The sequence below is a fragment of the Rhodococcus sp. C1 genome (assembly GCF_020809065.1).
Classification (GTDB): domain Bacteria; phylum Actinomycetota; class Actinomycetes; order Mycobacteriales; family Mycobacteriaceae; genus Rhodococcus_F; species Rhodococcus_F qingshengii.
Map to the genome: position 1 here is coordinate 2,074,068 of NZ_CP078080.1, position 56,871 is coordinate 2,130,938.

Here is a 56,871-nt window from a genome sequence, read left to right on the forward strand (position 1 = left end):
CCCGTCAGCTTCGGGTCGCGGTGGATGTCGTTGAACGACAGTTCGCGGTACAGCGAGGCGAGCCCGGCTGCCGACTTGTCGCTGTAGTCGACGGAATTGGGACTCTCCGCCTCGAAGAGCGTCGCAAGCAACGACACCGTTCCGTCATGGTTGTCCGCGATCTCGATGATGCGTCCGAGTTGCGGGTAGTCGATGTGAGAGGCGGTGTTGATCTCCCAGAAGCCCTGCTCGGGGGTCGCGCCGGGCCACGGGGTGATCTTGTTCTCGTGGGTGTGTCCGTTGACCCAGGCAAGTACGTTCGGGAAACGATGCAGCAAGTCGAGAAGCTGTGAACCGCGCAGGCGTGGCTCGAGGACGTTCTCGGGGTCGGGAATGAGATTGTCCATCGTGTCGCTCGTGTGGTGACTGAACAGCACGAAATACGTGTCACCTCGCGACTCGGTGACGCGAGAGCCCGCGGCGTCGTAGTAGGTGCTGCTGCCGGCGCGCAGGGTGTTCTCGATCCACTGGAACTGAGCGGCGCCCAGCGAACCGTCGACGAGGCCCGCGCGGTTGGTGGAGTCCATGCTGATGCCGACGACGCCCGGTGCGATCTCGAACGAGTAGTAACCGATACCGGTGTCGCCGGCGTCGGGGGCGAAACCGTGTCCGACGGGGCCGGGACCGGTGTGCGCGGGATCAAGATGTGCGGCGATGAACTGTCGCGGTGTGAACGGCGCGCGCGACGGGTCGGGGGTGACCTGGCGCGGCGGCGTCGTGAAGGCGGACAGGATTCCGGGTATCGCACTGGGATCGAACTTGGTGGCGACGTCGATCTGCTTGGCCTGCTCCGGTGAACCGGGCACCTCGAACTTGAGAGATCCCGTGTACATCGCTTCGAGCGGCGGGATGCCGCTGGGCACCGTGCCGGACACCGAATCGTCGTGGTTGCCGAACACGCAGTACCAAGGGGTGTTCAGGCCGGGGCTCGACACGGGCGTGAAAGCGGCACCGAAGAAATCGGGGATCTCCGGGAATCCGGCCTTCTTGTACATGTCGAGCATCGGTGACTCGGGGTTCCAGTAGAGATCGGCACCCGAGTTCTGTACACCCTCGTAGCGGTCCTTGGCACCGGTATTGGCGACGACGGTTCCGCCGTTGAGTGAGGTGAGGAACCAGTCGAGTTCGGCGAATTCCTTGTTGTCCGTGTTGTCGCCGGTGGTGACGACGGCATCGAAGGGTCGCGACGTGTGCGGGCCACTGCCGATCGAATTGACCCGGCGGACAAGTGAAATCAGCCCGTGCGCCGTCAGGGTCTCCTGGGGGCGGAACGCCGAGCCGGTGATCTGGTGGACGTACTCGAATCGCATGGGGGACTGGGCGTCGACGATGTGGACGTCGGTCAACTGCACGAGTGAGGCGAGCGCGGTGCGTCGGTCCTCGCGTCCCGACTTCGGCTCGGCCAACTCGCTGCGCACGATGTTCGCCCAACCGGGTCCGGCGGTGAGCTTGGTGTAGCCGCTGCTGCTGACGGGGGTGGACACGGACTCGAGAGTGGTGCCAGGACCTGACGTCGGAATGGTCGACGCGCCTGCATATTGCAGGCCCCACGGCTTGCCAAGGCTGACCGCGCCGACGGCGCCGAGTCCGGCGAAGGTCAGAAAACTACGGCGATTGATGTTCGTCACGAAGTGAACAATAGGTGAACGTGGTGGACGGCTGTCCTGTTTCGCTCTGGACGAAGAGAAAAATGCGCCCAGTCCTTGAGGGTTGGCACTCTCACGTATAGAGTGCCAATTGGCGCTGATCGAGTTCCGGCACCCGCGACGACGGGACTGCAGTGACGCGCCGTAAACGGCATACCCAAACAGCTGTCCGAGGATCGCCTCGGACGCACATACCCCAAAGTGGAGGGCTCATCGTGGCGAGCGTCAACATCAAGCCGCTCGAGGACAAGATCCTCGTCCAGGCCAACGAGGCTGAAACGACGACGGCTTCCGGCCTGGTCATTCCTGACACAGCCAAGGAAAAGCCCCAGGAGGGCACCGTCGTTGCAGTCGGCGAAGGCCGCGTCAACGAGCAGGGCAACCGCATCCCGGTCGACGTCAAGGAGGGTGACACGGTCATCTACTCCAAGTACGGCGGAACCGAGATCAAGTACGCCGGCCAGGAATACCTGATCCTGTCGGCACGCGACGTGCTGGCTGTCGTCTCCAAGTAAGACACACGTGATCCGCCCCGGAGTCCACACAGGATCCCGGGGCGGAATGCGTTCACGCCCCGAAGATTCAGGAGCTGACAGAACAGATGTCCAAGCAAATTGCGTTCAACGAGACCGCACGCCGCGCTCTCGAAGCCGGAGTCGACAAGCTTGCCGACGCCGTCAAGGTGACCTTGGGCCCGCGTGGACGCCACGTCGTGCTCGCCAAGGCATTCGGCGGCCCCACCGTCACCAACGACGGTGTGAGCATCGCCCGTGAGATCGAGCTCGAAGATCCCTTCGAGAACCTCGGCGCGCAGCTCGTCAAGAGCGTCGCCACCAAGACCAACGATGTTGCCGGCGACGGCACCACCACCGCGACCGTTCTGGCCCAGGCCATCGTCCGCGGCGGACTCAAGAACATCGCAGCGGGCGCGAACCCGATGGCTCTCGGCGTCGGCATCAACGCCGCAGCCGACAAGGTCGTCGAGGAACTGCTCGCCGCAGCCACCCCCGTCGAGGGCGAGAAGTCGATCGCTCAGGTCGCCACCGTCTCCTCGCGTGACGAAGAGATCGGCAAGCTCGTCGGCGAGGCACTCACCCGTGTCGGAACCGACGGCGTCGTGACGGTCGAGGAATCCTCCACCGTTGCAACCGAACTCGTTGTCACCGAAGGTGTTCAGTTCGACAAGGGCTACCTCTCGCCCTACTTCGTCACCGACATCGATGCGCAGAAGGCCGTCTACGAAGACGCGCTGATCCTGCTCTTCCGCGAGAAGATCAGCTCACTTCCCGACTTCCTTCCGCTGCTCGAGAAGGTTGCCGAATCCGGCAAGCCGCTCTTGATCATCGCCGAGGACGTCGAGGGTGAAGTTCTCTCCACCCTCGTGGTCAACTCCATCCGCAAGACCATCAAGGCCGTCGCCGTCAAGGCGCCGTTCTTCGGTGATCGTCGCAAGGCATTCCTCGACGACCTCGCAGTCGTCACGGCAGGCACCGTCATCAACACCGACGTCGGCCTCTCGCTCAAGGAAGCCGGCCTCGAGCTGCTCGGCAGCGCTCGCCGCGTTGTCGTCACCAAGGACGAGACGGTCATCGTCGACGGTGCAGGCACCGCTGACGACATCGCGACCCGCGTTGCGCAGCTGCGTCGCGAGATCGAGAACACCGATTCGGATTGGGACCGCGAGAAGCTCGAAGAGCGTCTGGCGAAGCTGTCCGGCGGCGTGGCCGTCATCAAGGTCGGCGCAGCCACCGAAACCGATCTGAAGGAACGCAAGTTCCGCGTCGAGGATGCGGTCAACGCAGCCAAGGCAGCAGTTTCCGAGGGCATCGTCCCCGGTGGCGGATCGGCTCTCGTTCAGGCCGGTACGGCTCTGATCGGGAACCTCGGCTTGACGGGTGACGAGGCCACCGGCGTTGCCGTGGTCCGCGAAGCCCTCAACGCTCCGTTGTTCTGGATCTCCAGCAACGCAGGCATCGACGGTTCCGTCGTTGTCAGCAAGGTCGCCGAGATGACCAAGGGCGAAGGCTTCAACGCTGCCACCCTCACCTACGGCAACCTGCTTGCCGACGGCGTCGTCGACCCGGTCAAGGTCACTCGCTCGGCAGTGGTCAACGCCGCTTCCGTCGCGCGCATGATCCTCACGACCGAGAGCGCCGTCGTCGAGAAGCCGACCGAGGAAGTTGCCGACACCGGACACGGTCACAGCCACTGACTCGCTGCTCGTAGTTTCGACAAAGAAGAGATCCCCCACCGGATTCCGGTGGGGGATCTTTTTTCGTCTGGCGATCAGATGAGCGGGATCGTTGCGAACGGCTCGCTCGTCGGCTGCTGCGATCCGCCGGGCGGTTCGACAGTGAACGCCAACTTCGTATTCGGACCGATGCCGTCGAGCACCACCTGGGTAGTGGGTTTGACGTCGCCCGGAGCCATCGTCCCCATCGGGATCATCGTGGTGTCGTCGGTGTCGCCCGGCACCAGCCACATCTGGTAGACGGTATCCGGACTCGGGGGAGTCACATCGTTCATCACGAGGACTGCGGCGTCTTCGGAGGGCGAGAACAGCGTCGTGGCACTACCGCCGCCCGGGATTTCACGCGTCGTGGCATGAACGTCGGGTGCTGCCATGATTTCGGACGCGGGGTTTTGCGGCGGCGTGTTGTCGGACAGCGTGCGCCCGATTCCGATGCCGCCGACCAGGATTGCGACTGCGGCGGCCGCCGCAAGAGCCACGGTCCACGGGCGTCGACGGTTACGGCGCTCGGCCAGCGAAACGGGGGCATTGGGAGCAGCGGCCTGCTCTGCGATCGAGGCAAGGACGCTGCTGCGCAGCGACGGCGGGGGCTCGACGGCGTCGACGACGGTCATCGCGGCCATGGTTTCGGCGGTGAGCCGGACCTGGGCGTCGAATTCGGCGTGGGTCGCGGAGTCCGAAGCGGCAAGTCGTTTGTCGACCTCACGGCGCTCGTCGAGGTCCAACGCATCGATCGCGTAGGCGTACGCGTAGTCGATCAGCTCTTCGTCCATCTCACATCACCCCCAAACATCCACGTAGGCGCAGTAGTCCGTCGCGAATTCGCGACTTGATCGTGGGAATCGCCACGCCGAGATCTTCGGCCACCTCGCGGTACGTTCGGCCGCCGTAATAGGCGAGAGTCACCGATTGGCGCTGAGTGTCCGTCAGCGTTTCGAGACAGTCGGTGACAGCACGATGCTCGTCTCTTCGTGTCACTTCGTCGCTGACGACGTCGAACTCGGGAGTGGCATTGGTGGTGTCGTAGAGAGCCTGTCGATCCGAACTCGACTGTTCTGAGCGCACGCGATCCACTGCGCGCCGGTGGGCAAGTGTCAGGAGCCAGGAGAGCGCGGACCCCTTGGCGGGGTCGAAGCTGTCGGCTGATTTCCAGGCTTGGAGGTAGACCTCTTGGACCGCTTCCTCGGAGAAACCTGGATCACGGAGTACACGAAGAACCATGCCGTACACACGGGAGCTGGTTCGGTCGTAGAACTCGGCGAAGGCGCTCTGGTCGCCACCGGCGACGTTCGCGAGGATCACTGCCAGCTCGCGTGATTCCGCGATGCGCGCGGTGCGGGCCGCAGAATTGTCCGTCGGGCATGCGTCGGCCGCATCCGACGCATGGTCTGGCTCGCTCACGAAGAGTTGTCTCGCTTCATCGCGTACAACCGTAGCGTGCATGTCCGGTTCTTTTCTCTTGGCCCGCCGTTGGCCGCTGTGCGCCTTTATTAACCGCGGGGGGTTGATAAAGGCGCACAGCAGGTGGGGACTACTGCGGCATCAGCACCGAATCGATGAGGTAGACGGTGGCGTTTGCGGTCTTGACTCCACCGCAGACGACAGTCGCGTCGTTGACCTTGATGTTGTCACCGGATCCGGTGACGGTGACCGTTCCGCCCTCGGCGGTGGGGTGCGTTCCGTCGATCGCGTCAGGGGCGATCTGGCCGGGAACCACGTGGTAGGTGAGGATCTTGGTCAGCGTGGCGCTGTCCGTCTTGAGGCTGTCGATCGTGGCGGGGTCGATCTTGGCGAATGCCGAGTCGATCGGTGCGAAGACGGTGAACTCGCCACCGTTGAGAGTGTCGACCAGGTTGACGTCCGGGTTGAGCTGGCCGGAGACCGCCGCGGTCAAGGTGGTGAGCAACGGATTGTTGGACGCCGCTGTGGCAACCGGATCCTGGGCCATTCCGCTGACCGATCCGGCGCCGCTCGGCACTGCAGCTGCATAGTCGGCACAACCTGCACCGACCAGATCAGAAGCAGGCTCCGCCATCGCGCTGCTGGGAGACATGCTCGATCCCATGGCAGAAGACGTCATGGCGGCGCTGGACGTGTCGGTCGACGAATCGTTGTCGTCCGAGGAGCAACCGACCACGCCGAAGACGGCGAAAGAGGCTGCTGCGGTGACTGCCAGAACTCGAGTAGAGGTGTTCATGGGTCTGCCTTCCTGAAGGGATGTGCTGAGGTGCACTGTCAGAAGGCATTCGGAGGCGGGCGTCGGTCGGATGGGTCGTGTCGGAAATTCTTTTCGACGGTGTCCCGTCCACACGCAAAAGCCCCCGAAAACTCTCGGGGGCCTAGTGCGCTCTACCTACGTGTATCAGGAAGCTATGCGGGTGGTGCGACGGTGGCGCGCGTGTAGTTCACGTTCGGTTTCCGACATTCCTCCCCAGATGCCGTACGGCTCGGCGACGGTCAGCGCGTGGCTGCGGCACTGCATCAGGACCGGGCACTGACGGCACATCGCTTTTGCGCGGGTTTCGCGCTGGGCACGTGCTCTACCGCGTTCGCCATCGGGATGGAAGAACATGGAGGAGTCGACTCCGCGGCACAGACCGTGCATCTGCCAGTCCCAGATGTCTGCGTTGGGGCCTGGAAGGTGATTCGGTGCAGGCATGTTGACTCCTTACTGCAAGCTCGCGTTGATCAACGAGCGGACCAAGTTGCCCGGAGGTTATCCGGGCCTTCTGAATCGTTCACGCTTGCTAACCGTAAGGGTGCTGAGTAAATCGCGTCAATAGGCTCGTTCAGTGGCGATCGGCATATATCGAAATGCGAGAGTTAACGAAGTATATATTTACATTTCGGGCTCCTCGTGCGTTGTTCTGCGCCGATGTCGAAATTGGGTCGATCGAGGTGGCGGCCGGCAAGCCTGGCTGCTCGAGATGCGAAACCCACAGATCAGGGATATGTTCGAGGCTGATCGCCCGGCGAAATCACTCAGTCATTCGGCTCGGTTTGCGTCATTTGTCCGATATTGCGTGGGCGTGGTTGCACTCCATTTCGGGACTTAGTGCCCAAGTTTCAACTAGGACATCCGTCCAATAAGTAATGCGCAGTTAACGTCACGGATATATGCCCGTTAAATATCATTACGAGTACATTTGGCAAATCTCAGTTGAATATCTGATTAACTCCGACAAACTTGCCTTTTCGTGTTTCGTGCGACTTTTGGCATCGTTGGTGTGACGCCGGTCGTGCGAATGTCTGCTCGTGCTGCTGCGATGATCAACCTGTGTCGACACCTGCGCGCCCTCAATCACCTGTGCCCAACGAAACAACTGCACTTCCAGGGTCCCTCGAGTCTGCCGCGTTCGGTGCGGATCCGGATCTCGTCCGCCTCCCGGCGCCTTGCTCTACCCGAGATTGGTGGACAACGGCAGTAGTGCTGGGTGGTCAGGGCCGCTACGCAAGAGCGCGGGCTGCATTGGATGTCCTCGATCGGCTCACGGCCGGTTTCTCGACGCACTCGGATCGAGTTCTTGCCTCTCTGTCTACCAGCACGAGGGCGTCGTTTCTTCGCCAGAGCGGACGCCATGCACTCGCGTCCACGTGGGACGGGCGCGCACTGGCGATCGTCGGCGGCCTGCCAGGTGATCCAGAGGCTGCCTGTGACGCTCTGACCGGTCTGGCCGCAGACGCCCTCGGCTGTGGCAGGCTCCCGCTCGGCTGGCGCCTGCTGGCGCAATGTCGGGCGCGTCTGGATGCCGAGGGCGGGCTGTGGCGGCAGGAAATTCGGATCGAATGGGTCTCCGCAGAATTGGCGTTGGCGGGAGGCGACTTCGCTCGTGCCCGCAGACACGCAGAACGCGCCGTCGAATTGTCAGCGGAATCGGAGTCTGTGCGGCACCGCGTGAAGTCGGATCTGCTGCGTAGCGCCGCGCTGACCGGAACCGACGCGAGCGCAGCCGTGAAGATGGCAGCAGATGTGTTCGCGCGGTGCCGGCAATACGGCCTGCTGCCCCTGGCCTGGGCGTCGTCTCTGTTGATCGAAGGTGTCAGCGGTGAGAGAACCTCACCGAGTGCCCGGGAGATCGGCGATCTGATTGCGATGCGTGGTGGATCACTCCTACCTTTGTCGTAACCACTCCACCGAAGTCTCCGGAGAACATTCCAGAAGGAGCTGTATCGATATCGCGACTGCTGGGCAGGTATGCGGAGACCAGTCGGTCCGGATGGTTACTCTTAGAGGGTTCCGCTGAGAGCGGGAGCACACCCGCTCGGGAGGTGCCACTGTAACGCCAGGATTTTCGCTGACGATGACAAATACGAGCGATGAGTTGGACACCGCGGTCGCTGCTGCTGCGCAGGGCGACCGTACAGCTCTAGCTTTGGTTCTGGAGAACATCCGACCGATGGTGGTGCGCTACTGCCGCGGTCGAGTGGGTGCGGCCGAGAGAGGACACCTGTCCGCTGACGACGTCGCACAGGAAGTCTGTCTGGCCGTGATGACCGCGCTGCCGCGTTATCAGGACCAGGGACGCCCGTTCATGGCCTTTGTGTACGGAATTGCCGCGCACAAGGTTGCGGACGCACATCGAAGCTCCGCCCGTAACAAGTCGGAGCCCGTTTCCGAAGTACCGGATGTAATAGCACTGGATGATGGTCCCGAACAGCGAGCTCTCGATTCGGAGTCCAGCAGACAGATGCACGAACTTCTCGGCACACTTCCGGAGAAGCATCGAGAAATCTTGATACTTCGCCTGGTGGTCGGGATGTCGGCCGAGGAAACGGCCGTCGCCGTCGGTAGTACCGCCGGAGCTGTACGAGTCGCTCAGCACAGAGCGATCGCGAAACTGAAAAAAGAAGTGACGAAAGCAGGTGAGAGCTTTGGCTAGAGACGAGGGGCATGACGCTTCGAATCTCGGTGATCTCGCCGACGACGGTACGCCAGTGGATTTGGCTGCGGTTCGGCGTGACGATGCGCTGATCGAATCCATTTCGAATGGTGGGCCGGTAGCAACCGATAGCACCGAACAGTACGAACTTGCGTTGATCCTCTCGCAATGGCGTGACGATGTCGTTGCGACTCCGATGCCCGAGGGTCCGTTGTTGGACGATGTCATCGCTGCAATCACAGCGACGCCGTCCGGCTTCTCCGATCGTCAGCGTTCACGTTCCCGTTCTCGATTGCGTGTGGTTCGTCCGATCGCCGCCGCTGCAGCTGTTGCAGCAGTGGTCTTCGGTGGCGCGACGGCGATGGCGTACGACGCCCAGCCCGGCGATGCCCTGTGGGGTGTCAAGCAGGTCGTCTTCGCCGACGAGGCCAACTCGACAGTTGCGAAGATCGACACGACTTCCGAGCTGGAAAAGGCCGAGCGGCTGTTGGCTGCCGGAGACATTCCTGCGGCAAAGATGGTGCTGGACAACGCAGCTCACCGTGCCGATGCGGTCAAGGACTCGCAGGACAAGACCGACCTCGTCGAGCGTTGGGGCAAGTTGATGACGCAGGTCCAGGAGACCACGTCACCCGCAGTGCCGCCGTCGACGACCGACCAGCAGTCCTCGATTGCCACCTCTCCCACGGCGATTCCGGGGATCTCCGTCAATCCGGCGAACCCTCAGCTGCCTGGGGGTGTGACCACGACGACAACGCCCAATCCTGGAATCATGCAGGCGCCTGGTCCAAGCGCGGCGTCGTCGACACCGTCATCGTCGCCCACGGCAACGACCACGACAACAACGACGACAACCACGACAACGACGCCTCTGGCGCCGGCCTCGTCTCCGTCGGGTGATTCTTCGTCACCCCCGCCCTGATCGCATCGTTCCGATCTGAATTCATACGAAAGTGGCCGACAAGCAATTGCTTGTCGGCCACTTTCGTATGAGCTTGGGTGAGGTTTCGCTCAGCTGTCGAAACCGTCGCCGTGCATCGCCTCGTTCATCGACGCGTCGGCGTATCCACGGCAGTAGTCCCACGTGACATATGCCTCAGGCATCGGGTCGTAGGCAGGCTCGTGAGGGCGGACGGTTCCGTCCACGAGCAGCTGCAGCAGGTTTGCGCGCAGCATGTCCCAGTCGTGGTAGTGATCCTGTTGGCAGTCCTCGCAGCAGACTACGAGACCGCGGATACCGCGGTGAGCGAGGAGTGCCTCGTAAACAGCGAGGTCAGCGAGATCCTCCTCGACCGCTTGGCGTTCGTGGGGGTCGAGTGGTTGGCCCGGCTCGATGGCATCGAGAGCCGCGGAGGGGTCAGCTGGGTCGCCGGCGAAGGGATCTGGCGGCAGACCGGGGGGCAGTTGATCACGCACAGCACCACGGTACGCAGGTCAGGGGGGTCAGCGCCACTTGTTACGCGTACACGCAGCGTGGGTGGGATGGTTCGGACCTTTGAGTGAGCCGATACCATGGTGTGCAACGCCGGGAAAAGGTGCCAGGAATTTCTTTCCGTGCAGGCGCCTTCTATCCGATATCCAGCTTTCGTAATCCGTTTCGAGGCGGCTGCTACAGCGGTCGCCCTGGGCGAATCTAGGTCCATGGAGGGTCCTGACCGCATGAGTAGTTCTGCAGGACATGTACACACCGGAGGAGACGACCCCAACAAGGTCGCGATGCTGGGACTGACATACGACGACGTGCTGCTGTTGCCTGCTGCGTCCGACGTCATCCCGAGCCAGGTCGACACGTCCAGTCAACTGACCCGCGACATCCGTCTGCGGATTCCGTTGGTCAGTTCTGCGATGGACACCGTCACCGAGTCGCGCATGGCAATTGCGATGGCACGCGCCGGCGGCATGGGTGTTCTGCACCGCAACTCGTCGGTTGAGGTCCAGGCAGGACAGGTCGAGACGGTCAAGCGTTCCGAGGCCGGCATGGTGACCGATCCCGTCACGTGTAAGCCGACCGACACGATGGGTGAGGTCGATGCGAAGTGCGCTCGTTTCCGCATCTCGGGTCTGCCTGTCACCGACGACGCCGGCCAGCTGGTTGGCATCGTCACCAACCGGGACATGCGTTTCGAGGTCGACCAGAACCGCCCGGTCGCGGAGATCATGACCAAGATGCCCCTGATCACCGCTCAGGAAGGCGTCACCGCTGACGTGGCACTGGGTCTTCTTCGTCGGCACAAGATCGAGAAGCTGCCGATCGTCGACGGCAACGGCAAGCTCACCGGTCTGATCACGGTCAAGGACTTCGTCAAGACCGAGCAGCATCCCGACGCCACCAAGGACCGTGACGGTCGACTGCTCGTCGGCGCTGCAGTCGGTGCCGGCGATGACGCCTTCCAGCGCGCGATGGCGCTCACCGATGCCGGTGTGGACGTACTCGTGGTGGACAGTGCGCACGGGCATTCGTCCAACGTTCTCGACATGATCGCCAAGCTCAAGCGTGAACTGGGCGAGCGGGTTCAGATCATCGGTGGCAACGTCGCTACGCGCGCGGGTGCTCTGGCACTGGTCGAAGCCGGCGTCGATGCCGTCAAGGTCGGAGTCGGCCCTGGTTCCATCTGCACCACCCGCGTCATCGCCGGTGTCGGTGCCCCTCAGGTCACGGCCATCCTGGAAGCGGTTGCCGCGTGCAAGCCTCTCGGTGTGCCCGTCATCGCCGACGGTGGACTCCAGTTCTCCGGAGACATCGCGAAGGCTCTTGCCGCAGGTGCGTCGACGGCCATGCTGGGTTCACTCCTGGCCGGTACCGCTGAATCGCCCGGCGAACTGATTCTGGTCGGCGGCAAGCAGTTCAAGAGCTACCGCGGAATGGGTTCGCTCGGCGCGATGCAGTCGCGTGGCGAGGCCAAGTCGTACTCCAAGGATCGGTACTTCCAGGACGACGTGCTTTCCGAGGACAAGTTGGTTCCGGAAGGCATCGAAGGACGTGTCCCGTTCCGTGGCCCGCTCTCGCAGGTGACGCACCAGCTCACCGGTGGTCTGCGCGCTGCCATGGGATACACGGGGTCGGCGACGATCGAGCACCTGCAGAACGCTCAGTTCGTCCAGATCACGGCGGCCGGTTTGAAGGAAAGCCATCCGCACGACATCACGATGACTGTCGAAGCACCCAACTACACCGCTCGTTAGCAACCAGTACACGAGAAAGGGGCGCGCGTGCGCGACCTCGTTGAGATCGGCATGGGTCGAACGGCCCGACGTACCTACGAGTTGGACGATGTGAACATCGTTCCCTCCCGGCGAACTCGTTCGTCGAAGGAGGTGTCGACTGCTTGGCAGCTCGACGCTTACAGGTTCGACATTCCTGTCCTCGCACATCCCACCGACGCGTTGGTCTCGCCGACTTTCGCGATCGAGTTGGGTAAGCGCGGCGGCCTCGGTGTCATCAACGGTGAAGGCCTGTGGGGCCGTCACCCCGATGTCGAGGAGAAGCTCCGGCGTCTCGTCGAGATCGCCGAGAAGGACGGTGGCGTCGACGCGGCCATCCGCTACCTGCAGGAGCTGCATGCGGCTCCGCTGCAGGCCGGTCTTCTGGCAGCTGCGGTGGCGCAGGTCCGTGATTCGGGGGTCACCACTGCCGTTCGCGTCAGCCCGCAGAATGCGCGCGCACTGACGCCGGAGCTGATCAAGGCGGGCATCGACCTCCTGGTCGTCCACGGCACGATCATCTCGGCCGAGCACGTCGTGCACACCGAGCAGGAACCGCTCAACCTCAAGACGTTCATCTCGGAACTCGACGTTCCGGTTGTCGCGGGTGGGGTCAGTGACCACCGCACCGCGCTGCACCTGATGCGTACCGGCGCTGCCGGTGTCATCGTCGGGTACGGGTCTACCGAGGGTGCAACCACCACCGGTGAGGTCCTGGGCATCGGCGTTCCGATGGCCACGGCCATTGCCGATGCTGCAGCAGCCAGGCGCGACTACCTCGACGAGACGGGTGGACGCTACGTCCACGTCATCGCCGACGGTGACATCGCAACTTCGGGTGATCTGGCGAAGGCCATCGCCTGCGGTGCCGACGCTGCCGTTCTGGGCACGCCGCTGGCCGTGTCCGCCGAGGCGCCGGGTGGTGGCTGGTACTGGCCGTCCGCTGCGGCTCATCCTTCGGTTCCGCGTGGAGCACTTCTTCCGGTTTCCTATGGTGAGCGTCCGAGTCTGGACCAGGTTCTGAGCGGCCCTTCGGACGATCCGTACGGTTCGCTGAACTTCGTCGGTGGTCTCCGTCGGTCGATGGCGAAGGCCGGATACTCCGATCTCAAGGAGTTCCAGAAGGTCGGACTGACAGTCCGCGCGTAGTTTGTACCTTTCTGTGGCCCCGGTTCTTCGTGAACCGGGGCCACAGTTCGTTGTGCAGGACTTTCTTCCGTTCCTGATACTTGCGGTTACGCTTATGGGGCCCCTTGTGGTGGTAGTCACAAGGGATAGGTGCATACTGGCGGGTAACTACGGTTCACGGTGGAGGTGTCCTGATGGGCAAGCAACGGGCAACGGACTACGACGTACTGATCGTCGGATCCGGGTTCGGCGGAAGCGTGAGCGCGCTTCGTCTCGTGGAGAAGGGCTACAGGGTCGGCGTCATCGAAGCCGGCCGACGGTATGCCGACGAAGATTTCGCGAAGACCAGTTGGGATCTCAAGAAGTTCCTCTGGGCTCCGAAGCTGGGGTGCTTCGGCATTCAGCGCGTGCACCTGTTGCGCGACTGCCTCATTCTCGCGGGCGCAGGCGTCGGCGGCGGGTCGTTGAACTACGCCAACACGCTGTACCAGCCGCCGGAGCCGTTCTTCCAGGACAAGCAGTGGGCGCACATCACCGACTGGCGAAGCGAGCTCACCCCGTACTACGAGCAGGCTCAGAAGATGCTCGGCGTCGTGCAGAATCCGCACATGACGCCCGCTGACGAGATCATGAAGTCGGTCGCCGACGACATGGGCGTCGGCGACACGTTCATCCAGACCCCTGTCGGCGTCTACTTCGGTGAGCCGGGCAAGAAAGCGAAGGACCCGTACTTCGGCGGCGTCGGACCCGAGCGCACCGGTTGCATCGAGTGTGGCGAGTGCATGACGGGCTGCCGTCACGGAGCGAAGAACACGCTCCTCAAGAACTATCTGGGCCTTGCCGAGACAGCCGGCGCCGAGATCATTCCGATGACCACCGTGTCCGGGCTTCGTGAGGCTCGCGACGGTTCGTGGGACGTGTTCACCGAGCGAACCGGTGCATTCGGACGAAAGAACCGCCGCACCTACACGGCTGCGAACGTCATTCTCGCGGCCGGAACGTGGGGCACTCAGCATCTGCTCTTCGACATGAAGGACACCGGAGCGCTGCCCAAGCTCTCCGACAAGCTCGGCGAGCTGACTCGAACGAACTCCGAATCCATTGTCGGTGCAGGCAAGTACAAGGTCGATCCCGCACTCGACCTGACCCGCGGAGTGGCGATCACCTCGTCGTTCCACCCGAGCAGCGACACCCACATCGAGCCGGTCCGCTACGGCAAGGGATCGAACGCGATGGGCCTGTTGCAGACCTTGATGACGGACGGCGGCGGCAAGACGCCCCGATGGATCAAGTTCCTCGGTGTGGTTGCGAAGAATCCGTACCAGATGTTGCGCATGTTGACGGTCAAGGACTGGAGTGAGCGCACGATCATCGCGTTGGTCATGCAGAACCTCGACAACTCCATCACCACGTACACGAAGAAGGGCCTGTTCGGTCGACGCAAGGTCACCAGCAAGCAGGGCCACGGTCAGCCGAACCCGACGTGGATCCCGGAGGGCAACGAGGCGACGCGTCGAGTTGCCGAGAAGATCGACGGCGTCGCGGGCGGCACGTGGGGCGAGATCTTCAACGTTCCACTGACGGCGCACTTCCTCGGCGGTTGCGCTATCGCGTCGGATTCCGATCACGGCGTCATCGATCCGTACCACCGCGTGTACGGCTACCCGACGCTCAGCGTCGTCGACGGCGCAGCGGTCTCGGCCAACCTCGGTGTGAATCCGTCGCTGACCATTGCCGCTCAGGCCGAGCGCTCGGCCTCGCTGTGGCCGAACAAGGGGGAGACCGACCTGCGTCCCGCCCAGGGCAGCGGCTACGAGCGTTTGGCTCCGATTGCACCCAAGTCGCCTGTGGTGCCGGCGTCGGCTCCGGCCGCGCTGGTCCTGCCGATCGTGAAGATCACCGGCGGCAAGACAGCTACCGCTGTTCCGGCGGAGCCGGCAGCCGGATAGTTCGCCGCGAACGAAGATGGGGCGTGTCGTCGAGGATTCGACGACACGCCCCATCTCTGTTTCAGAGTGTCAGCCTCCTAGCGACCCGAACAGAGTGCCGAGGTCGAGGCTGCCGGTCCCGCCTCCGGGCCCGCCGTCCGTATCGCCGGGGACGGTCAGGGTCTGCGGCGCGGATGCGGAGGCCGTGTAGCCCGAAGCGCCCACGAATTCGGCGGTGACACTGTAGGTCCCGGAGTTGTAGAACGTCGCCGGTACCGTTGCGACACCGTTGACCACGTCGACCGGTCCACCGATGAGGGTGTCACCGACCTTGAACTGGACCTTGCCCGTGGCGCCGGACGGATCGACCGTTGCCTTGAGCGTCACCGGGGTGTTCTTCTGAACAGTTCCGACGGCGTCGAGAACCGTGGTCGTCTCGACGTCGGCCGGAGCCGGCGTCGTCACACTGACCGGGAATGCCGGGGCAGCGGACGGCGCGAATCCTGGTGAGCCCGTGAACTTCGCGACAACCTTGTGCGTTCCGGTCGAGGTGAAGGTGTACGGAGCGACGGCAACTCCGTCGGTTCCGACCGGAGCACTGACCGTTTCGGTGCCGTCGACGATGAAATCGACGGTGCCGCCGGTACCCTGCGGATCGACCTTGGCAGTCAGGTTGACGTCCTGTCCGACCTTCGCGGTCGACGGCGACACCGTGGCGGTAGTGGTCACGGCGTCCGGTGGTGCATCGGTCGTGACGGTCACGATCTTGGCCGACGCCGACGTCGACGCCAGGAACCCGGGGGCTCCGCTGTAGCTCGCGGTGATGGAGTGCGGTCCGTCCTCGGTGAAGGTCGGGGAGATGCTGGCCGACCCTCCGGTTATTGGCACGGCGTCCTCGAGTGGGTTGTCGCCGTCGAAGAACTGGACGGTTCCACCGTTTGCGCCGCCGCTCACGTTGGCTGACAGGGTGACGGGAGTTCCGTTCTTGGCGTTGGCCGGTCCGACGACTGTGGTGGTGGTTGCCTTGTCCGCCTCGATGATCCGCGTCGTGGCGAGGGGGCCTGCGCCGCTGTTGAGCGGACCGTTCTCGGCGTCACGCGGGGTGCATCGCGTGGGTGCCCAGGCGGTGATGACCAGGGTGGCCTTGGGGAGGAACGTGAGGAAGTTGCGATCGTTGTTCCACGCTCCCGCGCTGCCGCCGGTGCGTACCTTCATCGCGACGTCCCCTGAATCGCCGGCCTTGAGAACTGCCTTGACCTGGGGGAGCTGGAACTGCGTGTAGCCGTCGGCATTGTTGGAACCGTCGACGTTCTTGCCGGTCGCCTTGACGACGATGCCGCCCTCGGAGTTGATGCTCGAGCTGGGGCTGTTTCCGATGACCTGGTTGTTTCCGGAGAGGCGCAGAATCGTTCCGTTGGGATCGACGTTGCCGTTCTCGTTGACGCGCAGGATGTTCGGCGCTACACCGCTGAGCCCCGCCGAAGTGCCGGGGACGATGGTGGCTTCCACCAGGGTGGCGTTCGCAGGAACGTCGACGTCGACCTTGATGCGGGAGACGTTCTGGACGGTCGCCCCGGAAGCGGAGCCGGGAAAGGCGATGGGGCCGGGTTGGATGGTGACCTCGAAGGTTTCACCGGCGCCGATGGATTCCGGTGCGTCGACGATGACCGAGCCGGACTGTGACTGCGTGGTCGGACCGGCGACAGCGGACGGGGTTGCCAGGCAACTCGTGCCGAAGGTTGTTGTCACGGGGGCCGCTGATGCGGGGATTCCCGCGAGGATGACGCCACTGGCGAGTGCCGTGGCGGCGATCGGCGCCGCGATGCGACGTCTGGAGTACACGAACATGGATTCTCCTGAGCTGGGTACGGGAGTGGTGTCCAAAGCTGATGTGGGGGACTAGCTTCCGAAGAGCGGGATGAGGCCGCTGAGCGAACCGGTGTCCACGCTTCCGGTGCCGCCGCCGTCGGTCGGTGCGGTGCCGACCTGCACGACCGTCGGGCCGGAGACGGAGTTCTTCCAACCGGCGTCGCCGACGAAGTTGGCAGTGAGGCCGAACGTTCCCTCGTCGTCGAAGGTGTGCGTGAGTGTCGCGACGCCGTTGACGACGGCAACGGGTACGCCGATGGGCGTCGTGCCGGACTTGAACTGGATCATTCCGTTTGCTGTTCCGGGTGCGACGGTGGCCTTGAGCTGCAATGCCTTTCCGACCTGAGCCGAGCCGCTGACGGTCAGAGACGTCGTGGTGTCGGCGCGGGCGGGTTCGGGATCGGTGACGTTCACAGTGAACGACGTGGACGTGGAGCCGATGAATCCGGTTCCGCCGGAGAACTCTGCCGTCACGGCTGCAGCGCCCGCTGATGCGAAGGTGTGCGGGAGGATCGCGACGCCGTCACCCGTGCCGACCGGTGCGGTACCGACCTCGGCGCCGTCGACCTTGAACGTCACGGTTCCGCTGCTCGGGATGGGGGAGACGGTGGCCGAGAGGTTGGTCGGTTCACCGACAACAGCGGTGAGTGGCTCGACAACGGTGGTCGTGGTTCCCCAGTCGGGATCGCTGACGTCGAGTTGGGTTGCGGTGGAGACGGAATCGCCGTAACCGGCCTCGCCGGTGAACACTGCGGTGAAGCTGTGGGTACCCGAAGCGTCGTAGCTGCGGGTCAGGGAAGCCGTTCCGTTGACTACAGCCACCGGTGCGCCGAGGTTGGTCTCGCCGTCTTTGAACTGCACCGTGCCCACGGCGTTTGCCGGTGTGACGACAGCGCTCACGGTGATGCTGTCACCTACCAGCGCGGCGTTCGGGGCCGAGATCGTGGTGGTGGTGTCCGCGGAGACGTCGACGGTCTGGACTCCGGAGGTCGAGCTGTGGAATCCCGGACCGGCGTTGTACGCGGCGGTGATGTCGTGGGCGCCGACGCTGTCGAAGGTGTGGGAGAGGGTGGCGCTACCGCCCGAGACCGGGACCGGTGAGCCGATGTCGTTGCCGCCGTCCTTGAACTGGACGGTGCCGCTCGCGTCGGACGGCGCAACTGTCGCGGTCAGGTCGACCGGCGTGCCGACCTTCGCCGTTGCCGGTGCAACCAGTGTGGTTCCGGTGGCGACAGACGGGTCGACTACCTGGACGTTGACGTTGATGGGGTTGAGGCCCTGCTGTGTGCTGAAGGCGTTGACGTCGAAGAGCATGCCGCTGTCGTACGTCCCGAATGCTGTGCCGACGGGGACCGTGTAGGTCGCTTCCAGCGTGACGGGTTGGTTCTTCTTGACGACGAATCCACCGACCAGGAAGGTGCAGCCGCTCGAGCACTTCGCGGAGACTCCGCCGTCTGATTCGTTGCTGATCGTGGCCCGGTTGGTCACACCCAGGTAGGTGGCCTTGGCGCTGCCCGGCACGAGGACGAATCCTGCGGGCGGGATGTCACGGATCTTTGCGATCGACCGTTCGATGCCGCTTTCGTTGTGCTTGATCTCGGTCTTGTACGTGACGGTGTCGCCTGGGTGAACTGCCGCGTTCCCGATGACACTCTTCGTGAAGATCAGGTTGTCGGTCGTGCCGGTGAAAGTGGTCGGCGGGGCTTCGTCAGCAGTGGCCGGCGTGCCGAGGACTAGAAGTCCGGCGGCAGCCGTCACAGCTGCGACAGGTATGGCGAGTCGTCGTATGAATCGACGCACAGGTCCTCCTCGAGGTGAGCGCCGTTCGGCGGCGCCGGCCGTTTGCGATCGTGATCCTGATCACTTGACGGGCGAGATTACCTTTACTGGACGTTTGGTTCAGGCGAATCGGTCAAACGTCCAGAAAATTCACCCTTCGTCCATTTCGGGCTCTGGCCTGCGATGATGCTGCCGAATTGATTGCCGAAGCTAAGGTGCGGGTGATTGGGGCGCCGTTGACCTGGACGGTGGTCTAGATCCGCGCGAGGTCGCCGCGCAGTTCTGAGGGGCGGCCTTTGTAGTGACGTACCTCGCGCTCGCTCGGCCGAGTAGCGGGCTGAGTCCATGCATGCGCAGAAGCGCTGGCTGCGGCGATTAGACTGCACCTGTGGCAGATATCGAGCAGCAGAGACCAGTTCTTGTCGTCGACTTCGGGGCGCAGTACGCGCAGTTGATCGCACGGCGAGTTCGCGAAGCCAAGGTCTACTCGGAGGTGATTCCGCACACCACGACCGTCGAGGAGATCGTGGCCAAGAACCCCTTGGCTGTTGTGCTCTCGGGTGGGCCCTCGAGTGTCTACGCAGACGGTGCTCCCAAGCTTGATCCCGCACTGTTCGATCACGACATTCCGGTTTTCGGAATCTGCTACGGATTCCAGGCAATGGCAGGCGCCCTGGGCGGCACCGTCGCCGAGACCGGTACCCGCGAATACGGCCGTACCGACATCGCGGTATCCGGCGGATTGCTCCACGACGGTCTTCCCTCGACGCAGCCGGTATGGATGAGCCACGGTGACGCCGTCACCGAAGCGCCTTCCGGCTTCGAGGTGACCGCGACCAGCGACGGTGCTCCCGTCGCGGCGTTCGAGGACCGCGCCCGCAAGCTCGCCGGTGTGCAGTACCACCCTGAGGTTCTGCATTCCCCGCACGGTCAGCAGGTCCTGAGCCGCTTCCTGCACGAGATTGCCGGTATTCCGGCAGCGTGGACGGCGTCGAACATCGCCGATGCGCTGATCGAGCAGGTTCGCGAGCAGGTCGGAGACGGACACGCCATCTGCGGTCTGTCCGGTGGCGTCGACTCCGCTGTCGCTGCGGCTTTGGTTCAGCGCGCAATCGGCGACCGGTTGACATGCGTCTTCGTCGATCACGGTTTGATGCGAGCCGGTGAGCGCACGCAGGTCGAGCAGGATTTTGTCGCGGCAACCGGCGCTCGTCTGATCACCGTGGATGCCGCGGACACCTTCATCGGTGAGTTGGCAGGCGTCACCGACCCCGAGACCAAGCGCAAGATCATCGGCCGCGAGTTCATCCGCAGCTTCGAAGGCGCAGTCAGTGATGTTCTGGGCGAGAACGCATCTCATGGTGCGACCGTCGACTTCCTCGTCCAGGGCACGCTCTACCCGGACGTCGTGGAGTCGGGCGGCGGCACGGGAACCGCAAACATCAAGAGCCACCACAATGTCGGCGGGCTGCCGGAAGACCTGCAGTTCAAGTTGGTCGAACCGTTGCGTCTGCTGTTCAAGGACGAGGTCCGTGCAGTGGGCCGCGAACTCGGCCTGCCGGAAGAGATCGTCGGACGCCAGCCGTTCCCCGGTCCCGGACTCGGTATCCGCATCATCGGTGAGGTCACCCGCGATCGCCTCGAGATCCTGCGTCAGGCAGATTCCATTGCGCGCGAAGAGCTTACGTCTGCAGGCTTGGACGGAACCATCTGGCAGTGCCCGGTCGTTCTCCTCGCCGACGTCCGAAGCGTGGGCGTGCAGGGTGACGGCCGGACGTACGGTCATCCGATCGTGCTGCGTCCGGTCTCGAGTGAAGACGCGATGACCGCGGACTGGACGCGTCTGCCGTACGAGACCCTCGAGCGCATCTCGACTCGAATCACCAACGAGGTTGCGGACGTGAACCGCGTAGTCCTCGACGTGACGAGCAAGCCGCCGGGAACTATCGAGTGGGAGTAAAAACAACTGTGCGCCTTTATTAACCCCCCGCGGTTAATAAAGGCGCACAGCAGTTTTACTTGCGGTTGCGCCGATTCGGCAGAATCACCAGCAGTAGTCCTGCCACGACGGCGGCACCGACGAACAGCCAACGGAATTGAATGTTCGCTGCCGGCGCCAGGGAGAACGGCCCGACCAACGCCCACACACTGACCAGAAGTGCGGCCAGTCCGGCGATCAGCAGAAGTGCCGAGGGGCGCTTGGATTCTCGGGTCTCGTCGTGCTCTGTGGTCTCGTCGTATTCGCTCATGATTGCGTCACCTTCAGACTGCCGAACGTGGCTTTGGCGTTGATGGTCAGTGTGGGCGAATCCGGTGTCGCCTCGCGGCCCGGGTGTACTCCGCCGTCGAGGCAACCGGATCCGTCACCCATGACGACGGTGCAGCTGTTCTTGACGTTGACGGTTGGTGGCACCATGACGACGAACTCACCGAACGACGCCGCGACGTCGATGGTCTTGTCCTCGGTGAAGTCGACCCCGTTGAGGTCGAGAGTGAAGCTTCCGAAGGCTCCCGAGTACGACGGATCCAACTCGGAAGCGGTTGCCGGAGTCCATCTTTGCTCACCCGAGGCGTCGAAATCGATCGGGTAGACCAACGAGGCGAGAAGCACGAAACCCACGAGCGGTCCGGTGACGACCAGCAGGCCGTACCCCTTGCGGAAGAATGCCCCGAGGATCAGGCCGAGCGCGATGACGGCGAGTCCGACAGCACCGACTCGGCCGGGAGTGAACCACTCGTTGCCGGTTGCCGCGCCCGCTGCCCCGGTGACGGCGGCGACGATGATCGCGAGTCCGAGGACCGTCAGCGTCCATCGTGAGCGACGCTTACGTGGTGGCAAAGGCAGTAGCGGCGTGGCTTTGACTGCCGGGTCCGGGAGATCCCAGGCGAACGGAGCGACGCCGAGCGGATCCCAGGAGGGCGGTGTGATGGCAGCCTCGCCGATCACCTCGGTCGGATTGGCGGCGGCTGAAGCGCTCGGGTCCTTCGACAGGTTGATCGTCGGATGATCGGCCTGAGATTGCTGTGACTGTTCGGCCGGCCGTTCCTCGGGCACGTAGGTGTCGGGGAGTTTTGTGTACGGCGTGTACACGGGCGGCTGATTGGGTGCGAAGTATCCGGGAGTGAACGGCCCGGGCGTGAATCCCGTGCCTGGATACGCGGTACCCGCGCCGACGTACGGTGACGTGCTCTGTGGCAGCGCAGGCGGGACCGGCGCTCGTTGGTAGAGCAGCCACAGGCCTCCGACCATCAGAATCAGCCCGATCAGACCGGAACCACCCAGGCCGACGCCGACAGGCCCGACGGTCGTAGCCGCGATGGCGAGAGCCACCAACAAGACGATGGTCTTGGTACTGGAATCGGAGCTGTGTCCGCGGCCCATCAACGACTGTGCGGGGGACGATCCGTCACCGGCGCGGGCGAGCACCAACCAGCCGGCGAGGTAGAGAAGGATGCCTGAGCCGCCGAAAATAGTGGAGGCCACAAACGCGACACGTACCAGAATGGGGTCGATGCCGTACCGGTATCCGATTCCGGCGCATACCCCGGCCACGTGACCTTGTGCCGGCAGACGCACGGGGCGGGTCCGCCACAGATCCTGGATCTGTTCTTGGAAAGTCGGATTGTTCATGAATCAATCCTGGCTTCCGGGGCGGCCTCCGCGCATCAGGGCCAACCCTGATCTTTGTGACGATCGGGGCCAGGGGCGCCGCCCTGATTCAGGGTTGGACCCTGATGTGACTGCGAGTGGTTCGTGCCAGTATCGACTATGTGCAATATCTGTCAGATCCGCCGTTCGTGAGCGGTCCCGCTCCCGGGTTCACGGGAGGCCCGCCCGTCAACGGGGTACCGGTGCATGCCGTACCCATGAAGAAGGGTGTGCCCATTCCGGGCGGTGTTCCATTGCGAAAGCTGGAGCGGCGCTCCGGCGGTCGCATCGTCGCCGGTGTTGCAGGCGGTATCGCCGATCATCTCGGGATCGACGTCCTGAAGGTTCGAGTCGCCTTCGCGATTCTGGCGGCGATGGCCGGATCCGGCATCGTGATTTACGGCGCCCTCTGGATCTTCACCTCAGCCGGCACGGACACCCAGAAGCCGTCCGCGGCCGAGCGGCAGCGGGCGTACGGCTTGATCGCACTCGGATTGGGCGGCGCAGCCGCGTTGTCCTGGCTGTTCAGCGGCACAGCGGGTTCGGTGCTCGCACCGTTCTTCGTCGTCGCGATCGGTGCCGCTTTGGTGTGGCGCGAGTTCGACTCCGACGGTCCCCGGACCGTCATCGGCTTGCCGCAGCGGCCTACCGTTCTCACGTGGGCGCGGGTGGTCGGGGGAGCGACGTTGATCATCTTGGGTCTCGGCGTCGTCGTCCTCGCTCAGGTCGACCTCGAAGCACTGCGTTCGTCCCTGCTGGCCGTGGTGGTGACGCTGATCGGTGTCGGTTTGTTGACGGTGCCGCTGTGGCTGCGGATGTGGCGGGCTCTCGGCGCCGAGCGTGCGGCCCGTATTCGCAACGACGAACGTGAAGAGATCGCCTCGCATCTGCACGACTCCGTACTTCAGACGTTGGCGCTGATTCAGAAGCAGTCCGACAATCCGCAAGAGGTGGCGCGCCTGGCCCGTGGTCAGGAACGCGAGCTGCGCAAGTGGTTGTTCAGCGGCGGGGATATCGACCACACGAGCCTGACCGAAGGTCTGAAGATCATCGCCGGTGAAGTGGAGGACCAGCATGGCGTCACGGTCCGCCCCGTCACGGTCGGCGACGTACAACTCGAAGGCGAAGGCGTCGAGAACGGTCTGCCCAAGGAAGCGTTCACCGCGCTCCTCGGTGCGACGCGTGAAGCTCTCGTGAACTCGGCAAAGCACTCGGGGGAGAAGGAAATCAATCTTTTCGCCGAGGTCGAGGGCGACCAGGTCAGTGTGTTCGTTCGTGATCGCGGAGTCGGATTCGACGTCAATGCGGTGCCGGAGGACCGTCAGGGTTTGGCCAAGTCGATTCGTGGTCGCATCGAGCGACGGGGTGGCCGCGTCGTGGTTCGATCCGACATCGGAAAGGGCACCGAGATCCGCGTGCACATGCCGCTCGGTGACTCTGCTCTAAAGTGGGACCAGACTGCTGACCGTGTCGACAACCCCGAGGAACAGCCCCAGTGACTTCGCTTGCGCCGCCCCCGTACCGCGTATTTCTTGTCGACGATCATGCAGTGTTCCGCTCCGGGGTGAGGGCGGAACTCTCGCGCGAGGCAGACATGGACGTAGTCGGTGAAGCCGGTGGCGTCGCTGAGGCGATCGCGGGTATCAACTCGACGAAACCGCATGTCGTTCTGCTCGATGTCCACATGCCTGACGGTGGTGGAGTGGCAGTTCTGCGCGGAATCGATTCCGGCCCGGTGTGCTTGGCGCTCAGCGTTTCCGATGCGGCCGAGGACGTGATCGCGGTGATCCGCGGCGGTGCGCGCGGGTACGTGACCAAGACGATCTCGGGATCCGAACTGGCCGAGGGTGTACGACGCGTTGCCGGTGGTGACGCAGTGTTCGGGCCTCGCCTGGCAGGCTTCGTACTGGACTCCTTCACCGGGCGTTCCAACGCACCCGAGCCGCAACTCGATCCGGAACTCGACTCGCTGACTCCGCGAGAACTCGAAGTGCTCAGATTGCTGGCACGTGGGTACACTTACCGTGAAATCGCCGAGGACCTGGTGATTTCCGTGAAGACGGTCGAGACTCACGCATCGAACGTCCTGCGAAAGACTCAGCAGTCCAATCGCAATGCGTTGACGCGTTGGGCACATCGCCGCCAGATCGACTGAATTCCCGCGCGCTCTTTCGCGATTGCGTGTGAAGGCGCACCATGGACCGATGACGGAACCACTGGCGCTCGCGTCGAAGCGTGGGCGTTGGGTTGTCGCCGCCACCGTTCTCGGCTCGAGCATGGCTCTCCTCGACGGCACCGTCGTCAACATTGCTCTTCCTCACATCGGTGAAGAACTGGGTTCCGGTGTCGCCGGACTGCAGTGGACGCTCAGCGGTTACACCTTGGCCTTGGCGTCGCTGATTCTGCTCGGGGGAGCCCTCGGTGATCGTTGGGGTCGGCGACGGGTATTCGTGTGGGGGACGGTCTGGTTCGCGGTCGCGTCGTTGCTCTGCGGAATTGCACCTGACATCACGTTTCTGGTGATTGCACGAATCCTGCAGGGAGTGGGAGCTGCGCTCTTGACACCTGGCAGCCTTGCCATCATCTCCGCGTCACTTCGTGAGGAGGACCGCGGCGCGGCAATCGGATTGTGGTCGGGTTTAGGTGGTGTTGCCGGCGCCATCGGACCGCTTTTCGGTGGTTGGCTGGTGGAAGTGGCGGGATGGCGATCGGTATTCCTGCTCAATATCCCGCTGGCGATCGTCGTGGTGTGGGCAGCGGTGCGCCATGTACCGGAGAGCCGCGACCCGCATCCGCCCGAGCACCTGGACGTGGTCGGATCTGCCTGCGCAGTAGTCGGTCTCGGCGCACTGACGTACGGGCTGATCGAGGTCAACCCGATAGTCGGGCTGATCGGAGTGATCGCGCTCTGCCTGTTCGTCGTGGTGGAACGACGCTCACCGAGTGCCCTTGTGCCGCCGTCCCTGTTCCGTTCGCGGATGTTCGTCGCGGCCAATCTGGTGACCCTTGCGGTCTATGCGGCGCTGGGCGGTGTGTTCTTCCTGCTCGTGCTGCAACTGCAATTGGTTGCCGGGTACTCGCCGGTGGCTGCCGGCGTCGCAACGGTACCGATCACCGTGGCATTGCTGCTGTTGTCTTCGCGCGCGGGCAGTTACGCGCAGACGCATGGACCGCGTTTGCCGATGACGGTCGGGCCCGCCGTTGCCGCGGTGGGGTTGGTGTTGATGACGCGGATCGGCCCGGATGCGTCGTACCTGACCGTCGTGCTGCCGGGAGTTCTGGTGTTCGGGCTCGGCCTGGCGGTGATGGTCGCGCCGTTGACCGCCGCGGTGCTTGGTTCGGTACCGGTGGAGCAGTCCGGAATCGCATCCGGTGTGAACAATGCCGTTGCTCGAACGAGCCAACTTCTTGCCGTCGCGGCCTTGCCTGCCCTCGTGGGTATCGACGCCGAAAGTCTGGTCGATCCGACGAGTTTCTCCGACGGGTTCCGGTACGCGATGTACATCTGTGTGGCACTGCTGTTGATCGGTGCAGCGATCGCCGCGACGCTGATCCGAACTCCGACAGTAGAGCCTGTTCAGGAAGCGGATTCGGTTGCCTGCAAGCCGCATTGTGATCTGACGGGACCTGCAGTGCAACCGAATCCGATGAGGGACTAGACGCTGATGTCGCGATCGCGGCTGGGCACCAAGGGAATTGCTGCGGCGGGAAATGCCGCGACTATCGCGAAGGCGAGCGGGTAGCCGACCGCGCCGATCAGCGCACCGACCACCGGGCCCACTGCTGACGCGGCAATGAACTGCCCGGTGTTCTGTGCGCCCAATGCTTTTCCTTGCCATTTCGGCCCGGCAGCTTCGGCGACGGAAGTGAATGCCAAACCGTTGTCGGCGACGCTGATAGTGGTTGCCAGCAGCAGGATCAAGGCGGGAACGCCCCAAGGCGCTGTGCCGGCTGCCGCCATTGCCGCCATTGCCAACATGACCGCAGACGCGGAGACGGCAACCAACCGCAGCGGGCCTACTCTGCTTCCGGCGCGATCACTCCAGATGCCGACAACGATGCGTCCGAGTGCACCCACGAACTGGGAAATCCCGATCAGGAGCCCAGCGGGCGCAGCGTCCCATCCTTGCTCGCTGATCAGCCAGACCAGACCGAATGTCGAGAGGGTGAACTGCGGAAACACCAGCAGTGCCGAGACGACGTGAATGCGCCACAGGAACCAGTTCGAGCGATAAGGATTTACCGTTTCGACCGGGATGTCTGTGGGCCGCGCCGCCGGCCGCGGGGGATTGATCAATGCGACGGCGCAGATCAGGGCGAGAACGCCGTTGAGAGCTACCGACAGTCCGACGGCCGAACCGATTCCTACGTTAGCAGCGAGAGTCGGGATGGTCAGCGACGCGATGGTCACGCCCAGGGGCTGTGACATCTGCCGGATTCCCATCGCGAGGCCGCGCCGATCCTTGGGAAACCAGCCGACCACAACACGTCCACTGGCAGCGTTGGTGCTCGCCGCAGCCATTCCGCCCAGCAGAAATGCGATCCCGAGGAGGGTGTAGTTGTCGGTGGTGGTCGCGGCCAGCGCGGCGATCGCCGTCAGGCAGAGCCCGATGGAGATGACCCATTTCTCGCCGAATCTGTCAGCCATCGCTCCCCACGCCACCAGCGTGAGAACCATGCCGAAAGTGGGTGCAGCGGCCAGAGTTCCGGCCTGCGTCAACGAGAGGCCGTGCTCGGAATGCAGCAGCGGGATCAAAAAGGCGGGGGTGCTGACGAAGACGGTGCCTGCGGCCTGGGCTGCGACGCCGATTCCGAGCATCGTCCACGCCTTCGGGGAGACGGCCGTCTTTTCCAGCCGCGACGCCTGCGTCATGGTGCCCTCCGATCTCTACGCTGTTCGACGATGCCGACGCTACTCGCGTGGTTTCACATGTTGAAACCAGAATCCCACTATTTGGTCGAACGTGGACGGTGTCGGGTTGCGAAGTGCCCATCCCTTTTCGAGCGAACGGTACGACGATCGCCTTGGGTGCGCCGAAAGGTACGTTCGCTCGGGAAGGGGTCAGCGACGGGGCAGGCGAACCGTGAAGACCGTGCGACCATCCACCTGGTCGACGCCGATGGTGCCGCCGTGCAGGTGCACGTTCTCGACGGCGAGCGAGAGTCCGAGTCCGCTGCCCTCGCTGCGTCCGCGCGCGGTGTCGACCTTGTAGAACCGCCGAAAGATCGCCTGCCGGTCTTCGGGTGAGATGCCAGGGCCGTGGTCGACGACGGTGATGACGGAGAACCCGGATTCGACGCTCAACTCGACGCGAACCGGGGGCGCTCCGTGGCGCAGTGCATTGCCGACGAGGTTGGCGACGACAATGTCGATCCGACGCGAATCGACTCTGGCGCTGACACTTTCGGGTGCGCGCAGTTCGACGGTATCTGTCCATCCGCGGCTCTCGAGTGTGCGCTCGGTCAATTCGACGAGGTCGACGTCGTCGAGGACGAGGTGCGCTTGCTGAGAGTCGTGGCGAGACATTTCGATGAGGTCTTCGACAAGTCGAGTGAGCTTGCCGATCTCACTGCTCACGATGCGCGCGGCAGCGGCGGCGTCGGGCGGAAGATTGGGGATCTCTTCACGGAGGATCTCACTGACCGGCACCAGTGCTGCGAGCGGCGTCCGGAGCTCGTGGGAGACGTCTGCGACAAACCTTCTCGACTGCTCTTCCGATTCTTCCAGACCTCGGATGACCGCTTCGTTGCGAGCGACCATGTTGTTGAACGTTGTTGTGACCTGCGCGAGTTCGGCTACTCCGTCTTCGGGGAGTCGGACGCTGAGGTCGCCGTCGGCAGCACGGGCGGCCGCCTTGTCCAGGCGTTTGAGCGGACGGACAAGCGTCGACGCGATCCACAGCCCGAGTAGTCCGCTCACCAACACACCGGCGGCGAGGGTGAGGCCGACAGCTCGAAGCAGGTCGTCGAACTTGTCCTGCACTCCTACCAGCGGCCGGATGGTGACGGCTTTGACCAATGTCTCGTTGTCGTAGCTGTCGTCCGCGCTCATGTCCACGACATTGACGGACATTCCCAACATGATGCGCTGGGAGTCGAGCCTCTCGAAACGGATCAGCTTCGGACTGTCCAAACCTTCGTCGAAGCTGGGCGGAATGGTCGCCGCATCCACGGATCCTTGACGGATGACTTCGCCGTCGACGATCAGCGTCATGTCGGACTGGAAGATCTGTTGGAGGTTGGCAGGCGTCAACTCCTCTACCGGTGTTCCGTTGACGTATTGCAGTTCGTCGCGAAATTGTGCGGTCGCGACATCCTGAGCGTTGGAATAGATCCACGACCGCGCCATGAACGAGACGACACCCGCGGTTGCCCCGGCGATGATCACGACGATTGCGATGAACACGAGCACGAGCCTGGTTCGCAGACCGTCGACCTGAAGCCAGGTCGGTCTCATCGGGCTGGGCTGGTGTTGAAGCGATACCCGAACCCGCGCACCGTTTCGATGACGGTCGGTGCGGCCGGGTCGTCCTCGATCTTTCCGCGCAGCCGCTGCACTGCTGCATCGACGATTCTGGAATCACCCAGATACTCCTGGTCCCAGGCTGCGGACAACAACTGTCGGCGGCTCAGGACCTGTCCGGGGTTCTCGGTCAGCGCCAGGATCAGTCGGAGTTCGGTCGGGGTGAGGGTCAGCAGCATCCCGGCCTTGCGGACCTGCAGCGACGACCGATCCAATTCCAGGTCGCCGAACGTCTCTGCACCCGGCGTCGCATCCGGGCGCGTCGTTGCCGGTGCCGAGCGCCGCACGACGGCTTTGATACGAGCGTCGAGGACGCGCGGACTGGCCGGTTTGACGACGTAGTCGTCGGCACCGGCTTCCAGGCCGGCGACGGTGTCGATGTCGTCGGATCGAGCGGTCAGAATGATGATCGGGATCGAACTTCGGGTGCGGATACGTCGGCAGATCTCGTAACCGTCGGCACCCGGCAGCCCGAGGTCGAGTAGGACGAGGTCCGTGGCACCCAGGGCGTCGTCGAAATCACCGTTACCGTCGGGGCGATGGCTGACGTTGTGCCCGAGTCGGTTCAGTCCCAACGTGATTGCCTCGGCCACGGCTGGATCGTCTTCTATGAAAAGAATGCTCACCATGAGCTCACCTTGGACTCGCCATGATCAGGGGCCTTCTGCGGTCGGAGAAATCTCGGTCAGCCAAGGGTACAGGGGTCACACTCGCGAGAGTCGCTCGTTGCCTGAGTCTGCCAGCACCGCATGCCGGGCGACGCTGGTGTTCAACGGAAATGCCGACACAGCGAGGGTGTAGCAGCCGACGAGCAGTAGTGCACCGATCACGTCGCTCGGGCGGTGCCATTGCAGCACGACTACCGAGATCGCGGTTCCGATGGTGATCAGCGCACCGTTGACCGCAACGACCGCCCGCCACCTCGAGGGCGTGACGATCACGATCGCGCAGACCAGAGCAGCTATGGCCGTCAAAGTGCCGCTGGGGAAGGAATTGTGCATCACCAGACCGTTCAGGTCCGGTCGATTCAGCGATTGTTTGAGAACCCAGGCTGTCGTGATGGGGCCGAGGGTCACGACGACGACGCGTAAGGTTAGCGCAATCGGGTTGTTGCGCAATGTGATCATGAGCGCCACGAGCACTCCTCCCACTATCAGTATCGGGGTGACGAGGCCGATGAACTCGGCGGAGAACACGCTGAGGCGTTCGGAGGTGGCCGCGCCCACCATGAGTTGTTGGTCGACGATCTGACCACCGGTCGTGTTGACCGCCAATCCGAATTCGACGACTCCGAGGATCAAGACTGCCAGTGCGGCAATCAGTCTCGCTGGCTTGACTCGTGTCATGATCAGCCTTCCGCTCTCTCGTCCGAGGGGTTGCTCAGTTGTGGCGGGCATTCCCCGCCAGGAGTGGTTGCCAATTCGAAATGCCACATCTCGTTGGCGTAGGTCTGGCAGAGGCCGTAATCGCTGCCGTGCTGAATGAGCCAGTCATCGGCGTCGGTCGGTCCGATGTCGACGGCCTGTCCACTGACATGCTTGGACAGGCTCGGCGAGTGCACCCACTTGGACGCTTCGTCCACGCTGCCGTACTTGACGACGGCTTCGTCGAACAGTCGCTGTTGGTATGCCGCGGACCGCCAACCCGACGTGACGTGCATGTCCACGCCGGATGCCTGTGCGTCGGCCGCTGCCGACTGGAGCGCCGCGAGCAGTGCGGAATCGAGACGGGCAAGCGCGGGCACATGAGTGTCCTGCAAGCTGATGCCGTGCTCGATCTCGCCGCCTGAAGGTCCTGAATCAGGCTGAGTGGCAAGGTAGTTACCGCTCTTCGGTTGTGCTTCTTCTGTGTACGAGCAGGAGCTGAGCGCGACGGCACCGAGCACGACTGCACCGAGTGCGACGAAGCGGATGATTCCGCGGTGGCTGGGCATACAACAGAGACTTCTCGGTCAGTGTCACCGGCAGGTGGTCACCGTTCGTCGACGGTGTCACGGTCTGCAACAGCTCTGTAACAGGACGGAACGGGGCTGGTGAGCGCGCGCTACGCGGGGCGCGGGATCGACGCGAAAGTCGACAGCTCGAACCACGAAGGCAGGCTACGACGCAACGCAGTAGGCCCAGAAATGGTGACGTCACCGGACCGTATGGCGTCCGACCAGGTCAGGTTACCTCGCCAGATCTCGGTCATCTGTCGCAAGCCCGCAGAGACCGACACTGCAACGTCGAAACCCGGATCGATATCGCACATGTCCACCTCACCGGAATTGATGACGAGCCACCAGTTCCGCGAATGTCCACGTACTCCGGAGAATGCGAAGTGCACCACGGTCTTGCCTTCAGGCACCACGGAATGATCCACGCGGCGATGCATGTCCCACAGCAGCAGCTTCGGATCCAGATCTTCGTCGCCCAGTTCACCGATCCACCTGGTACCCCAGATGCCGAGAGCTTCGACCACAGGGCGCAGTTCGCGGCCGGCGTCGGTCAGACGATAGCTGACGACACAGTCGGTTTCTTCTCGCTCCACGATGCCGGCGACCGCGAGTTGGTGAAGCCGGGTCGAGAGCAGAGTCGGTGACATTCGCGGGAGCCCGCGGCGGAGATCGTTGAAATGTTCGCTTCCCATGATCAGTTCGCGGAGGAGAAGCAGTGTCCACCGCTCGTCGAGTAGCTCCATCGCCTTGGCGACGGGGCAGAACTGGTGGTACGAGGACCCCATCTCTCGATCGTAGGCCTCCGGGGTGCTCCGGTACAGATTTCGTACTGGAGAGGAGCGAACCGTCGTCGTAGCGTCGGAGTAACGGCATGAACGCTGTCGGGCTCCGAGTACGAAAATTATTGAAGGAGAACGGTAATGAGTGAATCAACGGGGACTCTCGGGTTGGACCGGGAGCTGAAGGCCAAGCACCGGGCAATGTGGGGGCTCGGTAACTATCCGGCGGTGGCGACGCAGGTCATCGCGGAACTCGGACCTGTATTGGTGCGTGAATGCGGCGTGCAGAAAGGAGATCGGGTGCTCGACGTCGCGGCGGGGTCCGGCAACGCCGCCATTCCGGCGGCTGCGCTGGGTGCGCAGGTGATCGCCACCGACCTGGCTCCCGAACTGTTCGTGGCAGGACGGGAGGCCGCGGCACTCGCGGGTGTCGAACTCGATTGGCAGGAGGCCGATGCCGAGGCTCTTCCGTTCGGCGACAACGAGTTCGACGTAGTGCTCTCGTGCGTCGGTGTGATGTTTGCCCCGCATCATCAGCGCGCCGCGGACGAACTTTTGCGAGTATGCCGACCCGGCGGAAAGATCGGAGTGCTGAGTTGGACTCCGACGGGGTTCATCGGCGAGATGTTCAAAACGATGAAGCCGTATGCACCGCCGCCGCCTCCTGGTTCGCAGCCGGCGCCTTTGTGGGGCGACGAGAACCATGTTCGTGATCTGCTCGGCGATGTTGCCGCAAGGAAAGACGTACTTCGTGTGGACACATTCAGCGGGCCGGAAGATTTCCGCGATTTCTTCAAGGAGAATTACGGCCCGACCATCGCGGTGTACCGGAACATCGCCGGCGATCCTGACCGCACGCAGGCGCTCGATCGCGATCTACTCGAGTTGGCAAAGAAGTACGGCAGCGGAAGCGAGCCGTTCGTGATGGAGTGGGAGTACCTGCTTCTCACCGCGACACCCGATGAGGGCGGTGCATGATGACGACGGTCGAGTTCGCGCCACTGAAATCGGCGATCACGGGTTCTGTGTTCAGCCCCCGAGATCCGGAGTACGACGACGCCAGGTCGATCTGGAACGGGCAGATCGATCATCGTCCGGCGGTGATCGCCAGGTGCCGGTCGGCGTCGGATGTGTCTGTGGCACTTGCATTTGCCAGAGCCCATTCGTTGGAGGTTTCGGTCAGAGGTGGTGGGCATTCCTACCGAGGTACATCGGTGTGTGAAGGCGGTGTGATGATCGATCTCAGTGCGATCAACGTAGTCAGTGTCGCCCCGTCCGCGAAGCGAGCCAGGGTCGGTGGTGGTGCGACGATTGCCGACCTCGACGCCGCGACGCAGGAACACGGATTGGCAGTGACCGGTGGAGTGATCAGTGATACCGGCGTCGGTGGCCTGACCCTCGGCGGCGGCATGGGGTGGTTGACGCGCACGCTCGGCCTGGCGATCGACAATCTGGTGTCGGCAGAGGTGGTGCTCGCCGACGGTTCGATCGTGCGGGCCTCCGAGAACGATCACAGCGACTTGTTCTGGGCGCTGCGCGGCGGCGGCGGAAACTTCGGAGTGGTCACCGAGTTCGAGTACCGTCTGAGCGAGATCGGTCCGGAAGTGCATCTGGGACTGTTCTTCTGGGGGATGGAGGACGGACCCGCAGCGCTTCGTCTGTGCCGCGAAGTGGTGCCTGCCCTGCCGAGAAATGCCGGAGCGATGGTTGCCGTCGGTTTGTCCGCGCCTCCGGCACCGTTTGTTCCGGATCAGTTTCACCTGCTGCCCGGATACGCGTTGCTGGTAGCCGGTTTCGGATCGGAAGAGGAACACTCGAACGCGATTGCGCCGATTCGAGAGGGCGTTCCGACGCTGTTCGAGTTCGTCACCCCGCTCCCGTACATCGGTTTACAGTCGATGCTCGACGAATCGGAACCATGGGGTGCATACGCCTATGAGAAGGCCTTGGACCTGGTGGATTTCTCCGACGACGTGATCGATGTTCTGACCGAGCAAGCGGGCAAGAAATCGTCGCCGATGTCCTTCATGCCGATCTTTCCGCTGCAGGGAGCTTTCACCTCCGTCGGCGAGGACGACACTGCGTTCGGTGGTTCTCGCACACCACATTACGTGTGCAACATGACGGCTACGGCCACCGATGCCGGGACACTGGAATTGGATCGATCGTGGGTGCGTGAGACCTGGGAAGCCTTGCGTCCGTTCTCGTCCAATCAAGGCGGGTACGTCAACTTCATGACCGATGTCGACGAGGACCGAGTGCGAGCGTCCTACGGTGCGGCGAAGTACGCGCGATTGTCCGCCGTCAAGGCGAAGTACGACCCGGACAACGTGTTTCACCTCAACGCAAACATTCTGCCCGCGTAGAGCGTCCGGTCAGGCCGTGAATACCAGGATGACGACGATCAGTGCGGCCAAGATGATGACGGCAACCATGCCTGTCATGGCGAGGGGAGCCCAGGCCACTACCTTGTCGCGGGTGCTGGCATCGGCGGGGCCGGTCGGTATCCGCGGCGGCCAGGAGAACATGTCCATGGGGCTGGGGACGTTCCGCAGTGGCGTGTTCTGTTGCACTGCAGGCAGTCCGGTGATCGTGGAGCCGGTCAGGCGATTGCGGCGGTGTGGGTCGGCGAGTTGTGTGGTGCGGTGAGCCCACGCCGGCACGGCGCCTTCGGACGAGTAGACGGGAGCGTCGATCAACTGCTCGATCGTGCCACCGCCCGTCGCGGCTGCAGCGAGCGCGTCGCGTGCCTGAGCCATCGTCGGACGACGGGTGGGGTCCGGCTCGAGGAGCTGAAGGAGAACGTCGGTGAGCGGTCCGGACTTGGTGGGTCGGTAGATCTCGGCCTTGGCGACACGATGCAGTAGAGCGATGGCGTCCGAGTCGATGCCGAAGGGCGGTTGACCCTCGATCACCGTGTAGAGCGTCGACCCGAGTGAGAAGACGTCACTGGCCTCGGTGGGATCGTCGCCGCGGGCAACTTCGGGTGCAAAGTACGCGGGAGTGCCGGTGATGACCTCGTCCTGGGTGTCGGATACGTCGCTCTTTGCGCGGGCGATGCCGAAGTCACTGATCTTGACGGTGCCGAGAGACTTGCCTCGGTCGGCGATCAGGATGTTGCCGGGCTTGATGTCGCGGTGGACGATGCCGGCGGCGTGCGCCTCGGTGAGTGCCGCAGCGATCTGCGCGCCGATCTGCGCGACCTCCAGCGGTGGCAACGTGTCGGCCAGGTTCATCGCCTGGGCGAGGCTGCGGGCGGGGAAGTACTCCATGACCAACCACGGTTCACCGGACTCGATCGCGACGTCGTACATGGCGATGGAGTGGGGGTGGGTGAGCTTTGCGGCGTTCCTGCCTTCGCGCAATGTACGTTCACGGACCTCTTCGGCCGTTTCGGTGTCGAGGCCTTCCGTGCTTGTGACCTGTTTCACCGCGACGTCACGGCTGAGGAGGGTGTCGCGGGCCAGCCAGACGGCGCCCATGCCTCCGTCGCCGATCTTGGAGCGGAGTCGGTACCGCCCCGCCAGCAGGTATTCGGGCCCGATGCCCCTCCCGGTCTGCTCCTGAGCTGTCACATCTCAAGGTTAATGGATTGATGCCACTGTGACGCCCGAGGCTCCTGTGAACTGGGTTTTTTGCTCTGCTTGACGTGTCGGGGGTGACACGGTTTACTGAAAACAGTTCGAAAATATGTTCGAAATTGCTGTTCGTTGGATGCATGTCAGACCCGACTTCCCCGCGGTTTGCCGGCTGGTTATGGATTGCTGCCGAGTGGGTTTTTCCGGTGTTCCGGAGGATGGGGATGACCGAGGTGACCGAGTTGGTGGAGCTGTCGGCAGATGCGGCGGGGTTGTCCCGTCAGGATCGGCTGGCACAGCTCCGCCGACAGATCGCGTCCATTCCCTCTCGCGGCGATACGTCGTTTTCGGGACCGAGTGTTTCCGTGGCTGGTGTTTCCGGGACAAGTGCAGCAGCCTTCGAGAGTGTTGCCGACCGGGAAATGCCGGTCGTGGACCGCGCGCACAAGGCTGGTGTTCTCCCAGTGCCGGAAGGTATCGGGGCATTGCTACCGCAGGGCGGTTTGGTGCGCGGAACCGTGGTGTCCGTCGAGGGCGCTGCTTCCTTGCTCTTGGGATTGGTCGCGTCCGTGACGGCGTCCGGGGGGCATGTGGCAGTCATCGGGCAACCTCGACTGGGATTGCTGGCGGCGTACGAGATGGGTGCGCAACTGGAACGTCTGGCGCTCATTCCGGCGCCTGGGCCGGATCCGGTCGAGATCGCTGCTGTGCTGCTCGACGGTATGGATCTGGTGATTCTGGGATTGGCGGGTGCGTCGGTATCCCCGTCGCGTGCGCGAGCGGTGGTGGCGCGCGCCCGGAGCAAGGGCTCGACTCTTGTTGTCACCGAAGGTCACTGGGACGGGGCCGAAGTTCGGTTGGACGCTCGGGTTCATGGTTACGGTGGGTTCGGTCAGGGCCGTGAGTTGGGGCGTGGTCGGCTCAGTTCCCTGAGCCTCGCGGTTCGTGCTCGGGGGCGCTCGTTCCAGCCCCGGACCACGCGTCTGGACATCTGTAGTGCAGCCGGGCGGGTCGAGTGGGTACCTTCCCGGCCGGTCGAGGCCGTGTCGGAGCAGGTGGTGTCGGAGCAGGTGGTGTCGTCGCGGGTGGTGTCGTCGCGGGTGGTGTCACTGTGAGCAGAGTTCTGGCGTTGTGGTGCCCGGACTGGCCGGCGGTGGCAGCGGCAGCGCTTGCCGATCTTCCTGCCACGCATCCTGTCGCGGTCACCTCGGGTAATCGGGTGATCGCATGTTCGGCGACGGCCCGAGCGGAGGGAGTGCGACGAGGCCTGCGCCGACGCGAGTCGCAGGCCCGCTGCCCGGAACTGTATGTGGCGATGGCAGATCCGGAACGCGACGCCAGATTGTTCGAGCCGGTCGCCGCGGCCATCGATGCGGTGGCACCGGGCGTCGAGGTACTTCGTCCTGGTTTGTTGGTGCTCAGTGCGCGAGGTGTCAGTCGGTACTTCGGTTCGGAGGAAGCCGCGGCGGAACGATTGGTGGATCAGGCATCTGCTGCGGGCGTCGAGAGTCAGGTGGGTGTGGCGGATCAACTGTCCACAGCGGTCATTGCCGCGCGCCGGGCAGCGCTGGTGCCGCCGGGGGAGGGGGCACGGTTTCTGGCGCCGCTACCCATGCCGGAGTTGGCGGCCGAGCCCAGTCTGTCTGCGCCGCATCGCGGGGAGTTGGTGGATCTGCTGCGCAGGCTCGGGATCAGAACCATCGGTGCTTTCGCGGATTTACCGGCAGTGGACGTCGCTTCGCGTTTCGGGGCCGATGCGGTGCTCGCGCATCGTGCGGCGCGCGGTGAACCCGAGCGGCCACCGTCGGCGCGGACGCTTCCGCCGGATCTGGAAGTGGAGCAGCATTACGATCCGTCGATCGAGCGGGTGGATGCCGCAGCGTTTGCCGGGCGCGCCTTGGCGAGTCTCCTGCACGACAAATTGTCGGCTGCCGCAGTGGCGTGCACCCGCCTGTCGATTTCGGCCAGCACGGGCAACGGTGAAAATCTTTCTCGGACTTGGCGTTGCGCCGAACCTCTGACACCGGAGGGAACGGCCGATCGAGTGCGATGGCAACTGGACGGCTGGCTCACCGGGCGCAGTGAGACCCGGCCGACCGCAGGCATAGCGGTGTTGCGTCTGGAACCGGTGGAGGTGGTCAGTGCCGGCGCTTTGCAGTTGGGGCTGTGGGGCGGTGTCGGCGACGAGGAGGAGCGGGCCAGGCGAGCATTGGTGCGCGTGCAAGGTCTTCTGGGCGGCGAATCGGTTCAGGTCGGTGTCCTGAGCGGTGGTCGAGGGCCCTCGGAGCGAATTACCCTGTTGCCCTTGGGTGACGAGCGGGTAGCTGCTCATGATCCGACAGCCCCGTGGCCTGGTCGTCTGCCGCAGCCGTCTCCGGGGTCGATCTTCGTCGACAATCCCAAGGTATGGCTGGAGGATGTGGCCGGCAACGCCGTGTACGTCACTGAGCGCGGTGTCTTCAGCTCGCAGCCGGGAAGGCTGAAGTGGGGGAGCAAGGAATGGGCAGTGCAGGGATGGGCCGGGCCCTGGCCGGTGGACGAGCGATGGTGGGACGAAGCCTCGGCGCGCACGGCCGCGCGGGCTCAGGTGCTGTTGGAGGAATCGCGGGCGTTGCTGATGATCTGTGAAGGCGGTGGATGGTCGGTGGAGGGCGTGTACGAATGAGCTCGTAGGTACAGCCAGCTGTACCGGACATGGTCGAGTCGACTGTACGAACAGTAGGGGCGCTGGCGCCATCGCACCGACGCCATCGGGCGCCTAGCGTTGATGACATTCAAAAACTCACTGTTGCAATGATTCTCGTCGTTGCAACTCTTCGCGAGGAGTGTCATGAAAACGGCGGGTCGAGCTGACGTTTCCGGAACCGATCGACTTCACTACGAGCCGATGGAGCTACGCGACGCACAACTTCTGGCGTACGACGAGACCGGCGAAGGCCGGATCGTGGAGGTGTTCGGCGATGTCGCCACCGCCGAGCACATCATGATCTTCGTGCCGGGCAACGACAACGGACTGGGAAACTACTTCGACGAGAACCGTCCGACAGGACCACGCGCGAGCGGATGGACGCTGGGAAGGATGCTCCGAACGCTCGGGCCGAACGACCGCGTCGCGGTGATCGTGTGGGTCGGTTATCGGACGCCGTGGGGATTTCTCGAGTCGTTCTCCCGGACACTTGCAGAACTTGGTGCGATAGATCTGGCGCGGTTGACTCGTATCCTGCCGCGATCGGCGCATGTGACGCTCGTCGGACACAGCTACGGGGCCGTGGTGTGCGGACTCGCTCTCCCGTCGGCGCGAGTGGACGATTGCGTGGTGCTGGGTAGTCCGGGGATGGGGACCAGTTCGCGCGAAGACCTGTGCTTTGCCGGAAATCTCTGGGCTGCGCTTGGTCCGTCGGACTGGATCCGCTACTTCCCACGCGTGAAGATCGGCCGCATCGGGCACGGCCCGTCTCCAGTTCGGGCGCAGCACGGAGCCATTGTTTTCGGTACCGGTGCCGTTCGAGGGCATTGCGGCTACTTCGCCGATGCAAGCGAGTCGCTGCGAAACATCGCGAGGATCGGACTCGGTCGCTACGACGAGGTCACGCGAGCAGGGGAGTTGCAGCCTCGGCTGACCGCGTCAGCAATCCGTGAGGACGGGTCTATCCTGGGAACTCGTGAGTGTCGCTAACGTACGAAGTGCCGGCGGGGTCCAGATCAGCTACCGCGATTCCGGCTCGCATCCCAGTGTGGCCGATCTGCCTCCGGTAGTCCTCGTGCACGGGATGGGCGGCGACAGCGGTACCTGGGACAAGTTCGCGCGGACCTTGCGATCACGCAACCGGCGAGTTGTCTCGGTCGACCTTCGCGGCCACGGCCGGAGCGCTCGTGCGTCGTCGTATCTGTTCGAGGAGTTCGCGGACGACGTCATGGACGTGTGTGATCATCTCGAACTCGAGCAGGTGGATCTGGTCGGCCACTCGCTCGGCGGGCACGCGGCGTCGTTGATCGCGCAGAAACGTCCCACTGCGGTGCGGAAGTTGGTCATCGAGGAAGCGCCGTTGCCGCTACGTGCAGGTGACCCGGAACAGGTGTTCGCGAGAAAATTGCCGAGTGTCCCAGAACTGTGGCACGCCACAACAAGTTTGGTGCGGCATCCGCGAGCCGCGTTGACGTTCGATCGCTCGATGACACGGTCCGCGCTCGAGCAGTTCCGCCGACCGGATCCGCAGTGGTGGGATCGGTTGCCGCTCATCGAGGCTGACATGTTGTTCCTGCGTGGAGGTCTGGGCGGGATGGTGGATCCTGTTCGCCTCGACGCTGTTGCGGCCACCGTCGCACGCTGCGAATTGGTCTCTTTCCGTACCGGCCACAGTGTCCACCGCGACGGTCATCGCCAATTCGAATCCGTTGTGTTGCCGTTCATTTCCTGAAAGCGCAATACTCGATCGGTGATGCCACGAACCCATCCGAAACGTGTGTGGCACCGAATGTACTTCTATGCATACCAACGGCAACGACTGGTCCGCACACGAATACATCGACGCGGTAGCACGGTCCGTTCACGGTGAGACAGTTCGATGGCCGCAGGGGCCGAGCATGGATGCGGTGATCGTCCTTCCCGTTCATGCCAGGCACCATCCGGGGAAGAACGCAGTTCTGCTCTGGAATCACGACTTCGGTTGGTCGTGGGGCGTCGAGGAGGCTGATGTGCGAAGGACGATTTCGATAGTCGACACCCTCGGTATCGGCCGGACACCGGATCCGCTGCGCTGTGCGGATCGGGTTATCGAACTGATCAGCGCACGGGCAGTTTGCTCGAGCATGTGTAGCGAAGAGTGATTCGGTCAACTCTGGGGCGACAACGCCTCCGAGAGGACGACGCCCGTGAACCCAGAGAACGATCCAGCTCCGCATTGTCATTCACTGCCGCGCCGGACGTTCCTCGGTGGCGTCGGTGCCCTTGTCCTCGCGGGAGTGGCAGACGTCGCGGCCGGCGCGGTGAGCGCGGCGCCGGTACAAGCAGCACCCGCCGATCGGTTTCCGCAGAAACCCAACATCGTTGTCATCATCACCGATCAGGAACGCCGGCCGATGTACTGGCCACAAGGCTGGGCTGAACAGAATCTGCCCAACCGCAAGAGGATTGCCGATCACGGGCTGAGTTTCGACCAGGCAGTGTGCAACACCGCGATGTGCTCGCCCAGTCGCAGTACGTTCTTCACCGGCCTCTACCCCGCGCAGCACGGGGTCACCAGAACGCTCACCGAAGGTGGCACTGTCTCACCCACCGAGCCGCAGTTGCAGGTCTCCGAACAGAACATGGCAAAGCTGCTGGCGTCGGCCGGCTACAACGTCCAGTACCGGGGGAAATGGCATCTGAGCAAAGGCGTCGAGGGTGGTGATCCGACAAGCGAGGACGTGGCAGGATTCGGCTTCGAGGGGTGGATTCCGCCGGACGCGGGCCAGGACACCAATCCGGATCACTTCGGTGGCGGGTGCGCAGACCATGATCGCCGTGTCGCCGAGGAAGCTGTCGAGTTCCTCTCCGGACCCGCAGTCAAATCCGGACAGCCTTGGGCGCTGATCGTCTCGTTCGTGAACCCGCACGATGTCCTCGCGTACCCCCAGACGTGGAACGCGATGAACGGCACGTGCGACAACTACGGATCGGACGCGCCGGGCGCCTTCGAGCAGGGTATCGACTTGCCGCCCACCTTCGACGAGATCCTGGCGCTCAATCACAAACCGACAGCCCAGGTTCAGTCGGAACTGCTGTTGGCAGCCGGGCTCGGGCCGCTGCTCGGACCCGATCAGGCGCGTAACTACATCAACTTCTACGCCTATATGCACAAGGTGGTCGACGAACACATCGGCAGCGTGCTCGACGCGATCGAAGCCACTCCACAGATGCTCGACGACACGGTGATCGTTCGGATGTCCGATCACGGGGAGATGGGGATGAGCCACGGAGGTTTGCGGCAGAAAGTGTTCAACGCCTACGAGGAAACACTGCGCGTTCCACTGGTCATCAGCAACCCCTTGCTGTTTCCCGAACCCGTTCGCACCGACGCCCTGGCGTCGTTGATCGACGTGATGCCCACTCTCGCCACGCTCGCCCAAGCGCCTGCGCGTCAATCGTGGAACTTCCTGGGTACCGATCTGACACCGGTCATCGTCGACGCTGCCGCTTATCCGCAAAGTCCCAGCGCGCAGGTTCAGGACACGATTCTGTTCACCTACGACGATCAGAACTGTGCGACGCCCGACGGTCAGAACATCGTCACGCAGCCCAACCACATTCGGTGCATACGCGAGAGTCGCTGGAAGTACACGATGTACTTCGATCCTGCGGGAGTTGCTGCGCCGCAATACGAACTGTACGACTTACAAGCCGACCCCTTGGAACTGAACAATCTCGCCAATCCGCTCAACATCGGTTCGTATCGGCCGGATCTGGCAGCTCAGATGAACGCCAAGCTCTTCGCAGTGATGGAGACCAAGGGTGTTTCCCTGAAGGAATAGATCGAATTTCGTCAAAACTGATTCACGTTTCAGTTCTGCGGGCATGCTGGTGGGGCATCTGTCTTCGGTTCGGGAAGAAGGAATGTCATGACTGTCACCTCGCCGGGGCGAGAAGGTTTCAGTACTCTTCGGTCGGGAGGGTTGAACTGGGATTCGTTCCCACTCCGATTGTTCACCAAGGGAAACGCCAAATTCTGGAACCCAACCGACCTCGATTTTTCGCAGGATGCCCGTGACTGGCAGGAGCTGACCAGCGAACAACAGCGCAGCGCCACCTTCCTGTGTGCGCAGTTCATCGCCGGTGAAGAAGCCGTCACCGAAGACATCCAACCGTTCATGAAAGCAATGTCGACCGAGGGACGTTTCGGCGACGAGATGTACTTGACGCAGTTCTGTTTCGAGGAAGCCAAGCACACCCAGGTGTTTCGGCTGTGGATGGACGAAGTGGGATTGACCAGTGACCTGCATTCCTACGTCGCTGACAATCCGTACTACCGGCAACTGTTCTACGAGGAGCTGCCGTCGTCGCTACGCATTCTCGAGACAGACCCCAGCCCGGTCAACCAGGTGCGTGCCAGCGTCACGTACAACCACGTCATCGAGGGCAGTCTGGCGTTGACGGGTTACTACGCCTGGCAGAAAGTTTGTGCGACGCGCGGAATCCTCCCTGGCATGCAGCAATTGGTGCGAAAGATCGGTGACGACGAACGACGGCACATGGCTTGGGGAACGTTCACCTGCCGAAGGCACGTCGCCGCCGACGATCACAACTGGGACGTCGTCCAGCAGCGGATGGGTGAACTCATGCCCATGGCCCTCGGAATGATCAACTGGGTCAACGATCAATTCGAGGTGCAGCCGTTCGGTTTGGACAATCAGGAGTTCCTCGAGTATGCCGCAGACCGTGCGCAGCGCCGACTTTCGGCGATCGAGTCTGCACGCGGGCGCGACGTCGCCGAGATCGACCTCGACTATTCGCCGGAGACCCTCGAGGAAAAGTTCGGGGCAGAAGATGCCGCTGCGATGAGTGAGGCGGCCAAATGACTGCGAATTCTATTGGGGCCAAGCCGAGTTCTGGATGACCTCGACAAAATCGATGTGCCGAAATCCCGGCACGAAATGTTCGAGTACGTCAGCGTTCACCGTCCCGAACGTGCTTTCGGGACGGTGCTTGAAGCCGTCGGTGAAGGCCTTCAAGATCTGATTCTTGAAATCCGGACGGGGGTGGGCCGCGGTGACGGCGTCGATGTCGGCCTGGTCGAGTTCGCTGTATCCGATTCCGAGTACATCGGTCTCCACACCCGCTGTCACCAAGGCGATTTCGGGCTCCAGCCGCGAGGGGACCTCGGGCGTCGTATGTAGAGCGATGCCTTCCCACACTTTGCGGATGTCGGTTTCGTCGACTTCGTAGCCGGTGAGGAATCGCCGCGCTTCGTCCGCGCTGTCCAATTCGAATCGCGCCGTACTGTCCCGGAATTTCTCGGTGAGCCCCAGGTCGTGAAACATGGCGCCGACGTAGAGCAATTCAGGGTCGGCGTGCAGTCCCAAACGCGCGCCTTGCAGCGATCCGAAGAGGAAGACGCGTCGCGAGTGGTGAAACAGTAACTCGGACGCCGTATCTCGGACGAGTTCGGTGGCGTCGGCAGCCATCTTCGAATCGGGGATTTTCACACCGGCAATGATCGTGTTCATCGGTACCTGCTCTGCTCGTCGCTGCTGCGAATTTCTCGGTCCGTCCCAGTGTCGGTCGAGCACGCACGCGGGCGCACCCTGATCTCGGCCATACTGTCCACAGATCAGGACGAAGGGGAGCGATCGTGACCGCAGTGCATCGAGTTGCCGTCCTGGTGTTCGACGGCGTCAAACTGCTCGACGTCGCAGGTCCGAGTGAGGTGTTCGCAGAGGCCAATCGCGGCGGAGCGAACTACGAGTTGGTGATCTGCTCGGTAGGTGGACACGATGTCGACTCGTCGACCGGCATGCGCATTCCGGTCGACTGTGACGTCGCAGATTCCGGTTCCTTCGACACGTTGCTGGTCATGGGTGGCGACGTGTTCCCGTCGATGCCGGTGAGTCCGGAACTGCGTGACGCAGCGAGCGATCTGGCGGGACGTTCGGGTCGGGTTGCCTCGATCTGTACCGGGACTTTCATCCTGGCGGCGAGTGGACTGCTCGACGGACGCCGCGCAACGACGCATTGGCAACACACGGCAACGCTGGCGCGCGCCTATCCGCAGATCACGGTAGTTCCCGACGCCATTTTCATCCAGGACGGCACGGTGTTCTCGTCTGCGGGTGTGACCGCCGGGATCGATCTCGCGCTCGCATTGCTCGAGCGAGATCATGGTGCAGAAATGGCCCGACGCGTCGCACAGCTTCTGGTGGTATTTCTCCAGCGTCCAGGTGGGCAGTCACAGTTCTCGCCGTCGTTGAGCGGGCCGCGGCCCCGGGTGCCCGCGCTTCGCGCAGTGGTCGAGGCGGTGGCCGCCGATCCGGCGGGGGAGTACTCGGTCGACGAACTGGCTGCCCTGGCGCACCTGAGCCCACGGCATCTGACGAGGCTCTTTCGGGAAGAACTCGGTACGACGCCGGCCAAATACGTCGAGTTGATCCGTTTCGACTCCGCGAAAGCGCTCCTCGATGCCGGCCACTCGGTGACCGAAGCCGCGCAATTGGCGGGATTCGGCAGTTCGGAATCCCTACGACGAGCATTTTCGACGCATCTCGGAATCTCGCCGCAGGTGTACCGCCGTCGTTTTCAAGCTTTCGGCTGAGACTGACTTTCGTGCTTGCCTTGCGGCGGGCTCATGCCCTGCTTGTCGAGCCAGGCAAGGCTGTAGTCCGCGATCTCACGCCAGCCGTGGTCGATGGTCAGCGAGTGACCTCGATCGCCGAAGACCTTGTATTCGTTGATCGTCGGGGCCTTGGCGTACTTCTTGAACGAGCTGTCCGAACTGGCTTTCGGGACTGTGCGATCCTTGCCGCCGCCGATCATCAGGAGTGGCCCGCGGCGAGCGTTGAAATCTACTGCAGCGGGGCTGTGGGGCGCGAAGTTGGCGAGTGCTGCCTCGAACAACGGCCGACCAGGGGCGGGAATCGCATACTGCTCGAACAAGGCGTCGGACTCGTCCTTGGACACGGCGCTGGCAAAGGATTTGTGGAACGACTCTCTGTTGTGTGAGTACGCCTTCCGGTAGTTCCCGGGGTTGGACAGGACCGGGAAAACACTGCCCAGTTGAACGAGGGGAAGTTTCAACACCCCTTTGGGCTGAGCCGGGTCGATGGCAATTGCCGCGGTCGCCAGCTTCTGGCCCAGAAGTTTCTGCGCGATCAAACCTCCGAACGAATGCCCCACCACGATCGGTGGTTCGTCGAGATCGGCTATCACCTTGGCGTAGTGATCCGTCACGTCCTCGATGCCGTGTCCCGCGATGTCTTCCGGGTGTTCACGCGTCTCACCCACGGTCGACGCGTCCCCTGGCCATCCCGGCGCCATTGTGGAGTACCCCTGCGCGCTGAAAACCTGCGCCCAGGGGTCCCAGGTGGTCGGGTGCATCCAAAGTCCGTGGATGAACAGAACAGTCGGGTTGGACTTGGGCGACATGCGCGCTCCCCGCTATCGGACCGATGATCGATACGGGATGCCCGCTTTTTACAACCTCATTCACCGGCGATCAGATCCAAGGCAGACGTCATTGTCGGTCGTCCCTGATCAGGCGGTAAATGACGTATATGGCAAACCATGCCATCGCGACCGACGCGAGAACAAAAAGCACTTCGAAGAACACAACCATGTCAATTGCCACCTCACTGGTGAAGAAAACTGTTCGAGTATCGAACATATCGCAAGTAGTAGTTGCGATATGTCTGGGTGTCGCGATTGGCACAATGAGGCTATGAAGCAAAGGGGTCGAGCGGTCCGAACGGCTGTGATCGAAGCGACTGTGCGGAAGGTCGCTGAACTGGGACCGCAGTCGGTGACGATCGCCGCGATAGCGGTCGAAGCCGACGTTCATCCAACGTCGATCTACCGTCGATGGGCGACGGTCGACTTGCTGGTCGTCGATGCACTCCGAGAGTTCACCGATGCAGGTTTGTCGATACCCGACACCGGAACACTCGTCGGTGATCTTCGAACTTTTGCTCGACGTCTGCAAGATTGGCTCGCGACAGACACCGGATTGGCACTGGCCCGCACGGGTGTGATGCCTACTGATGACGCGGAAGTCCTGGCTGCGCGCGCACAGTTCTGGCGGACCCGATTCGATGCGGCAGCAGTCATGATCAACCGCGGAATCGAGCGCGGCGAGGTCCCGGACAGTACTGATCCAGACACTGTTCTCGCGGCAATAGCTTCGCCGATCCGTCTGGCCGCGATTTCCCAGAGCACAGAGCCTCGTATCGATATCGACAAACTGGTTGCACTTGTCGTCGGCGTCGATTCAAGAGTGAAATGATCGACGACATGGCACCAACTGGATCTGCGAAGGCGATGGCATTGTGGACGACTGCTTTTGTTGTCTCACAAGCGAATATTGCTCGCCTACTCGGGCCGGTGGCTCCCAAAGTATTGGAAGTGCAGACGGCGTTCTCCGCTCGCCGGTACGTCGAGATCTTGGACTCCATGGACGAAGAGGCCACGGCACGATTTCGTAGTCACTACTACCCCGACTTCGTACATCCCGCGATCTACGCGATGGCTTTGCGGTCAGCGGGCACGAGGCTCGGGGAGCGGGTTCCCCTTTCCCCGGCAACTCGGCGCGCCCTTGCCGTAGTGCCGGTACTGTCGGCGGCCGGCGACTACGTCGAGAACGTGGTCGGACTCCATTTCCTCGATCATCGCGACAGGATCACCGACTCGAGGGTTCGCGCCGCTTCGACCGTCAGTATTGCCAAATGGGTGCTCGCACTCGGAACTCTCGGATATTTGTCGCAGGGTTTTGTCAGAGTATGGGTATCGCGAAAATGAGGAGCACTGATGGCAGTCGAACTCGATACCGAATACTTCGCTGACGGAGCAGAGTTCCGTCGATGGCTGTCCGAGAACCACGAGGTGGTCCCCGGCCTTTGGCTGAAAATGGCCAAGAAGACCTCGTCGCACAGTTCGATCGACTACGACCAAGCGTTGGACGTTGCCCTGTGCTTCGGCTGGATCGACAGCCTCGCACGGCGAATCGACGACGATTTCTTCGTACAGAAGTTTTCGCGACGCACCGCGCGGAGTCCGTGGTCCAAACGCAACGTCGAGATAGTCGCCCGCCTCGACGCTGCGGGACTTCTCGAGCCTTCCGGCATCGCCGAGATCGAGAAGGCCAAGGCCGACGGTCGATGGGATCGCGCGTACGAGGGATCAGCCAAGGCCGAGGTCCCCAAAGACTTTCTCGATGCGCTCGCGGAAAACCCGAAGGCTCGTGAGTTCTACGCGACGCTCAATTCCACCAACCGATTCACCATCGCGTACCGACTGCAGGAGGCAAAGCGTCCGGAGACGCGAGCCAGGCGGATCGAGAAGTTCGTGAACCAGCTTGCGGAGGGCAAGAAGTTCTATTGAGTTGCCGCGTCACTGGGCCACAGGGACTTGCGAATCGACACCCAGCGAGGCTGACACAATGGGCCTCGTGATCGAAGCCGAAACCTGTTCCGCACTGTCTGCTGTCGATGAGCCGCTGGCAGGCAGCGCTGCCGTCGTGCAGGGCTGGGTATGCCTCGAATTCAATGCCGCGTGGGGTCGTGACGTGTTGGACGGTACGGCCTTGGGGGAGGAGCTTGCCGCCGAGCTGAGCCGCCGAGCCGATGCAGCGAACGTACGAATCATGTTCGTTCGGCGACCCGGGCGTACCGATCCGATGACTGATGGACACACCGTCCTGCTTGCGCGCTCCGATCCGAGCGACTCATGGTGTGAAAGGTTGCACATCGATTCGCCGATGGACTTACTCGACGTCGATTTCTCCCTGTTGGATGGGCCGCCACCAGGACTGGGCGAGCAAGTGACCGAGCCAGTCGTATTGGTCTGCGCGCACGGCAAGCGCGACCAGTGCTGCGCTGTATTCGGCAGGCCGATCGCCGCAGCGCTGATGTCGTCCTTCGGACCCCAGGTGTGGGAGTGTTCGCATACCGGCGGGCACCGATTCGCGCCGTCGATGATCCTGTTGCCGAGCGGCAATACGTACGGCCGTCTGTCCGCAAGTGAGAGTGTCACGGCCGTGGAGGTGGCTTCCCGAGATCAGGTCCATTTGCCAGGCCTGCGTGGACGGAGTTGCTGGTCTCCTGCGGGGCAGGCTTCGGAAATTGCTGTGCGACAGCAAATAACCTGCGGAATCGACGGCTTGGCTGTCATCGAGCAGGCGAGTGACGGGACATGCGTCGTCGCACATGTGGACGGCCGGCGATGGGCGGTGGAGACGGCACTCTCCGAACTCGCGCCGCGTCCACCGAGTTGCGGCGCGGCGCCCAAGCCGGTCAGGCCAGTTGTGGTCACGTCGATTCGAGACCTGTGATTTCATCGTCGGTATTCTACGATCAGTCTCGATGAACTCGGGTGTGGGTCATCGCTACTGCAACAGGAGCGCAATGACTGCGGGCGGTAATTGACGTTGTCCGAGAAGGTTTACGCGTTGGCATCCGTCGAGTTCGACTGCCATCCGCGTGCCGCCCGATCCGTCGGGACGAAGTACGTCGATCGAAGCGATGTGATGGGCGACGAGATCGCATGGGCCTGCAGGTGGCGCGGTGGATGCAACCTCCATCAGATCAGTACTCTGCTGGCGTGACAAGCGGATTCGGGACTCGGGCAGCGGCGGTTCGGTGGAATAGCGGCACACCCGTAGTCTGCCGATGTCGGAAATCGGTGTAGCCAAAGCTGTTTCCGTCAGTGGGCGCGCGTGAGTGTCTTCGTGTTCTGCCATGCGACTCATGTCAGCTTCAGTGGTCGTCGCGAACGGTTGTCCGATCGACTCCGCGCAGGTTCCGGCGTCATCGGAGGAGATGCCGTCGACCGGATGCTGCGCGCGGCTGATCTCATGTAGTTGGCTCAGGGCTGCGTGTGGTTTCTCTTGCAGTCCGCAGGGCGCGGTCGGCCAGGTAGGGCGTATGGCTGCTCCTGCTTCGTCTACCAGCCACAAACCGGCTGGCGGGACGAGACGGTACGCGCAGTCGGCCCGGACGTTGGCAGGAAATCGACGAGACTGTTCGCGGAATGCATCGTCCACCGCGTGGATGTCCCCCTCGAGGCGTATGGAGTCGATGGTCAACCCACCGTCGGACGTTTCTCCGCGTTCGCATCGAACAACGGCAACGGGGCTGAAATCAGGAGGCGGGTAACCACTTCCCTCGGGGCGAAGTGCGATGCTGCTGTCGCGTGCCTCGGGGGCTACGAGCGCGGCGGTGATATCAGGGGCGAGGCAGTCTGCCCGATCGACCGCCGTCGCGACCGGTGGAGTGAAAGATTCATAGTCTCGAACGCCGGTCCAAACCAACGCAACGGCGACGACACTGACGACGACGATAAAGACCCCAGCTGTGAATCGTCCACTCATACATCGACACTATGTGCTTTTGCGATGGATTGAGGCGAAGTCTCGACCATTGCGGGTGCGACGTAGCATCGCTGCTATGACAGTCGATTTGGTTGCGCCTGACGAGGCCTTGTGGGTGTCCTGGTTGGAGTCGCGTGACGAGTGGGGTGGACCGCAGGCGGATCAGCCCGGTTCGGCGTTGGGAGTTGCGCAACGTCTGGATCTCGACCTTGCATCACGCGATGGATTCGGGCACTGGGTGCAGGAGTTGTTGGCGCAGCCCGAGGCGTTGCCGGGGCCCGACATTGTCCCGGCAACCAACTGGTGGATCGTGCGAGACGGCAGGTATCTCGGTGCTATCCAGTTGCGACACAGCTTGAATGAGTTCTTGGCTGATCTTGGTGGTCATATCGGCTACGGGATTCGGCCGTCGGAACGGCGGAAAGGGATAGCGTCGGCTGCTCTGCGGGAAGTGCTCACGTATGCCGGCGACCCGGTGGGGCTCAGTGGAGTCCTGATTACGTGCGACGAGACCAACGCGGGTTCGCGTAGGGCAATCGAAGCGTGCGGGGGACTTCTCGATAGCGTGCGCCCAGCTGATCAGTTATCGCGCAACCTCGGCCATTCGGGAGACACGCTTCGCTACTGGGCGGCCACGGGCCGGTCAAGCGCCAGTTGACCGTTTTTGACCGTCAACGGGAAGTCGCGGTCGCAGGGTAGGCGACACGGGACGCGATGCTTTCGCTGAGGTCGTGGATTTCTGCGGCGAGGACGTCTCGGCTCTTCGTGTCCGACTCGTGAACGAAGGTTGTCGATCCCAGTGTGGCACCGCAATATTCGATGATTCCGCGTTCGATCTGTGTCCGGAAGGCCTCGTACACGCCGTGTCGGTCGAAACTCTCGGCGTCGTCACCTGCGACTGGAATCAGGTGGACGGTGAGTCGGTCCAGTTTCTTCACGAATTCGCTTCCCGGGGTGAATTCGTACGCCCATCCGCTGACGAAGACTCGATCGATCCAACCTTTGAGTAGTGCGGGCATCGACCACCAGTACATCGGAAACACGAGAATCAGATCGTCTGCACGATCGATTCGGTCCTGCTCGGCTACAACGTCGGCCGGGGGAGTCCCTTTGCCGCGGAACAGGTTCACATCGGCTTCGGCGAATCGGGGATCGAAATTCTCGGCATGTAGGTCCGCGAAGTCGACGTCGCCGCCCAGGTCGCGGATCGCGTCGGCGGTAGAACGGGCGACATGCTGGGTAAGTGACTGGGGATCGGGGTGGGAGACTACGACGAGTGTGGTCATGAGCGTCCTTCGGTAGATGGTGCGCTTATGTACTAAGAGTAGGTTACTATTGGTATATAGCGCAAGGAGGTGTCCGATGGCACGTACGAGACTGTCGCGAGCCGGCAGGTACGAACAACTCGTGGAGGTGTCGTGGGCGTTGGTGCGAGAGGAGGGTGCGGACGCGCTGACCCTTGGTCGGTTGGCTGAACGTGCCGGCGTTGCAAAGCCAGTTGTATACAGCCATTTCGCCTCTCGCGCCGCGTTGTTGGCAGCGCTCTTCAAGGAATTCGACGATCGTCAGACGGTGATGCTCGAGGAGTATCTCGATGCCGCGGATGAGTCTCTGAACGGACGCGCGAATGCCATCGCCGACTCCTACGTCGGATGTTCGCTGGCGCAGGGGCGTGAACTGACGGGTGTGCTTGCAGCGCTGGAGGGTTCGCCCGAGCTGGAGCGGGTCAAGCGTGAATCGGAACACGCCTATTCCGAACGATGTCGGGAGGTGCTGACTCCCTTTGGTGCGGGCGGAGGACTTGCGCAACCTTCGATGACCGCAATATTCGGTGCTGCAGAGGCACTCTCGCATGCGGCGGTAGCGGGAGCGCTCTCGCCCGACGATGCTCGAAGCGAACTTGCCGCACTGATAGTCGCGGTGGTCGGCCGGACCTGAGGTCACCGGTTATCTTGGTGCCCATCCAATTCGACGCGCTCACGCATGGATTCGGATATCGCTGTCAGAGTTCTGACGAACGCGTCGATCGCGCGAGCAAGTGGAGGTTTGCCGTAGGTTGCGACGGAGACAGTGCGTCGCTCGCCGGGAATGCGGTGTGCGCGGATACTCGGGTTCTGATGTGCCTGGAGGGCGAGGGCCGGAAGGGTGCTTACCCCGCTTCCGGAGGCGACCAGGGCTTGGACGGCGACGTAGTCGTCGGTCTCGAACTCGATCCGCGGAATGAATCCAGCTCGATTGCAAGCGGTGAGGAGGTGGGCTCGGCAGCTCGGGCAACCGGCAATCCAGGTCTCACCGGCGTAGTCCGTGATCTCGTTGGCGGCATCTGCATTCCGCGTAGATGTGATCAGGTACAACGGATCTTCCAGCAAAGTCGTCTGCGCGACATGCTTGAGCCCGACTTCAGGGGTGTCCTCGTGCGCGAAGACAACAGCTACGTCGACATCGTTGTTACGAAGCAGTGCAAGTGCTTTGGGTGGTTCTGCATCAACGAGGCTGATGGACACATCGGGGTACTGGGACGTGAACGCTGCCATCGCCTGCGGAATCAAACTCGCCAGGGCTGACGGGAATGCGGCCAGTCGTACCCGCCCGGCCCTCAGTCCTGCGTACGTCTGGACTTCGGCTACCGCTGCGTCGACGTGGCCGAGGATCTCGGTGGCTCGCCGAACCAGCACTGCGCCGGCGTCCGTCAGGCGCAGTCCGCGACCCGCTCGCTGGAACAGTGGAACCCCGACTTCCGATTCGAGCTGTCGAAGGTGGTGACTGATGGAGGGCTGCGCGTAACCGAGAGAATCGGCGGCGGCTGTCACCGACCCTTCCTGTGCAACAGCGACCAGGACCCTCAGCCGAATTAGATCGAGCATGCCAAAATCATAGAAGATTTCGATGCTTTGGACGAAAACACGTATTGGATCTATGAATCGGTGTTTGGCAGGGTGAATCACATGGCACCGACATCTGATCTCACGGCATCAAACCAGCTACATCCACCCGTATGGGCAGACATCGAGCGTGCCAGTCAGGTCGTCCGTCGGCATCTACCGGTCACGCCCCTGATATCGCACCCGACCTTGGGTGCGGGCTCGTGCAGCCAATTGTTCGTCAAACACGAGAACGTGCACCCCACGGGTGCGTTCAAGGTTCGCGGCGGACTGAACCTGGTGGCAGGACTGGATGAGGCGACGCGGGCGCGGGGGATTGTCGGCTACTCGACCGGAAACCATGCTCAGTCCTTGGCGTATGCCGCAGCGGGTGCGGGCGTGCGGTGTGTGATCGTCATGCCGGTTGGGGCGAATCCAGTCAAGGCTCACGCTGTCCGCATGCTCGGAGCCGAGCTCATCGAGCACGGTGTGAACTTCGACGAAGCACGTGCTCACGCCGATTTCATCAGCGAACGTGACGGCCTGCGTCTCGTGAGCGCCGCCAATGAGCCGGCAATCCTCGCCGGTGTTGCAACGGCCTACGTCGAACTCCTCGAACAACAACCTGATCTGGACGCGGTGGTGGTCCCAGTCGGTGGCGGCAGCGGTGCGGCGGCGGCGTGTCTCGTCGCCAGTGCGCTTGCACCGCACCTCGAGGTGTTCGCAGTGCAGTCTGAGGCCGCACGAGCCGCACATGACTCGTGGAGTTCCGGCACGTGCGTCGAGCGCCCGAACACCACCCGTGTCGAAGGGCTTGCGACCGGTGCCGGGTTCGCGCTGACTCAACGTGTCTTGCGTGAACGCCTCGGGGGATTCCTGCTCGTCACTGACGACGACATCACCCTCGCACAGCGGGCGTTGCTCTACGACGCTCACACTTTGAGCGAAGGCGCCGGTGCGGCCGCACTCGCTGCGGTCTATGCGCATCCGAACACCTTCGCTGACAAGCGCGTTGCTGTTGTCTGCACGGGCGCCAATGCCTCCGAGAATGAGATCCGCAGGATCGTCGGCTAACCGGTGGCATGACCGGAACCATGGGCCAGTTTGGTAGGGCGGCACCAATTTTGCATCGCGTATGTGTGTCTGGAACAAGATTTCGCTTCCACGATTGAGCAGAGTGAACAGGGTCGCATCTCGCGACAGCAAGGCCACCGTGGAGGAGACGTGATGCTGCCGACAATCGTCGTTCGGGACGGGACTGTGCTCGATGGTAGAGGGAGCCCGCCCAGGAAAGCGGATGTTGCGATCTCCGGTGACACGATCGTGGAAGTCGGAACGATGGGTGCTGTGCCGGGGGCGATCGACATCGATGCTCGCGGTTGTATGGTGGCTCCCGGTTTTGTGAATGTGCTCAGCCATAGTTACCTCACGCTGCAGCAAGACCCACGAGGATTGTCGGACTTGTATCAGGGGGTCACAACCCAGGTCTTCGGTGAAGGCGTGTCTCTCGGACCGGTCACGGGTTCTATGACTCCGGCGATGCTCGGATTGGGTGCGATTCCACTTGGGGTGCAATCACATTGGCCGAGGTTGCACGATTTTCTCGAATCATTGGAGACGAACGGCGTCGGTTTCAACGTGGCGAGCTTCGTCGGCGCAGCGAATCTGCGCATGGTGGTTGCGGGTGTGGACGATCGTCTGTTGAGTGAACAAGAGCTGGCCGAAGCGTGTGCCCTGCTCGACGAGGAGCTTGAAAATGGAGCTCTCGGAGTGGGTTCGGCTCTGATCTATCCACCCGGAAGCTATGCCGATACCGGCGAGTTGCGAGCATTTTCGCAGGTGCTCGCCAGACATGATGCCGTCCATATCTGCCATCTCCGAAGCGAAGGGCAGAGGCTTCTCGAAAGCATCGAGGAACTGATCGACATCGCTCGAACGACAGGAGCGCGCGGGGAGATCTACCACCTCAAGGTTGCTGGTAAGTCGCACTGGCACAAAATGTCAGAGGCCCTGCAATTGGTTGAGTCGGCTCGCGAGGACGGCGTGCGAATCACCGCGGACGTATATCCGTACGAGGCGGGGAACACGCTGCTCAGTGCCGCGTTGCCACCGGAGTTTCGGTGTCGTGACACCACGGCCGGGCGCACGCACCTGAACTCGAGCGGTGTCCGAGACCAGATCCGCGAGAGGATCCATCGTGAGGACGAGGACTGGGAGAATCTCTATGCTGCGTCCGGAGGTGCCGATGGGGTGACGATCTTGTCCGAGGTACCGGCACTCGGGATCCGAGCGGGGGAAGATCTGGGATCTATTGCTCGGAGGATGGGGCATCACGACCCGGTGGACACCATACTGGCTGTTCTCGACGCTCTCCCCACAGCCGAAGCTGCCTATTTCATTGCGTTGGAGGACAACACGCGAATTGCCTTCGAGCGTCCCTGGGTTTCGGTTGGTTCCGATGCCGATGCTCAAAGCACGGAGACCCTTTTCGCGGGGCAACCCGTCCACCCCCGTTCATTCGGAACTTTCGCCCGTATTCTGAGCCGCTACACCCGCGGCATTGGCGGGCAATCAGTCGAGGAATGCGTTCGCCGAATGACCAGCCTTCCTGCTGAAAACTTCGGTTTGGCGAAGCGGGGCTACATTGCGCCAGGGGGATACGCCGATCTGGCGATCTTCGACCCCTCGCAGGTAGAGGATCTCGCGACATACGACAACCCAAGAGTGTATGCGACCGGAATGCGGCACGTTGTGGTCAATGGGCAACCGGCACTGTCGGACGGGGTGCCGACGGGGAAGCTTGCAGGGCGCGCACTTCGGCGCTCGCGCAACGGGTTCGATGCAGTGAGGTGACGAGCTGGCACCGGGGTCAGCTCCGGATCGGCGAAGCGGCCACTGCCGGGAACGACCCTTCAGCGGCCACTTCGCCGGACCACGTGAGAGCCCTCAGAATTTCGCCGGGGTTTGCGGAACGATCATGGCCACCAAAGCCGCCGCAGCCGTCGCGCCGACCAGGACTCCGAACGCGGCCATGTACGAGAACTGGTCCACCATCCATCCCATCACGAGGGGGGTGATGAAACCGGCGAGCTGTCCACAACCGTTGATCAAACCCATTCCGGAACCGAGGAATTCGGCAGGCAATGCCCGCAACGGGAGGGCGAAGATCGACATCGAGCACAGTCCGCTGACGCCCATCGCGAGGGTTTGATAGAACGTGAACATCGCGACGGTATCGGTGGTAGTCATCAAGAACAGCAGAATGGCGGAGGTGGCCATGCACGGAACGAGCAGAATGCGCGCGCTGTCGTGAAAGTACTTGTCCACCAGACGTCCACCGACGACGATGGCCAATGCCGTGACGATGAACGGGATCGCCGCGAAGATTCCCGTATCGATCAGCGAGAGCCCCTTTTCGTTGAGGAGGTAGCTCGGCACCCAGGTCAACAGCCCATATCCGGCCATGTTGGCCAGGCAGAACAGAAGTGCGAACTTCCAGACCGAAACGGACTTGAATACCGCGGCGCGTGAGTGTTCACTGGCGAGCGGTTGCAGTGCGGCCTCCGGATCTTCCGTGATCTCTGTGTCCAACGGCGCCGGGAGCACCAACCAGACGACTGTGCCGATCACGGCGCCGACTATGGCCACCAGCCAAAATGCGTCCCGCCAACCGACGGCCATGAGAACTGGGGCGATGATCAATGGTGCGATGCCGGGGCCCAGGTTGTTTGCACCGATCATGAAGCCCATGGCCGTGGCGCGAGTTTTCGGACGGGTTCGCTCAGCCAGAGCTTTGAACGACGCTGCTGGGAAGAGACCCTGGCTGAGCCCGAACATCGCACGCATGACCATCAGCGAGACGAGTCCCCAGGCGAATCCTGTCAGTGCGGTGAACACCGACCACAGGATCAACGCAACGATCAACAGTGGCCGGGGTCCGAATCGGTCGGCCAGCATGCCGCCGGGGACCTGCCCGAGCATGTAAAAGATGGCGAAGATCGACACGACTCCGCCCAATTGCGTATTACTGAGGGAGAATTCGTCTCCGATCATCGGCAGTGCAAGCCCGATCATCACGCGATCTATCATGTCGATCATCCAGATCGTACTGAGCAGCCCAACAGTCATAGTCGTTGTTCGACGAATTGACTTGTTGTCCAATATGTTTTGTATCGACTTGCCGCCGCTATGCGAGGGTTCCTCAACTGTGGCGCGTTCCGACTTCATCATGCCTCCTGAATTGCGTTGTGCCGCATGGACTGATGAAGTGTGGCAGCGGACACGTTGGCCGCATTGGTCCGTTCGGCCAATAACCGACCGAATGTTTCGTCGGGCGGTACAGCGTCACTCGGGTGAGATTCCGGGTGACGCTGTCACCAGAGCCTTAACTGCACAAAGCTCTGTCCACGGTGTCTACGACGTGTTGCGTGGCGGACGCAGTCGTGGGAAGAGCAGTCACCGCAAGGTTTACGGCGCGCCCGTTGTCGGTGATGCCGCCGCGGGTCTCGTAGCCGACTATGTCGCCGCCATGGCCCCAGTAGACCCCGCCGCACGAGAGAGTCCTGCTGGTGAGGCCGAGGCCGTACTCGAGTCCGGTGGGCCCGCCGACGTGGACGGTGGTACGCATCTGGTCGAGTTCGGCTGCGGGGAGCAGTCGTCCGTCGAGTAGCGCGTAGAGGAACTGGTTGAGGTCCGAGGTGGTGGAGATCAGCTGCCCTGCGGCCCATCCCCACGACGGGTCCATCTCTGTGACGTAACTCAGTGGGCTGTCTGGTG

At 62.8% G+C, this 56,871-nt stretch carries 54 protein-coding genes (2 of these 54 running past the window's edge); 30 read left to right on the forward strand and 24 right to left on the reverse strand.

Annotated features, from left to right (window positions below):
• Window positions 1-1,667 carry the 5' portion of a TIGR03767 family metallophosphoesterase gene (locus KTR60_RS09550; protein ID WP_228402067.1) on the reverse strand. Its footprint begins 49 nt before the window's first position, so only the first 1,667 of its 1,716 coding nucleotides appear in the window; its start codon is at window positions 1,665-1,667; its stop codon lies off the left edge, out of view.
• Between the two features lie 233 nt (window positions 1,668-1,900).
• Here KTR60_RS09550 and groES point away from each other — a divergent pair, with 233 nt between their 5' ends.
• Both groES and groL read left to right on the forward strand, forming a co-directional pair.
• On the forward strand, window positions 1,901-2,200 hold the full coding sequence (gene groES, locus KTR60_RS09555; RefSeq protein WP_003940763.1) for a co-chaperone GroES: 300 nt from the start codon (window positions 1,901-1,903) through the stop codon (window positions 2,198-2,200).
• 86 nt (window positions 2,201-2,286) lie between these two features.
• Window positions 2,287-3,897, forward strand: a complete 1,611-nt coding sequence (gene groL / locus KTR60_RS09560) for a chaperonin GroEL (RefSeq protein ID WP_003940715.1) — start codon at window positions 2,287-2,289, stop codon at window positions 3,895-3,897.
• A gap of 74 nt (window positions 3,898-3,971) precedes the next feature.
• Here groL and KTR60_RS09565 read toward each other — a convergent pair whose 3' ends face one another.
• The 4 genes from KTR60_RS09565 to KTR60_RS09580 form a co-directional block, all read right to left on the reverse strand.
• Window positions 3,972-4,709: an anti-sigma factor domain-containing protein gene (locus KTR60_RS09565; protein ID WP_054188123.1), complete on the reverse strand. Its 738-nt coding sequence runs from the start codon at window positions 4,707-4,709 to the stop codon at window positions 3,972-3,974.
• A 1-nt stretch (window position 4,710) separates the two neighbouring features.
• Window positions 4,711-5,379, reverse strand: a complete 669-nt coding sequence (locus tag KTR60_RS09570) for a sigma-70 family RNA polymerase sigma factor (protein ID WP_007728615.1) — start codon at window positions 5,377-5,379, stop codon at window positions 4,711-4,713.
• Window positions 5,380-5,467: 88 nt separating this feature from the next.
• Window positions 5,468-6,133 carry a fasciclin domain-containing protein gene (locus KTR60_RS09575; RefSeq protein ID WP_007728616.1) on the reverse strand — a complete coding sequence of 222 codons (666 nt, stop codon included), beginning with the start codon at window positions 6,131-6,133 and terminating at the stop codon, window positions 5,468-5,470.
• A 165-nt stretch (window positions 6,134-6,298) separates the two neighbouring features.
• Window positions 6,299-6,595: a WhiB family transcriptional regulator gene (locus KTR60_RS09580; protein ID WP_228402068.1), complete on the reverse strand. Its 297-nt coding sequence runs from the start codon at window positions 6,593-6,595 to the stop codon at window positions 6,299-6,301.
• Between the two features lie 768 nt (window positions 6,596-7,363).
• Here KTR60_RS09580 and KTR60_RS09585 point away from each other — a divergent pair.
• From KTR60_RS09585 to KTR60_RS09595, 3 genes are all read left to right on the forward strand, one after another.
• Window positions 7,364-8,062: a hypothetical protein gene (locus KTR60_RS09585; RefSeq protein ID WP_082893138.1), complete on the forward strand. Its 699-nt coding sequence runs from the start codon at window positions 7,364-7,366 to the stop codon at window positions 8,060-8,062.
• Window positions 8,063-8,237: 175 nt separating this feature from the next.
• The gene (locus KTR60_RS09590; protein ID WP_003940953.1) at window positions 8,238-8,816 is read left to right on the forward strand and encodes a sigma-70 family RNA polymerase sigma factor; all 579 of its coding nucleotides are present in this window, start codon (window positions 8,238-8,240) and stop codon (window positions 8,814-8,816) included.
• Window positions 8,800-9,738, forward strand: a complete 939-nt coding sequence (locus KTR60_RS09595; protein WP_228402069.1) for an anti-sigma-D factor RsdA — start codon at window positions 8,800-8,802, stop codon at window positions 9,736-9,738. Before KTR60_RS09590 ends, KTR60_RS09595 begins: the two co-directional genes overlap by 17 nt.
• A gap of 89 nt (window positions 9,739-9,827) precedes the next feature.
• On the opposite strand, the gene KTR60_RS09600 is transcribed toward KTR60_RS09595, so the two are convergent.
• Window positions 9,828-10,232 (reverse strand): DUF5319 domain-containing protein, encoded by a 405-nt coding sequence (locus KTR60_RS09600; protein WP_003940777.1) that lies wholly within the window; start codon window positions 10,230-10,232, stop codon window positions 9,828-9,830.
• Between the two features lie 243 nt (window positions 10,233-10,475).
• On the opposite strand from KTR60_RS09600, the gene guaB reads away from it, so the two are divergent.
• From guaB to KTR60_RS09615, 3 genes are all read left to right on the forward strand, one after another.
• On the forward strand, window positions 10,476-11,999 hold the full coding sequence (guaB, locus tag KTR60_RS09605) for an IMP dehydrogenase (protein WP_003940903.1): 1,524 nt from the start codon (window positions 10,476-10,478) through the stop codon (window positions 11,997-11,999).
• Window positions 12,000-12,026: 27 nt separating this feature from the next.
• A complete protein-coding gene (locus KTR60_RS09610; RefSeq protein ID WP_003940976.1) occupies window positions 12,027-13,166 on the forward strand; it encodes a GuaB3 family IMP dehydrogenase-related protein in 1,140 nt (379 codons plus the stop codon).
• Window positions 13,167-13,339: 173 nt separating this feature from the next.
• Window positions 13,340-15,094 (forward strand): GMC oxidoreductase, encoded by a 1,755-nt coding sequence (locus KTR60_RS09615; RefSeq protein ID WP_116056964.1) that lies wholly within the window; start codon window positions 13,340-13,342, stop codon window positions 15,092-15,094.
• 69 nt (window positions 15,095-15,163) lie between these two features.
• Here KTR60_RS09615 and KTR60_RS09620 read toward each other — a convergent pair whose 3' ends face one another.
• Together KTR60_RS09620 and KTR60_RS09625 are read right to left on the reverse strand one after the other, a co-directional pair.
• The gene (locus KTR60_RS09620; RefSeq protein ID WP_228402070.1) at window positions 15,164-16,921 is read right to left on the reverse strand and encodes an Ig-like domain-containing protein; all 1,758 of its coding nucleotides are present in this window, start codon (window positions 16,919-16,921) and stop codon (window positions 15,164-15,166) included.
• A 51-nt stretch (window positions 16,922-16,972) separates the two neighbouring features.
• Window positions 16,973-18,742, reverse strand: coding sequence for an Ig-like domain-containing protein (locus tag KTR60_RS09625; protein WP_228402071.1), 1,770 nt, complete (start codon window positions 18,740-18,742; stop codon window positions 16,973-16,975).
• Between the two features lie 367 nt (window positions 18,743-19,109).
• Between KTR60_RS09625 and guaA the strand changes: the two genes are divergently transcribed.
• Window positions 19,110-20,681 carry a glutamine-hydrolyzing GMP synthase gene (gene guaA, locus KTR60_RS09630; protein WP_007727510.1) on the forward strand — a complete coding sequence of 524 codons (1,572 nt, stop codon included), beginning with the start codon at window positions 19,110-19,112 and terminating at the stop codon, window positions 20,679-20,681.
• Window positions 20,682-20,736: 55 nt separating this feature from the next.
• Here the strand turns inward: guaA and KTR60_RS09635 are convergent, their stop codons facing one another.
• Window positions 20,737-20,970: a hypothetical protein gene (locus KTR60_RS09635; RefSeq protein ID WP_003940832.1), complete on the reverse strand. Its 234-nt coding sequence runs from the start codon at window positions 20,968-20,970 to the stop codon at window positions 20,737-20,739.
• Window positions 20,967-22,352 carry a PspC domain-containing protein gene (locus KTR60_RS09640; protein ID WP_003940767.1) on the reverse strand — a complete coding sequence of 462 codons (1,386 nt, stop codon included), beginning with the start codon at window positions 22,350-22,352 and terminating at the stop codon, window positions 20,967-20,969. Before KTR60_RS09640 ends, KTR60_RS09635 begins: the two co-directional genes overlap by 4 nt.
• Before the next feature lie 236 nt (window positions 22,353-22,588).
• On the opposite strand from KTR60_RS09640, the gene KTR60_RS09645 reads away from it, so the two are divergent.
• Genes KTR60_RS09645 through KTR60_RS09655 form a run of 3 tightly spaced genes read left to right on the forward strand, consistent with a single transcriptional unit; the run spans window position 22,589 to window position 26,029 of the window.
• Window positions 22,589-23,869: an ATP-binding protein gene (locus tag KTR60_RS09645; protein ID WP_037125680.1), complete on the forward strand. Its 1,281-nt coding sequence runs from the start codon at window positions 22,589-22,591 to the stop codon at window positions 23,867-23,869.
• Complete coding sequence (locus tag KTR60_RS09650; RefSeq protein ID WP_003940972.1) at window positions 23,866-24,525, forward strand: response regulator; 660 nt, start codon at window positions 23,866-23,868, stop codon at window positions 24,523-24,525. The genes KTR60_RS09645 and KTR60_RS09650 overlap by 4 nt, the downstream gene beginning before the upstream one ends.
• Before the next feature lie 49 nt (window positions 24,526-24,574).
• Entirely contained in the window at window positions 24,575-26,029 is a 1,455-nt protein-coding gene (locus KTR60_RS09655) for an MFS transporter (protein WP_007727505.1), read from the forward strand.
• Here KTR60_RS09655 and KTR60_RS09660 read toward each other — a convergent pair.
• From KTR60_RS09660 to KTR60_RS09685, 6 genes are all read right to left on the reverse strand, one after another.
• Window positions 26,026-27,243 carry an MFS transporter gene (locus tag KTR60_RS09660; protein ID WP_228402072.1) on the reverse strand — a complete coding sequence of 406 codons (1,218 nt, stop codon included), beginning with the start codon at window positions 27,241-27,243 and terminating at the stop codon, window positions 26,026-26,028. The genes KTR60_RS09655 and KTR60_RS09660 overlap by 4 nt on opposite strands.
• Before the next feature lie 189 nt (window positions 27,244-27,432).
• The gene (locus tag KTR60_RS09665; RefSeq protein ID WP_228402073.1) at window positions 27,433-28,827 is read right to left on the reverse strand and encodes a sensor histidine kinase; all 1,395 of its coding nucleotides are present in this window, start codon (window positions 28,825-28,827) and stop codon (window positions 27,433-27,435) included.
• Window positions 28,824-29,522 carry a response regulator transcription factor gene (locus KTR60_RS09670; RefSeq protein ID WP_003940940.1) on the reverse strand — a complete coding sequence of 233 codons (699 nt, stop codon included), beginning with the start codon at window positions 29,520-29,522 and terminating at the stop codon, window positions 28,824-28,826. The genes KTR60_RS09665 and KTR60_RS09670 overlap by 4 nt, the downstream gene beginning before the upstream one ends.
• Before the next feature lie 75 nt (window positions 29,523-29,597).
• Window positions 29,598-30,239 (reverse strand): phosphatase PAP2 family protein, encoded by a 642-nt coding sequence (locus tag KTR60_RS09675; RefSeq protein WP_228402074.1) that lies wholly within the window; start codon window positions 30,237-30,239, stop codon window positions 29,598-29,600.
• 2 nt (window positions 30,240-30,241) lie between these two features.
• Window positions 30,242-30,826 (reverse strand): M15 family metallopeptidase, encoded by a 585-nt coding sequence (locus KTR60_RS09680; protein WP_228402075.1) that lies wholly within the window; start codon window positions 30,824-30,826, stop codon window positions 30,242-30,244.
• Window positions 30,827-30,936: 110 nt separating this feature from the next.
• Window positions 30,937-31,614 (reverse strand): winged helix-turn-helix transcriptional regulator, encoded by a 678-nt coding sequence (locus KTR60_RS09685; RefSeq protein ID WP_003940889.1) that lies wholly within the window; start codon window positions 31,612-31,614, stop codon window positions 30,937-30,939.
• 135 nt (window positions 31,615-31,749) lie between these two features.
• Here KTR60_RS09685 and KTR60_RS09690 point away from each other — a divergent pair, with 135 nt between their 5' ends.
• Both KTR60_RS09690 and KTR60_RS09695 read left to right on the forward strand, forming a co-directional pair.
• The gene (locus KTR60_RS09690) at window positions 31,750-32,586 is read left to right on the forward strand and encodes a class I SAM-dependent methyltransferase (protein WP_042449717.1); all 837 of its coding nucleotides are present in this window, start codon (window positions 31,750-31,752) and stop codon (window positions 32,584-32,586) included.
• A complete protein-coding gene (locus KTR60_RS09695) occupies window positions 32,583-33,974 on the forward strand; it encodes an FAD-binding oxidoreductase (protein WP_003940869.1) in 1,392 nt (463 codons plus the stop codon). Before KTR60_RS09690 ends, KTR60_RS09695 begins: the two co-directional genes overlap by 4 nt.
• Window positions 33,975-33,983: 9 nt before the next feature.
• On the opposite strand, the gene KTR60_RS09700 is transcribed toward KTR60_RS09695, so the two are convergent.
• Window positions 33,984-35,183: a serine/threonine-protein kinase gene (locus tag KTR60_RS09700; RefSeq protein ID WP_003940952.1), complete on the reverse strand. Its 1,200-nt coding sequence runs from the start codon at window positions 35,181-35,183 to the stop codon at window positions 33,984-33,986.
• A gap of 227 nt (window positions 35,184-35,410) precedes the next feature.
• Between KTR60_RS09700 and KTR60_RS09705 the strand changes: the two genes are divergently transcribed.
• The 7 genes from KTR60_RS09705 to KTR60_RS09735 all read left to right on the forward strand — a co-directional run bounded on the left by KTR60_RS09705 (window position 35,411) and on the right by KTR60_RS09735 (window position 42,740).
• Complete coding sequence (locus KTR60_RS09705) at window positions 35,411-36,301, forward strand: hypothetical protein (RefSeq protein ID WP_003940694.1); 891 nt, start codon at window positions 35,411-35,413, stop codon at window positions 36,299-36,301.
• The gene (locus KTR60_RS09710; RefSeq protein WP_228402076.1) at window positions 36,298-37,851 is read left to right on the forward strand and encodes a DNA polymerase Y family protein; all 1,554 of its coding nucleotides are present in this window, start codon (window positions 36,298-36,300) and stop codon (window positions 37,849-37,851) included. The genes KTR60_RS09705 and KTR60_RS09710 overlap by 4 nt, the downstream gene beginning before the upstream one ends.
• 165 nt (window positions 37,852-38,016) lie before the next feature.
• Window positions 38,017-38,862, forward strand: a complete 846-nt coding sequence (locus KTR60_RS09715; protein WP_228402077.1) for an alpha/beta hydrolase — start codon at window positions 38,017-38,019, stop codon at window positions 38,860-38,862.
• Window positions 38,849-39,604 (forward strand): alpha/beta fold hydrolase, encoded by a 756-nt coding sequence (locus KTR60_RS09720; protein ID WP_030535116.1) that lies wholly within the window; start codon window positions 38,849-38,851, stop codon window positions 39,602-39,604. The genes KTR60_RS09715 and KTR60_RS09720 overlap by 14 nt, the downstream gene beginning before the upstream one ends.
• A gap of 67 nt (window positions 39,605-39,671) precedes the next feature.
• A complete protein-coding gene (locus KTR60_RS09725; RefSeq protein WP_228402078.1) occupies window positions 39,672-40,013 on the forward strand; it encodes a DUF6292 family protein in 342 nt (113 codons plus the stop codon).
• Between the two features lie 45 nt (window positions 40,014-40,058).
• Entirely contained in the window at window positions 40,059-41,696 is a 1,638-nt protein-coding gene (locus KTR60_RS09730; RefSeq protein ID WP_228402079.1) for a sulfatase-like hydrolase/transferase, read from the forward strand.
• A gap of 87 nt (window positions 41,697-41,783) precedes the next feature.
• Window positions 41,784-42,740: a R2-like ligand-binding oxidase gene (locus KTR60_RS09735; RefSeq protein WP_019747614.1), complete on the forward strand. Its 957-nt coding sequence runs from the start codon at window positions 41,784-41,786 to the stop codon at window positions 42,738-42,740.
• Window positions 42,741-42,749: 9 nt separating this feature from the next.
• Here KTR60_RS09735 and KTR60_RS09740 read toward each other — a convergent pair whose 3' ends face one another.
• Window positions 42,750-43,388: an HD domain-containing protein gene (locus tag KTR60_RS09740; RefSeq protein ID WP_007727481.1), complete on the reverse strand. Its 639-nt coding sequence runs from the start codon at window positions 43,386-43,388 to the stop codon at window positions 42,750-42,752.
• Window positions 43,389-43,513: 125 nt separating this feature from the next.
• On the opposite strand from KTR60_RS09740, the gene KTR60_RS09745 reads away from it, so the two are divergent.
• The gene (locus tag KTR60_RS09745) at window positions 43,514-44,470 is read left to right on the forward strand and encodes a GlxA family transcriptional regulator (RefSeq protein ID WP_228402080.1); all 957 of its coding nucleotides are present in this window, start codon (window positions 43,514-43,516) and stop codon (window positions 44,468-44,470) included.
• Here the strand turns inward: KTR60_RS09745 and KTR60_RS09750 are convergent.
• On the reverse strand, window positions 44,455-45,300 hold the full coding sequence (locus KTR60_RS09750; protein ID WP_003940761.1) for an alpha/beta hydrolase: 846 nt from the start codon (window positions 45,298-45,300) through the stop codon (window positions 44,455-44,457). The genes KTR60_RS09745 and KTR60_RS09750 overlap by 16 nt on opposite strands.
• A 292-nt stretch (window positions 45,301-45,592) precedes the next feature.
• Here KTR60_RS09750 and KTR60_RS09755 point away from each other — a divergent pair, with 292 nt between their 5' ends.
• Genes KTR60_RS09755 through KTR60_RS09770 form a run of 4 tightly spaced genes read left to right on the forward strand, consistent with a single transcriptional unit; the run spans window position 45,593 to window position 48,196 of the window.
• Entirely contained in the window at window positions 45,593-46,153 is a 561-nt protein-coding gene (locus tag KTR60_RS09755; RefSeq protein WP_037129117.1) for a TetR-like C-terminal domain-containing protein, read from the forward strand.
• A gap of 8 nt (window positions 46,154-46,161) precedes the next feature.
• Entirely contained in the window at window positions 46,162-46,665 is a 504-nt protein-coding gene (locus KTR60_RS09760; protein WP_037129197.1) for a hypothetical protein, read from the forward strand.
• A 9-nt stretch (window positions 46,666-46,674) separates the two neighbouring features.
• Window positions 46,675-47,247, forward strand: a complete 573-nt coding sequence (locus KTR60_RS09765) for a YdeI/OmpD-associated family protein (RefSeq protein WP_003940957.1) — start codon at window positions 46,675-46,677, stop codon at window positions 47,245-47,247.
• Window positions 47,248-47,305: 58 nt separating this feature from the next.
• On the forward strand, window positions 47,306-48,196 hold the full coding sequence (locus KTR60_RS09770; protein WP_228402081.1) for a sucrase ferredoxin: 891 nt from the start codon (window positions 47,306-47,308) through the stop codon (window positions 48,194-48,196).
• Between the two features lie 54 nt (window positions 48,197-48,250).
• Here the strand turns inward: KTR60_RS09770 and KTR60_RS09775 are convergent, their stop codons facing one another.
• Window positions 48,251-49,234 (reverse strand): hypothetical protein, encoded by a 984-nt coding sequence (locus tag KTR60_RS09775; protein ID WP_228402082.1) that lies wholly within the window; start codon window positions 49,232-49,234, stop codon window positions 48,251-48,253.
• Window positions 49,235-49,310: 76 nt separating this feature from the next.
• Between KTR60_RS09775 and KTR60_RS09780 the strand changes: the two genes are divergently transcribed.
• Window positions 49,311-49,892, forward strand: coding sequence for a GNAT family N-acetyltransferase (locus KTR60_RS09780; RefSeq protein WP_003940807.1), 582 nt, complete (start codon window positions 49,311-49,313; stop codon window positions 49,890-49,892).
• Between the two features lie 13 nt (window positions 49,893-49,905).
• On the opposite strand, the gene KTR60_RS09785 is transcribed toward KTR60_RS09780, so the two are convergent.
• Entirely contained in the window at window positions 49,906-50,520 is a 615-nt protein-coding gene (locus tag KTR60_RS09785) for an NAD(P)H-dependent oxidoreductase (protein ID WP_003940783.1), read from the reverse strand.
• A 76-nt stretch (window positions 50,521-50,596) separates the two neighbouring features.
• On the opposite strand from KTR60_RS09785, the gene KTR60_RS09790 reads away from it, so the two are divergent.
• Entirely contained in the window at window positions 50,597-51,172 is a 576-nt protein-coding gene (locus tag KTR60_RS09790) for a TetR/AcrR family transcriptional regulator (RefSeq protein ID WP_042449699.1), read from the forward strand.
• 2 nt (window positions 51,173-51,174) lie between these two features.
• Here the strand turns inward: KTR60_RS09790 and KTR60_RS09795 are convergent, their stop codons facing one another.
• Window positions 51,175-52,098 (reverse strand): LysR family transcriptional regulator, encoded by a 924-nt coding sequence (locus tag KTR60_RS09795; protein ID WP_228402083.1) that lies wholly within the window; start codon window positions 52,096-52,098, stop codon window positions 51,175-51,177.
• Window positions 52,099-52,179: 81 nt separating this feature from the next.
• Between KTR60_RS09795 and KTR60_RS09800 the strand changes: the two genes are divergently transcribed.
• Both KTR60_RS09800 and KTR60_RS09805 read left to right on the forward strand, forming a co-directional pair.
• The gene (locus tag KTR60_RS09800) at window positions 52,180-53,169 is read left to right on the forward strand and encodes a threonine ammonia-lyase (protein WP_228402084.1); all 990 of its coding nucleotides are present in this window, start codon (window positions 52,180-52,182) and stop codon (window positions 53,167-53,169) included.
• A gap of 153 nt (window positions 53,170-53,322) precedes the next feature.
• Window positions 53,323-54,948, forward strand: a complete 1,626-nt coding sequence (locus tag KTR60_RS09805) for an N-acyl-D-amino-acid deacylase family protein (protein WP_054826222.1) — start codon at window positions 53,323-53,325, stop codon at window positions 54,946-54,948.
• A 93-nt stretch (window positions 54,949-55,041) separates the two neighbouring features.
• Here the strand turns inward: KTR60_RS09805 and KTR60_RS09810 are convergent, their stop codons facing one another.
• Both KTR60_RS09810 and KTR60_RS09815 read right to left on the reverse strand, forming a co-directional pair.
• The gene (locus KTR60_RS09810; RefSeq protein WP_230691667.1) at window positions 55,042-56,184 is read right to left on the reverse strand and encodes an MFS transporter; all 1,143 of its coding nucleotides are present in this window, start codon (window positions 56,182-56,184) and stop codon (window positions 55,042-55,044) included.
• A gap of 295 nt (window positions 56,185-56,479) precedes the next feature.
• On the reverse strand, window positions 56,480-56,871 hold the 3' portion of the coding sequence (locus KTR60_RS09815) for a serine hydrolase domain-containing protein (RefSeq protein ID WP_228402086.1). Its footprint extends 805 nt past the window's final position; 392 of the gene's 1,197 nt are visible here — the last part of the coding sequence; its start codon lies off the right edge, out of view; it ends in the stop codon at window positions 56,480-56,482.

Bases quoted from the DNA above. Each gene is read 5' to 3' on its own strand.
- KTR60_RS09570 (WP_007728615.1), bottom strand. From the start codon at position 5,379: ATGCACGCTACGGTTGTACGCGATGAAGCGAGACAACTCTTCGTGAGC.
- KTR60_RS09780 (WP_003940807.1), top strand. From the start codon at position 49,311: ATGACAGTCGATTTGGTTGCGCCTGACGAGGCCTTGTGGGTGTCCTGG.
- KTR60_RS09575 (WP_007728616.1), bottom strand. From the start codon at position 6,133: ATGAACACCTCTACTCGAGTTCTGGCAGTCACCGCAGCAGCCTCTTTC.
- KTR60_RS09680 (WP_228402075.1), bottom strand. From the start codon at position 30,826: ATGCCCAGCCACCGCGGAATCATCCGCTTCGTCGCACTCGGTGCAGTC.
- KTR60_RS09755 (WP_037129117.1), top strand. From the start codon at position 45,593: ATGAAGCAAAGGGGTCGAGCGGTCCGAACGGCTGTGATCGAAGCGACT.
- KTR60_RS09645 (WP_037125680.1), top strand. From the start codon at position 22,589: ATGAAGAAGGGTGTGCCCATTCCGGGCGGTGTTCCATTGCGAAAGCTG.
- KTR60_RS09565 (WP_054188123.1), bottom strand. From the start codon at position 4,709: ATGGACGAAGAGCTGATCGACTACGCGTACGCCTACGCGATCGATGCG.
- KTR60_RS09685 (WP_003940889.1), bottom strand. From the start codon at position 31,614: ATGGGGTCCTCGTACCACCAGTTCTGCCCCGTCGCCAAGGCGATGGAG.
- KTR60_RS09655 (WP_007727505.1), top strand. From the start codon at position 24,575: ATGACGGAACCACTGGCGCTCGCGTCGAAGCGTGGGCGTTGGGTTGTC.
- KTR60_RS09715 (WP_228402077.1), top strand. From the start codon at position 38,017: ATGAAAACGGCGGGTCGAGCTGACGTTTCCGGAACCGATCGACTTCAC.
- KTR60_RS09590 (WP_003940953.1), top strand. From the start codon at position 8,238: ATGACAAATACGAGCGATGAGTTGGACACCGCGGTCGCTGCTGCTGCG.
- KTR60_RS09675 (WP_228402074.1), bottom strand. From the start codon at position 30,239: ATGACACGAGTCAAGCCAGCGAGACTGATTGCCGCACTGGCAGTCTTG.
- KTR60_RS09690 (WP_042449717.1), top strand. From the start codon at position 31,750: ATGAGTGAATCAACGGGGACTCTCGGGTTGGACCGGGAGCTGAAGGCC.
- groL (WP_003940715.1), top strand. From the start codon at position 2,287: ATGTCCAAGCAAATTGCGTTCAACGAGACCGCACGCCGCGCTCTCGAA.
- KTR60_RS09765 (WP_003940957.1), top strand. From the start codon at position 46,675: ATGGCAGTCGAACTCGATACCGAATACTTCGCTGACGGAGCAGAGTTC.
- KTR60_RS09665 (WP_228402073.1), bottom strand. From the start codon at position 28,827: ATGAGACCGACCTGGCTTCAGGTCGACGGTCTGCGAACCAGGCTCGTG.
- KTR60_RS09705 (WP_003940694.1), top strand. From the start codon at position 35,411: ATGACCGAGGTGACCGAGTTGGTGGAGCTGTCGGCAGATGCGGCGGGG.
- KTR60_RS09740 (WP_007727481.1), bottom strand. From the start codon at position 43,388: ATGAACACGATCATTGCCGGTGTGAAAATCCCCGATTCGAAGATGGCT.
- KTR60_RS09725 (WP_228402078.1), top strand. From the start codon at position 39,672: ATGCATACCAACGGCAACGACTGGTCCGCACACGAATACATCGACGCG.
- KTR60_RS09805 (WP_054826222.1), top strand. From the start codon at position 53,323: ATGCTGCCGACAATCGTCGTTCGGGACGGGACTGTGCTCGATGGTAGA.
- KTR60_RS09660 (WP_228402072.1), bottom strand. From the start codon at position 27,243: ATGACGCAGGCGTCGCGGCTGGAAAAGACGGCCGTCTCCCCGAAGGCG.
- KTR60_RS09790 (WP_042449699.1), top strand. From the start codon at position 50,597: ATGGCACGTACGAGACTGTCGCGAGCCGGCAGGTACGAACAACTCGTG.
- KTR60_RS09615 (WP_116056964.1), top strand. From the start codon at position 13,340: ATGGGCAAGCAACGGGCAACGGACTACGACGTACTGATCGTCGGATCC.
- KTR60_RS09760 (WP_037129197.1), top strand. From the start codon at position 46,162: ATGGCACCAACTGGATCTGCGAAGGCGATGGCATTGTGGACGACTGCT.
- KTR60_RS09795 (WP_228402083.1), bottom strand. From the start codon at position 52,098: ATGCTCGATCTAATTCGGCTGAGGGTCCTGGTCGCTGTTGCACAGGAA.
- KTR60_RS09640 (WP_003940767.1), bottom strand. From the start codon at position 22,352: ATGAACAATCCGACTTTCCAAGAACAGATCCAGGATCTGTGGCGGACC.
- KTR60_RS09635 (WP_003940832.1), bottom strand. From the start codon at position 20,970: ATGAGCGAATACGACGAGACCACAGAGCACGACGAGACCCGAGAATCC.
- KTR60_RS09810 (WP_230691667.1), bottom strand. From the start codon at position 56,184: ATGATAGATCGCGTGATGATCGGGCTTGCACTGCCGATGATCGGAGAC.
- guaB (WP_003940903.1), top strand. From the start codon at position 10,476: ATGAGTAGTTCTGCAGGACATGTACACACCGGAGGAGACGACCCCAAC.
- KTR60_RS09750 (WP_003940761.1), bottom strand. From the start codon at position 45,300: ATGTCGCCCAAGTCCAACCCGACTGTTCTGTTCATCCACGGACTTTGG.
- KTR60_RS09620 (WP_228402070.1), bottom strand. From the start codon at position 16,921: ATGTTCGTGTACTCCAGACGTCGCATCGCGGCGCCGATCGCCGCCACG.
- KTR60_RS09785 (WP_003940783.1), bottom strand. From the start codon at position 50,520: ATGACCACACTCGTCGTAGTCTCCCACCCCGATCCCCAGTCACTTACC.
- KTR60_RS09695 (WP_003940869.1), top strand. From the start codon at position 32,583: ATGATGACGACGGTCGAGTTCGCGCCACTGAAATCGGCGATCACGGGT.
- KTR60_RS09775 (WP_228402082.1), bottom strand. From the start codon at position 49,234: ATGAGTGGACGATTCACAGCTGGGGTCTTTATCGTCGTCGTCAGTGTC.
- KTR60_RS09735 (WP_019747614.1), top strand. From the start codon at position 41,784: ATGACTGTCACCTCGCCGGGGCGAGAAGGTTTCAGTACTCTTCGGTCG.
- KTR60_RS09670 (WP_003940940.1), bottom strand. From the start codon at position 29,522: ATGGTGAGCATTCTTTTCATAGAAGACGATCCAGCCGTGGCCGAGGCA.
- KTR60_RS09770 (WP_228402081.1), top strand. From the start codon at position 47,306: ATGGGCCTCGTGATCGAAGCCGAAACCTGTTCCGCACTGTCTGCTGTC.
- KTR60_RS09800 (WP_228402084.1), top strand. From the start codon at position 52,180: ATGGCACCGACATCTGATCTCACGGCATCAAACCAGCTACATCCACCC.
- KTR60_RS09580 (WP_228402068.1), bottom strand. From the start codon at position 6,595: ATGCCTGCACCGAATCACCTTCCAGGCCCCAACGCAGACATCTGGGAC.